Genomic DNA, 55,477 nt, shown 5'->3' on the forward strand with positions numbered 1-55,477 from the left:
ACATCAGGATCGACCGAAGTCCAGTTGTGCCGCACGATCACCTCCAGCGCACGCGTCCGTCTGGCCGCCGGCCACCCGGCGCCGGCGGTGAGGGCGATGGCTACGTGTCCACCGGCCTCCTCGTACGACGTGGCCACATTGTCGAACGGAGGAGTGAGTCCGACGTCGTGGAGGACGGCAGAGACGTACAGCAATTCGTGGTCGACGCTGGGAAGACCCTCCAGTGAAGCAAACCCCTCGGCCCACACCCACGAGCGAATCACGTGGTTGAGCAGCGCAGGGGAGCAGTATTCGGTAGCCAACTCGAGGGCGGCCGCGGCCGCCGGAGTGGTCGGTCGGGTGAGGTCCCCCAGGTTCATGAGCGCCAGACTACTGTGCGCGAATTCCGCCCCTGGAGGGCCGGAAATCGCGCACAGGGGGCGAAGCCCCTACAACCGCGGCAACTGCTTGCCGTTCAACCACGGATCCCAGAACGCCGGGGTCGTCCCGTACCGCGAAGCGAGGTCGGTGAAGTCGGCCGTCACCACCGTGGAGTAGCGGAACTTGTCGGTCCACTCCTGGATCAGCGCGAAGAACTTCTCGTCACCGACGGTGCGGCGCAACGCATGCAGGGCGAGGGCGCCGCGCTTGTAGATCCGGTCGTCGAACATCGCTTCGGGACCGGGGTCGGACAGCACGATGTCCATCGGCAGTGCGGCCTGCGCCGAATGTGCGCGGGTGGCGCGGGAATGCGCGGACGGGCCGCCCGAATTCTCCGACCAGATCCACTCGGAGTAGCAGGCGAAGCCTTCGTGCAGCCAGATGTCGCGCCAGCGCCCGATAGTCACGCTGTTGCCGAACCACTGGTGCGCGAGCTCGTGCGCGACCAGGCGCTCGTACCGCCGGGTTCCGTCGCAGTGATTCGCGCCGAAGATGCTGAGTCCCTGTGCCTCGATGGGGATTTCGAGATCGTCGTCGGTGACCACGACGGTGTAGTCGGCAAACGGGTAGGGCCCGTACAGCCGCACGAACACGTCCATCATCTCGGCCTGACGACCGAAGTCGTGAGCGTACGACGCGGTCAGGCGCGACGGCAGCACGGCCGAGATCGGAACCGAGTCGGACTGCACGGTGTGCTTCTCGTACGGGCCGATCTGGATGGTCGCGAGGTACGACGCCATCGGCTCCGGCTGGTCGTAGACCCAGGTGGTGCGCGAGGACTTGGTCTGCTTGCGCACCAACGTCCCGTTGGCCAGAGCGAAGTACGGCGAGTCGGTGGTGATCGAAATGCGGTAGCTCGCTTTGGAACTGGGGTGATCGTCGCACGGGAACCAGGACGCGGCCCCGTTCGGCTGGCTGGCGACCAGTGACCCCTCGGTGAGTTCCTCCCACCCGACCTGCCCCCACAGTCCGCGGATCGGTTGCGGGTTGCCGTTGTAGGCGACCACGACCACGAACGGCGCGCCGGTGGCCAGGGGCTTGCTCAACGAGACGGTCAGTTTGCCGTCGCGGTGGGCGTATTTGCTTACGCGCGAACCGTTCACGGTCACCTTGGACGCGCTCAGGGCCGGTCCGAAGTCGAGCGAGAACTTCTGCAGCGGCGCCACGGTGACCGCACTGACCGTCGCCTTGCCCGACAAGCGGTTCGCACTCACGCGGTACTCGAGCTCGAGGTCGTAACGGGAGACCTTGAATCCCCGATTGCCGTTCTGGGGCAGGTAAGGGTCGATGGGTGGTTCGATGGCCTCGCTCTCGAACCGTGGAGTCAGCGGCTTCACCGGGCGTCCGACTCGCTCAGAGGATCTCCTTTGACCCACGGCGCGATCGGGTTGCCCTGCCACCGGCTGGATCCCGGCACGCGGTCGCCGCGCATCACCAACGACGCGGGTCCGACGGTGGCGCCGGGCCCGATACCTGCAGCGGGAAGCGCGACGCAGTGCGGCCCGAGGGTCGCACCGGCTCCCAGGGTGACGGTGTCCATACTCATGATCCGATCATGGAACAGATGTGTCTGTACAACGCACCCACGGTTCACCGTCGCTCCGTCGCCGAGGGTGATCAGATCGGCTTCCGGCAGCCAGTACGTCTCACACCAGACGCCGCGTCCGATGGTGGCGCCCAACCATCGCAACCACACGTTCAGCACCGCGGTGCCCTCGGCGGCGCGTGCGAACCACGGGGCGGCGACAGTCTCGACGAACGTGTCCGCGACCTCGTTGCGCCAGACGAACGAACTCCACAACGGATGCTCGACGGCTCCGATGCGGCCCACGACGAGCCACTTCGCGACGGCCGAGACGGCCGCGGCCACCGCCCCGGCGACGAGGAGCACCAGTCCGCTCAGCAGCGCCGCCAGCCAGTACCCGACGCTCGACGCGAGCGCCGTCAGCCCGACCAGCACGCCCCAGCCGATCGCGAACGTCACCATCACCGGAATCAACCGGCACGTCTCGACGACGGCGCGAGCGATCTTGAGCTTGCGCGGCGGGTCGAACGTGCGGGCCGTGTCCGCCGAATGGGGTGCACGGCGCAACCGCACGGGCGGGCTGCCCAGCCACGACGACCCCGATTTCGCCTTGGCGGGCGCCGCGGAGAGCACCGCGACGAGACCGTTCTTCGGCACTCGGCGCCCGGCGCCGGCCATACCCGAATTGCCGAGGAACGCGCGCTTGCCCACCTTCGCCTCGCCCAGCAGCATCCAGCCGCCGCCGAGTTCGTAGCTCGCGACCATCGTGTCGTCGGCGAGAAACGCGCCGTCGCCGACGGTGGTGAACTTGGGAACCAGCAGAACCGTCGACGCCTCGACGTCCTTGCCGATGTCGGCGCCCAGCAGTCGCAGCCACCGCGGGGTCAGCAAGGAGGCGTAGAGGGGGAAGAGGAACGTGCGGGCGGCGTCCATGAGGCGTTCGGTGGCCCAGACCTGCCATCCGATGCGGCTGCGCACCGCGTGATACCCCGGCACCAAGCCGATCGAGAGCAGCCGCACGGCGACCACCGTGATCACCGCGTACACGAGCAGGCTGAGCAGCGTCGCGAGCGGAAGCCACGCCAACCCGAGGCCGAGTGCGCCGGCGAGTGTGGTGGTGTCACGCACGCCCCACCCGATCAGCGCGACGCCGAACGCGAGCGCGAGGATCGACAGACCCGACAGCAACAGTGAGGTGATGCCGTAGGCGACCACCCATCGGCTCGCGCGCGGTGGGGTGTTGGCCGGCCAGAGATGCTCGGCCTTACCGACTTTCGCGGCCGGCGACCCCGCCCACTGCTGGCCGGCCTTCACCTTGCCGACGACGGCGGATCCGGCGAGGACCTCCGCGTTCTTGCCGATCTGCGCTCCGGGCATGACCGTCGAGCGCGCCCCGACGGCAGCGCCGGCGCCGACGGTGATGTGACCGATGTGCACGACGTCGCCGTCGATCCAATGCCCGGACAGGTCGACCTCGGGCTCGATCGAGCATCCGTCGCCGAGCGACAGCATTCCGGTGACGGGCGGGAGCGTGTGCAGGTCGACGCCGCGCCCGATGTCGGCGCCCAGCGCCCGTGCGTAGTAGACCATCCACGGTGCGCCGGACAGGTTGGAAGCGCCCGACGCGTCGGTGAGCCGTACCGCCGTCCACAGGCGCAGATGGACGCTGCCGCCGCGTGGGTACGAGCCGGGCTCGATGCCGCGCAGCAGGATTCGCGAACCGATCACCGAAATCGCCATCCGGCCGATGGGCGTGATGAACAGCAGGAACCCGGCGAGAATCCACCACCAGGACACCGTCGGCAGCCAGGGGATCGGGGTGAGCGCGGACACGACGTTGGCCGAGGCGCCCAGCCACGTCGTCCACTGCAGCCCGGTCAGCGTCGTCAGGGGAACCGTGGCCGCGATCTGCGCCCACTGCGCCCTTCGCGGCGTCGGAACGACCTCCCGGGGTTCGACCGCCTCGGTCGGAGCCAGCTCGTCCAGCATGCTCACCAGCGAACCCAGGCGCGGGTGGTCGTAGAGCTCGGCGACGGTCACCGACGGGAACTTCTCGCGCAACTTCGTCACCAGCTGTGCGGCCGAGAGGGACCCCCCGCCCGCGGCGAAGAAGTCGACGTCGGGTGAGTCGATCTCGGTGCCGAGCACATCGGTCCACATGTCGGCAACCCAGCGCGCCGTGCCGTGCAGATCCGAGGTGGGCACGGCATCGGACTGTCGGCGCGGCAGCGGCCACGGCAACGCGTTGCGGTCGACCTTGCCGGAGGTACGCGTCGGCAGTTCGTCGAGGAGGGCGAGCCGCGGAACCAGCGCGGTGGGCAACCGGTCGACGAGGATCTCGCGGGCGCGGGCCAGATCGAAATCTGGATCGGTGCTCGCGAGATATCCGACGAGAATCGGTGTGCCGGAACCGGTCTTGCGCACCGCCGCGGCTGCCGCGCTCACTCCCGGGAGAGCCTGCAACGCGTTGTCGACCTCGCCGAGTTCGATGCGGCGTCCGCCGACCTTGACCTGATCGTCGGCGCGGCCCTGGAACAGCAGACCCTCTTCTTCCAGGCGTACGAGATCGCCACTGCGATAGGCACGTTCCCACCCGAGAGACGGCATCGGGGCGTACTTCTCGGCGTCCTTGGCCGGGTCGAGGTAGCGCGCCAACCCGACGCCGCCGATCACCAGTTCGCCGACGTCGCCGATCGCGACCGGTTCGCCGTCCGGTCCGACGACTGCGAGATCCCAACCGTCCAAGGGCAATCCGATGCGCACCGGTCCCTGGCCGTCCATCAGGGCAGCGCATGCGACGACGGTGGCCTCGGTGGGGCCGTAGGTGTTCCAGACCTCACGTCCCGGAACCGCAAGGCGCTCGGCCAGTTCCGGCGGGCAGGCCTCACCTCCGAAGATGAGCAACCGAACGTCCTCGAGCGTGACGGCCGGCCAGAGTGCCGCGAGGGTGGGCACCGTCGAGACGACGCTGATGTCGCGCGCCACGAGCCACGGTCCGAGATCCATGCCGCTGCGCACCAACGATCGAGGAGCGGGCACCAGACACGCGCCGCCCCGCCACGCCAACCACATCTCTTCGCAGGAAGCGTCGAACGCGACGGACAGTCCGGCCAACACGCGGTCGCCGGGCCCGATCGGATTGTCCTGCAGAAACATTCGTGCCTCGGCGTCGACGAACGCCGCGGCGTTCCGGTTGCTGACCGCGACGCCCTTCGGGGTGCCGGTGGATCCGGAGGTGAAGATGATCCAGGCGTCGTCCTCGGGGTTGGGACGACGGACCGGTCCGGCTCCGGGCGTGGCCGCCGCCGTGGCAGTGACACCGGACTCCATGACGATCGCGGTGACCCCGGCCTCGGAGAAGACGAGCTCGGCACGCTCGTCGGGATCGTCGACGTCGACGGGGACGTAGGCCGCGCCGGCGCCGATGATCGACAGAATCGCCGCGTACAGCGAGTACGTTCCCGACGGCATCCGGATGCCGACGCGGTCGCCCGCGCACACCCCGGCCCGGCCCAGCCACTGCGCTCCCTCGTCGATGGCGTCGAGCAGCTCGGTGTACGAGATGGTGGTGTCACCGTCGTCGATCGCGGGTGCGTCGGGGAAACGCCGCGCCGTGTCCTCGAGCACGTCGATCAGCGTCCGCGCGGGCGGGGCCTGCGCGGATCTCAGGTACGTCTCGGGAATGCGGGTCTGCAGTGACAAGGTGTGGCGGCCTTTCCGGTCCTTTTCTGGTGCAGGTGTTATCCCACATTCAGTTTGCGCGCGGGTGAACAACTGCGCCCGGTTGACAACCGCGCGTGTCCTTTGTCATCCTTCCTGCCAGGTCACGAGTACCAGCATCAAGCCCCGGCTCGCTGGTCGGCAACCCTCCTCCGCGGTGGGGTGCTCCGGGTGACGACCAGGCCGTGTCCCGAACCGGGACAGGGCAAGCGCGGACTCCTCGTGGGTCCCCTTTCCGAGGGAGAACTCTGTCATGACCACCGCATTGCGTACCCCCTGCGCCGTCTCGGGCGCCGATCTCGACGTTCCTCTGCTCGACGGCCGCACGGTTCGCTACGCCAACTTCGACTACGCCGCCAGTGCTCCGGCCCTCGAGGCGGTCACCGACGCGGTACGAAACGCGTTGCCCTACTACGCTTCCGTGCACCGCGGCGCCGGGTACCCCTCACAGGTGTCGACGCAGGCCTACGAGGACGCGCGCGCGACGGTCGGGGACTTCGTCGGTGCACGCGACACCGACGTCGTGGTCTTCACGCGCAACACCACCGATTCGTTGAACCTGTTGGCGCGCTGCGTCCCCGGAGACACCGTGGTGCTCGACATCGAACACCACGCGACGCTCCTGCCGTGGCACGGTCGACGCGTGGTGAAGGCCGCCGACTCGTTCGACGAGACCTGCCGGCGCCTGATCGCCGAGCTGTGGTCGAAACCCGCTGCACTGCTTGCGGTCACAGGTGCGTCGAACGTCACCGGTGAGGTGCTTCCGCTCGCCCGGCTGGCAGCCATCGCGCACGAGTGCGGCGCCCGTATCTGCGTCGACGCAGCACAACTGGCGCCGCATCGGGCCGTCGACATCGCAGCACTGGGTGTGGACTACCTCGCGTTCTCCGGGCACAAGCTGTATGCCCCGTTCGGTGCGGGAGTCCTGGTGGGCAACCGTGATTGGCTCGACGCCGCCGACCCCTACCTCGCCGGTGGCGGCGCCGTCACCGACGTGACCGTCGACGAGACGGCGTGGGCAGCATCGCCGGAACGTCACGAAGGCGGCACCCCCAACGTCTTGGGAGCAGTGGCGCTCGCAGCCGCATGCACCGCCCTGACCACGGTGGACTCCGTCGGCCACGAGCGAGAGCTGACCGACACGCTGCGACGCGGGCTGGCGGCGATACCCGGCGTGTCGTTCCTGCGCGCCTTCGACGACATCGAGGACACGGTCGGCATCGTCACCTTCGTCGTCGACGGGTTCGAGCCCGCTCGCATCGCGTCGTACCTGTCGGGCGAGCACGGAATCGGCGTGCGCGACGGGCGGTTCTGCGCCCACCCGCTGCTCGCGAAGCTCGGTGCTCCCCGCGGTGCGGTGCGTGCAAGCCTCGGTCTGGGAACGTCCGGCGCGGACGTCGACCGTCTGGTCGACGCGGTGTCGGCGCTGGTGGACGAGCGCAGTGTGACGTACGACGCACTCTCCGGCGCGGAGGCGACGAATGGTTAGCATGAGTTTCATGTTCGAGAGCACTCGATGGGCCCGTAGGCACGTCGATCTGTGCCGCGTCTCGTCCACCGCGTGTCACCCCTGAAATACGGCGACTGCACCGCAGCGTTTTATAAGCAGGGCCCACCAGCGCGACAAGGACATCTCATGACAACTGCACCCCGCGTCTCCATCGGGACTCTCGATCTCACCGTCGACGCACCCACGCTCGAGACCGTGCGCATTCAGGCGTCGGATCTGGCGGAGGCACAGGCTCAGCGCTCCCGCTTGCGTCAGGACTTCGCGGCCGCCGGTCACGACCCGGACCAACTCGCGGTGATCCTCGACGTCGACACGCACATCGCCGCCGACGCCCGGACCGCCCGCAAGGACCTGGCCAACTCGGTGTCGGTTCCGGCTCCGCAATCGTTGCTGTACGTCGGCACCGCCTCCGGCCTCGCCGGGCTGATCGCCGACATCAAGGCCGCCGACGTCGCGGACGGGGTGAATCTGCACCCGATTCTCGAGCAGGACCAGGTTCGCAGCCGCATCGTCGACGACGTCCTGCCGGTGCTGGCGGCGCGAGGCGCGGTCCTGAACTCCGAGGCCGTCGCCGGTCTCGCCCAGCCCGGATCGACCCGGAAAGCAAGCTAGTCAGGCCCGACGTCGACCGCCAAGCCTGCGGTGATGCGGAGGAGCTCGCTGTAGGTGGTGCGAAAGAGCGTGTTGGGGTGGCCCCCCGCGGCCCAGAGTTCTTGGTGCAGGCCCAGATCGGTGTCGACGAAGGTCGGCAGGTTGGTCGGGTGGCCGACGGGCGCGACGCCGCCGATCGGCTGACCGGTGGCGTGCTTGACCACGTCGAGCGGTGCGCGCACCAGCGTGCCGTCGAGACGTGCTCCGGTCGCCTCGAGGTTCACGTTGTGTGCGCCGGAGACGAGCAGCAGTACCGGGTCGTCGTCGAGCAGAAACACCAGCGACTTGGTGATCGCACCGACCGGAACACCCACCGCCGCAGCAGCTTCGGCGGCGGTGTGCGTCGGCTCGCTCTGCGTCACGATGACCCCGTGGTGGCCTCGTGAGATCAGAACGTCCGCGACGTGCGCTGCGTTCGGATGCAGGAGCCGAGACATCACGCGCCTCGGGACACGTCCGCCGCGGCGCGCGCTGTGTCGGTCAGTCGTCCGAACATGCGCAGTCGCGCCATGCCGCCGTCGGGGAAGATGTCCATGCGGATCTCGGTGACCGGGTCGGAGTGATCGAGCACGAAACGGTGCCGGGTGTCGGGCTGCAGGCGCGTCCTCGGCAGCAGGTCGAACCACTCGCCGTCGTCGCAGCGTCCCTTCAAAGATGCTGCGCCGGGAGCATTTCCGAGGAAGCACGACGTGTCGAGCTCGGCCAGCGCGATGACGGACTCGCCTGCCAGACGTACCTGGACCCAGTCGTTGGCGTCGTTGCGTCGGCGGGAGGTTTCCCAGCCTTCGCCCATCGCGCGCGGCGGTCCGGGGAAGAGAAGGTTGTTCGGTGAGCTGTAGAACATGTTCGAGCAGGCGGTGACGTATCCGCCGTTCTCGAGGGACGCCAGGTCGATGGGGCCGGCGTCGAGGAACTTCGGGTCGGGACGGCCACGCCCGAGAACCCGCAGGCGCGCCACACCGCCGTCGGGGTAGATGGTCAGTTTGACGTGGGTCCACCGCCCGTCGGACGCCACCTTGAAGCGGTTCTCGGTGTCACCCTCCACGGGACTGCGCGGCACGATGGTGACCCAGTCGACCTCGCTGCGAAGTTCGTCCGTGCTCGGAAAGCCGTCCACCGCAGCAGCTTCGACGGAAATTTCCGGCGGGTAGTTTCCGGTGAACCATCCGGTGTCGACGATGATCGCCTCGACGACGCCCGGCGCACCGAGGCGGACGATGGCCTCGTCGTACCCGGGCTCGCGGCGGCGTCTGGTCTCCCAGCCGTCGTAGATCTGGCCTTTGTGGCCGAACGTGGCGGCTTGATAGACGGCCTTGCCGGGGCGGATCAGGTTCTCCTTCTCCGCGAACGTCTCGTCGTTGGCCCATACGACGGCTCCGCCGAGCGTGCGAACGGCGAGGTCGGGCAGAGGTAACGGGAAGGTCGACGTCATGAGGAGCAGGCTAATACAGCGGATAGCCCTCTTCCGGTCCGAGCATCCGCTCGAGCCTGATGTGGTTGATCCGTGCGAGCTCGTTGCGCATGACCTTGCGCTCGGTCTCGCGGTCGTTGAGCATTCGGCTCTCGATTTCGGCCGTGATGTCCGGTGCGGTCCGCCCCGCCGGCACGCACAGCAGCCGGAACCCGAACAACTCCTGGTAGGCGGCGCAGGCCGACTGCAGGACGGCCTGTTCCGATTCGCTCACCGAAACCGCGCACTGCTCCTGCGCCGACCGAAACCTGTTCATACGGCTGCAGATCGGCGGGTGGCCGGTGAGCGCCTCGTCGATATCGGACTCGGACAACTCGCCGAGCTCGGCGTCGGCAGCGCGGAAGAGATCGTCGTACGACGCGTAGGGCCGCCTGTCGGCGAGGCTGGACGCCCAGGTGACCGAGGGGCAGCACTCGAACAGCGCGTGGACGGCCTGTCGGTGATTCATCGTGTTGAATCGCCCCAGACCGATTCCTTGATGCATCAACATGGCCCAACTATGAGGCTGGTTCAGCGCGTAAGCCAGGTCCGAGCAGGAACTTTGCACAGGCTTAACGCGCCGTAACACGGCGCCGAGGTGGTTCGTTAATGTACGACCATGACCACCTCATGGACCGCGTTCACCGTCGAGCAGGCCGATCACGTCGCCACCGTCACCCTTGTCGGTCCCGGCAAGGGAAACGCGATGGGACCGGACTTCTGGCGCGAACTTCCGCTGCTGTTCGGTGAACTCGACGCCGATCCAGACGTGCGGGCCATCGTTCTTCTGGGGTCCGGCAAGCACTACTCGTACGGCCTCGATCTGCCCGCCATGGCAGGCGAATTCGCACCGCTGATGGGCGAGCGCGCCCTCGCAGAACCGCGCACCGCGTTCCACGGGATGATCAAGCGGATGCAAGCGGCCATCACGGCGGTCGCCGACTGCCGCAAGCCCGTCGTCACGGCCGTGCAGGGATGGTGCATCGGCGGCGCTGTCGATCTCATCTCCGCCGCGGACATTCGCTACGCGAGCGCCGACGCGAAGTTCAGCGTTCGTGAGGTGAAAGTCGCGATGGTGGCCGACGTGGGCTCGTTCGCACGATTGCCGCGCATCCTCTCCGACGGGCATCTGCGCGAGTTGGCGCTGACCGGCAAGGACATCGACGCCGCGCGCGCCGAGAAGATCGGTCTGGTGAACGACGTGTTCGACGACGCCGAGAGCGCGGCAGCAGCGGCGCAGCGGACGGCGGCCGAGATCGCGGCCAACCCGCCCCTCGTCGTGCAGGGTGTCAAGGACGTCCTCGACCACAGTCGTAGTGCAGCCGTGGACGATTCGCTGCGGTACGTCGCCGCGTGGAACGCCGCGTTCCTGCCGTCCGAGGACCTGCAGGAGGCCATCACCTCGGTGTTCGAGAAGCGGCCGGCGCAGTTCCGAGGTCGCTGACCGGCCGGGAAGGCCGGAGGCCGGTCGGGAGGCTGAGGCTTGCCTGGACCCGGGTACAATCCGACAGGTCGGTCGGGCCGAGCAGAAGGACACCAGTGGCCGAACAGCGACAGATTCGGCTGGGCGCCAACGAGCGATCCACTTGCAACGCCATCGCGGTGATGACGCTGGGCTTCGGCATCGTCTCGATGTTCGTCGTCCTGTCCGACGAGGGTCCGCCGTCGACGCTGGGTTTGATCGTTGCTCTCGTCGTGGCCGGTTCGACTGTGCCCGTGGCGCTGTGGTGGTACCGACGCGGTCGTCTGCGAACGCTGATGAGCCCGTGGTTCGTCGTGTATGCCGACGCCGGGGTGACGATCAATTCGCTGCTGTTCCACAGCCGCGACCTCTCGCTGTTCGCCACCAATCTGTTCGTGGTGATCGGGTACTTCGCCCTGTTCCTCGTCGGCCGACGCGCCACGCGTCTACATCTGTGCCTGGTCCTCGCGGTCACGGCATACATCGCGTGGTCCGCGCTCGAGACCGGGCAGCTCAGCGTGTGGTCGGTGGCGTCGCGCGTCGCGATCTCGCTGTTGGTCAACGTCGGCGGCCTGGCCTTCGTGTCGAACTTCAACCTCGAGGTCAGGGCGGTGCTGCGGACCCAGGAAGACCTGGTGCACACCGATCCGCTGACCGGGCTGCTGAATCGTCGCGGGTTCGAGCGAGACGTCGACCGCATGATCGAGCGGATCGAGAGCGGTGAGGCCGCCGACGACATCGCCGTCCTGTCGATCGACATCGACAGCTTCAAGTCGGTCAACGACAGTCACGGTCACGCCGCCGGCGACGAGGTGATCAAGCTCGTCGCCGCACGCCTGTCGGAGGTGCTGGGTGAGAGCGCCTCGATCGCGCGCAGCGGAGGTGAGGAGTTCACCGTCGCCGTCCCCGCGGCGGATCGCGCCGCATTGCACCAGCTGGGCGAACGGGTGCGGACGGTCGTCAGCTGCGAGAGCGACGTCGTCCCGGTGACGGTCAGCGTGGGTGTGACGCGCTTCGATCGCAGCCGCCCGGAGCCGGTGATGTCGGCACTGCGGACCGCCGATTCGGCCATGTACCGGGCGAAACGAGCGGGCGGCAACCGCACTCACATCGCGGAGTGCAGTTCGAGCTGAGTCAGCGGAAAGCGCTCTTCGGGTCGTTCCACAGCTGGTCGGTGAAATCCTCGAGAACGACGAGCACGACCTGATCCTCGGCCCGCCGCAGGATCGACTTGCTGGCACGCACCTGAAGGATGTCGCCCTTGGCGTCGGACATCCGCCAGAGCGAATCGGCGCGGGTGGCCACCGTGGTCAGGAACGTCTCGGCGATGTTCACGCCGAGGCCTTCGCGCTCGGGGAAGATGTCGTGCAGATGCATCCGCTGATCCGACGGGGGCTCGTCGGGGTCGATTCCCATCAACTCGCGGAACGACTCGTTGGCGAAGACGACGGTGCCCTCGGGATCGACTGCGAGCACCGGCACCGGGATCCGGTCGAGGACCACGGTGACGGGTAGCTCCGGAAACTGGTTGGGATCGGAAATGGCCCGAGAAGCCGGATCCCTACGATCGCCGCCGGATTCGCTCATCGATTTCTCCAAACCGTTTCTGTGCACTGATCACTGCTTCGACCGTTACGGATGTACCGGATGCTAGCAGCGAGGGAAGGCTGAGGTCGGCGACCGGTCAGTGCCCGTTCTTGGCGAGTCTCTCGATCGATGCAGTGATCTCGGCCTCCGCCTCGCTTCGGCCCACCCAATCCGAACCCGTGACGTGTTTGTTGGGCTCGAGGTCCTTGTAGTGAACGAAGAAGTGCTCGATCGCGTCGAGTTCGAACTTAGACACGTCGCCGAGATCTTGAATGTGATCCCAGCGCGGATCGCCCGCGGGGACGCACAGAACCTTGTCGTCGCCGCCGGCCTCGTCGACCATCTTGAACATCGCGACGGGACGGGCCTCGACGAGAACGCCGGGGAACACCGATTCCGGGAGAAGCACGAAGGCGTCGAGCGGGTCGCCGTCCTCGCCGAGCGTTCCCTCGATGAATCCGTAGTCGGCGGGGTAGCCCATGGCCGTGTAGAGGTAGCGGTCGAGGCGGACGCGGCCGCTCTCGTGATCGACCTCGTACTTGTTGCGCTGGCCCTTGGGAATCTCGATGGTCACATCGAACTGCACGTGAGGTGTCCTTTGCTCTCCGGCTGACTGTGGCTCGGTCGAAACAGTAGCGGGTCGGCGCGCATCCACGCCCGAACGGACCCCACGGATAGAGTTCCCCGCGTGAGTCAGTGGAAGCGATCGGGCGGAAAGCTGTCCTCTCGGACTCAGGTGACCGTCATGGCCGTGATCGTCGTCGCCGTCGTGTTCGCGCTGACCCTGCTGCTTCTGAACCTCCCGTTCGGTGCGCAGACGTCGGAGGAGCGGGCAGCATCCGTGTCGCCGGAACCGTCGCCGATCACCGCGACGCCGCAGGTCGCGCCCCTTCCCGACGACGCGCCGATCCCGTCGACGGCGGGCTTGTCGGCGGCGCTGGCGGGCCCTCTCGCCGACCCCGACCTCGGACGGTTCACCGGGATCGTGCACGACGCGAAGACCGGCGACGTGCTGTGGTCGAGCAACGAGAACGCGCCCATGACGCCCGCGTCCACCACCAAGGTGCTCACGGCCGCCGCCGCCATGATCGCGCTGCCCGACGACCACCGCGTCGAGACACGCGTGGTCAAGGGCGATCGGGACGGGCAGATCGTCGTCATCGCGGGCGGTGACACCACCCTCACCGCGCAACCCGTCGGCGCACCGGTGTTCTACGCGGGCGGCGCGCGTATCGACGACATCGCCGAGCAGGTGCGGCGATCCGGAGTGCCGGTGAGCAGCATCGTCGTCGACACCAGCATCTACTCCGGCGACCTCCTGGCGAAAGGCTGGTTCCCCGCCGACATCGCCGGCGGCAGCCTGGCGCCCATGGAGCCGCTGATGCTCGACGGTGCGCGCTCGAACCCCCTGGTCGACGAATCGCCGCGCAGCACCACACCGGCGCTCGACGTCGGGCGAGCGCTCGCATCGGCGCTCGGGGTCGACCCGGGCGCGGTGAGCTCGGGCAGAGCGCCGCAGGGCGCCGACCAGCTCGCGAGCGTGCAGTCCGCGCCGCTGCGGCAGCGGCTGGGGCAGATGATGGGATTGTCGGACAACCTTCTCGCGGAGTCGATCGGGCGCGAGATCGCGCTCGACGAGGGCAAACCGGCGTCGTTCTCCGGCGCCGTGGACGCGGTTGTCTCGACGTTGACGACGGCCGGATTCAACGTCAACGGGGTGTCGCTGCAGGACGTGAGCGGTCTGTCCGTCGACAACGTCATTCCGGCTCGGGTGCTCGGCGACGTGGTCACGGCCGCGGCCACGGACTCCGATCCGTCGTCGTCCGACTCGACGGCGCAGCGGGACGAGGAGCTGCGGCCGATGCTCGACTACCTCCCCGTGGCCGGTGCGACGGGCACCCTCGCCGATCGGTACGCGTCCGGTGATCGCACCGCCGCAGGGTGGCTGCGCGCGAAGACCGGAACCTTGTCGACGGCCAGTGCGTTGGCGGGATACGTGGTCGACGCGAGCGGACGGGTACTCACCTTTGCGCTCATGTCGAACGACAGGCCGCCCGAGGTCGGTAGACCGGCCCTCGATGCGGTGGCGTCGACGTTGCGCTCGTGCGGATGCGCGTAGTGGCTCTGGAGGGCGGTTCGAATGGTTGAGACCAAGAGCAACTTCGGCGGGGCCGTCGACTGGTCGCTCGCGGCCACCGTCGGAGCCAAGCTGGCGCCCGCCGGCCCCAAGACCACCCGCTACACCACCGATGCGGCGCTGGCCGAGCTGGCCGACGCCTCGAAGCGCGCCGAGGGTCCCGTCCGCGACGTCACCGGACTGGCCGACGGACTACCGGTGCCCGACGCGCTGATCCTCGATCGGCCCGGCTGGATCAGGGAAGCGTCGAAGTCGATGGGTCATCTGATCGGTGCCGACGAGGGCCACGACGGAGGCTTTCTCGGCGGGAAGCCGGCCGGTGTGCAGGCCGGTGCCATGCTCGCTTTTCTGTCGACGGCCATTCTCGGTCAGTACGACCCGTTCACCGGCCCGAACGGGACCCTGCTGCTGGTCATGCCGAACATCATTTCCGTCGAGCGGACACTTCGCTTGCAGCCGAGCGACTTTCGGCTCTGGGTGTGCCTGCACGAGGTCACGCACCGCGTGCAGTTCTCGTCGTCGCCCTGGCTTGCCCAATACATGCAGGACTGCGTCGCGACGCTGAGCGAGGGCGTAGACGAACCGATCTCCGACGTCATCGGACGCCTGAGCACCGCGCTGCGTCAGCGGTCCTCGGGCGAGGCGGACGCGTCCAGTCAGGGGATCGTCGGGCTGCTCCGCGCCACGCAGGCCGAGCCGCAGCGCGAGGCACTCGACCGGCTGCTGATGCTCGGCACGCTGCTCGAAGGTCACGCCGACCACGTGATGGATGCCGTCGGACCCGCGGTGGTTCCGACGGTGGCGAGCATCCGAACTGCGTTCGACCGCAGAAGAACTCGCAAGCAGAACCCGTTGCAGCGCCTGATCAAGATGCTTCTCGGAATGGACGCCAAGATGGCGCAGTACGTGCGCGGCAAGGCGTTCGTCGATGCCGTGGTGGGCACGGTCGGCATGGAGCGGTTCAACACAGTGTGGACCGACGCGGACACGTTGCCGCGCACCGCCGAGATCGACGACCCGGATGCGTGGATTCGCCGAGTTCTCGGCTGATGTTCGATCGTCCTGCGCTGCACGAGATTCGGCTGGCGGTGCGGGCGTGGCGTCGCGAACACGGGGTGGACGAGGCGGTGGTGGCACTGTCCGGCGGCGCCGACTCCCTGGCTCTGACGGCCGCGGCGGTTGCCGAGATGGCGACGGTCCGCGCGGTTGTCGTCGACCACGGTCTGCAGGCTGGTTCGGCGCAGGTTGCCGCTGTCGCCGTCGAGCAGGCACTGCAATTCGGTTGCAGCGCAGCACAAGTCGTGACGGTGCAGGTGAGCGGTTCGGGTGGTCCCGAAGCTGCGGCCAGGCGCTCGCGCTACGCGGCCCTCGACGACGCCCGCGCCGGTGTGCCAGTTCTGTTGGGGCACACCCTCGACGACCAGGCGGAGACGGTTCTGCTCGGTCTCGGTAGAGGGTCCGGGCCCCGCTCGATTCGCGGGATGGCGCCCTACGACCCGCCGTGGGGACGACCACTGCTCGGCGTGCGACGCGAGCGCACGCGCGCGGCCTGCGCGGAGTTGGGCGTGCAGCCGTGGGAGGACCCGCACAACACCGACCCCGCCTACACCCGAGTGCGCATCCGCCGGGAGGTACTGCCGTTGCTCGACGACGTGTTGGCCGGGGGAGTCGCGGAGGCATTGGCGCGGACCGCCGGGCAGCTGCGGGAGGACGGTGACGTGCTCGACGGGCTGGCGTCTGACGTCCTGGCGACCGCGACACGCGATGAGGACCTCGACGTCGGCGCCCTCGAGGGGGTCCCGTCGGCGGTGCGCCGACGCGTGATCCGGTCCTGGTTGCTCGCGGGCGGAGCGAGCGCCGTGACGGCGGGCCAGTTGCAGTCCGTCGACGATCTGATCGGGCGGTGGCGCGGTCAGGGTGAGGTGGCGGTGGCGGGGAGGCCGGAGGCCGGTCGGGATGTGGCGGGAAGGCCGGAGGCCGGTCCGGATGTGGCGGGAAGGCCGGGAGGTTCGCCGGCTCTGAGGCCGGTGAGGTTGGTCGTCTCTCGTAAGCATGGCAGGCTGACGCTCGGAAAATCTGCTGCCGCGCTCTGAAGGGAAACCGCCGTGTACGAGGGCGACATCGCATCGGTCCTGATCTCCGAAGAAGAGATCGACAAAAGGATCGCCGAGCTGGCCGCAGAAATTGCCCAGCGTTATCCCGTCGGTGCACCCGAGGGCGACTTGCTGTTGGTCGGCGTTCTCAAGGGCGCCATCATGTTCATGACCGATTTCGCGCGGGCGCTCCCGATCCCGACGCAGCTCGAGTTCATGGCCGTGAGTTCGTACGGGTCGTCGACGTCGTCGTCGGGCGTCGTGCGCATTCTCAAGGACCTCGATCGCGACATCCACGGCCGCAACGTGCTGATCGTGGAGGACATCATCGACTCCGGGCTCACCCTGTCGTGGCTCAAGCGCAACCTCGCGACGCGTCAGCCGGCGTCGCTCGAGGTGGTGACGCTGCTGCGTAAGCCCGACGCGATCAAGGTCGACGTCGAGGTGGCCAACGTGGGCTTCGACATTCCGAACGAGTTCGTCGTCGGCTACGGGCTCGACTACAACGAGCGCTACCGCGATCTGCCCTACATCGGCACCCTCGAGCCGAAGGTGTACGGCGGCTGAAACCGCTTCCACCTCGGCGGTGATCACGGTCATAGTGCGCGAGATTCCGCTCGAAGCGAACCGTTTCGCCGTGATCACCGAATGAGTAAGGGAACCCGAACAGGCTCACCGGGCGTTGAACAGTTCAGTGGGCCACGCTTGTCGCAGGTGGTTCCCTACGTACCGACCAGCCGGACACCGTTCGCGGTAACCTGACATGTCCGGTGCGTAGCCGACTCACGCACACCGAACTGCCACCGAGGGCGACGCACGTATGAATCGCAAGACCGTTTTCCGCAACCTGGCGATCGTCGCTGCCGTTCTGTTGGTGATCTATGCCTTCAGCTACTTCGGCAACACCACTCGCGACTGGACGAATGTCGACACCTCCGTCGCGATCAGCCAGCTCGACGCCAAGAACGTCGAGAAGGCGCAGATCGACGACCGTGAGCAGGCCGTTCGGCTGACGCTGAAGAACGGTGACTCCACGAACGGCGATACGCAGATCATCGCCAAGTACCCCGACTCGGTGTCCGGCCAGATCTTCGACAAGGTTGCGGCGTCCGGCGCGCAGAGCTACAACACGACGGTCACCACCGAGAGCTGGTGGACCTCGATCCTCGTCTTCCTGCTGCCCATGGTGATCCTGCTCGGCCTCTTCGTCTTCGTGATGGGACGCATGCAGGGCGGCGGGCGCGGTGGCGTGATGGGCTTCGGCAAATCGAAGGCCAAGCAGCTCACCAAGGACATGCCCAAGACCACGTTCGCCGACGTCGCGGGCGCGGACGAAGCAGTCGAAGAGCTGTACGAGATCAAGGATTTCCTGCAGAACCCGGCCCGCTATCAGGCGCTCGGCGCCAAGATCCCGCGCGGCGTCCTTCTTTACGGGCCTCCCGGAACCGGCAAGACGCTCCTCGCGCGCGCCGTCGCCGGCGAGGCGGGCGTCCCGTTCTTCACCATTTCCGGTTCGGACTTCGTCGAGATGTTCGTCGGCGTCGGTGCCTCCCGCGTGCGCGACCTCTTCGAGCAGGCCAAGCAGAACAGCCCCTGCATCATCTTCGTCGACGAGATCGACGCCGTCGGCCGCCAGCGCGGCGCCGGCATGGGCGGTGGCCACGACGAGCGCGAGCAGACGCTCAACCAACTCCTCGTGGAGATGGACGGCTTCGGTGAGCGCACCGGCGTCATCCTCATCGCCGCCACCAACCGTCCCGACATTCTCGACCCCGCCCTGCTGCGCCCGGGACGCTTCGACCGTCAGATTCCGGTCGGTGCACCCGACCTCGCCGGTCGTCGCGCCATCCTCAAGGTGCACTCCAAGGGCAAGCCGATCGCTCAGAACGCGGACCTGGAAGGTCTCGCCAAGCGAACCGTCGGCATGTCCGGCGCCGATCTGGCCAACGTCATCAACGAGGCCGCACTGCTCACCGCTCGCGAGAACGGAACCGTCGTCACCGAGGCTGCTCTCGAGGAGTCGGTGGACCGTGTCGTCGGTGGTCCGCGACGCAAGAGCCGCATCATCAGCGAGCACGAGAAGAAGATCACGGCGTACCACGAGGGCGGGCACACGCTCGCGGCGTGGGCTATGCCCGATATCGAGCCGGTCTACAAGGTCACGATTCTCGCTCGCGGTCGCACCGGCGGACACGCCATGACGGTGCCCGAGGACGACAAGGGTCTGATGACCCGCTCGGAGATGATCGCTCGCCTGGTCATGGCGATGGGTGGTCGCGCTGCCGAGGAACTCGTGTTCCACGAGCCCACCACCGGCGCGTCGTCGGACATCGATCAGGCGACGAAGATCGCGCGCGCCATGGTCACCGAGTACGGCATGAGCTCCAAGCTCGGCGCGGTCCGCTACGGCCAGGAGCAGGGCGATCCGTTCCTGGGCCGCTCGATGGGCGTGCAGTCGGACTACTCGCACGAGGTCGCCAAGGAGATCGACGGCGAGGTGCGCAACCTCATCGAGGCGGCTCACACCGAGGCGTGGTCCATCCTCAACGACTACCGCGACGTGCTCGACGTGCTGGCCACCGAACTGCTCGAACGCGAAACGCTCACCCGCAAGGACCTGGAGAAGATCTTCACCGGCGTCGAGAAGCGGCCGCGCATCACCGCGTTCAACGACTTCGGCGATCGCATTCCGTCGTCCAAGCCGCCGGTCAAGACGCCGCGCGAGCTCGCTCTCGAGCGCGGGGAGACCTGGCCTCCCGTGTCGGTCGTCAAGGAGCCGAGTTACGCGTCGGCTCTGCAGGCACCGTCCGAGCAGCGGGGCGGCGGCTACTCGAACGGCAGTGGCGGTTACTCGGGTGGCAACGGTGGTCGCTCGAACGGCAACGGCCATTCCGGGCAGAACGGCGGTGGCTACCAGAACGGCGGCTACCAGAACGGTGGCGGCGCCTACCCGCGTCCCCACGGATCGATGCCGGACTACGGCGCGCCCGCGGGCTGGTCCGCACCCGGATGGCCGCCGCGCGATTCGGACGACGCGGCACGGGGCGGGTTCAGCGAACCGCCGCAGCCCCTGCCGCCCCAAACTCGTGAACCCCAGCCGCGTGAACAGCAGCAGCCGTACGGCGAGCCGCAGTACGGGCAGCCGCAGTACGGGCAGCCGCAGTACAGCCAGCCTCAGTACGGCCAGCCTCAGTACGGTGAACCCCAATACGGCCAGCCCGACGACGGTCGGCCGCACAACGGCGAGCCCGACTACGGCGATTACCGGCAGCCGCCGGCGCAGCCCGGTTACGGACACCCCGGCGAGGAGCAGCCGCGGTGGCAGCCGCCCGCCGACGAGGCCGAAGGTCCGAACGGACGCTGACACCGAATGCTCGGTGGACTGTCGCAGGACAGTCGTTGGGGGCAACGATGCCCACCTGCTGAAAGGTATGGAATCAGTGACGATCAACGGGGTCGAGACCGAGCCTCTGTCAGTTTCGTCGGGTAAGCCGTTCGACCAGGCGCGGGCCGAGGCAGCGGTGAGGGAGCTTCTGCTCGCCGTCGGCGAGGATCCGGAACGCGAGGGGCTGCAGGACACACCTGCCCGCGTCGCGCGCGCCTACAAAGAGATGTTCGGCGGCTTGTTCACCGATCCGGACGCGGTGCTCAACACCACGTTCGACGAGTCCCACCAGGAATTGGTCATGGTGCGCGACATCCCGATGTACTCCACCTGCGAGCACCACCTCGTGTCGTTCCACGGGGTCGCGCACGTCGGATACATCCCGGGGAAGACGGGCCGGGTGACGGGCTTGTCCAAGCTCGCCCGCGTCGTCGACCTGTACGCCAAGCGTCCGCAGGTCCAGGAGCGTTTGACGACGCAGATCGCCGACGCTCTGGTGCGCAAACTCGAACCGCGAGGAGCCATCGTGGTCATCGAGGCCGAGCACCTCTGCATGGCGATGCGCGGCATCCGCAAACCCGGTGCGTCCACCACCACGTCGGCGGTGCGCGGCATCTTCCAGTCCAGTGCAGTTTCCCGTTCCGAGGCATTGAACCTGATACTGCGTAAGTGATCGACACAGCTCTGCCCAGACCCGGACGTCCGGTGGTGATGGGTGTTCTCAACGTGACCACCGATTCCTTCTCCGACGGCGGGCGCTATCTGGACACCGCGAAAGCCGTCGCGCACGGTCTGGACCTGCACCGAGCCGGAGTCGACATCGTCGACGTGGGCGGGGAGTCGACGCGGCCCGGGGCGTCGCGGGTCGATCCCGACGTCGAGGCGTCGCGCGTGGTTCCGGTCATTTCCGAACTGTCGGCCGCGGGTGTTCGTGTGAGTGTCGACACGATGCGCTCGACAGTGGCCGCTGCTGCCGTCGACGCGGGGGCAGCGCTGGTGAACGACGTGTCCGGTGGACGCGCCGATCCGTCGATGGCGTCCGTCGTCGCCGACGCCGGGCTGCCGTGGATCCTCATGCACTGGCGGTCCGACTCGGACTGGGTCCACCGCGGAGGTGCCGAGACGTACGCCGACGTGGTCGACGACGTCCGACGCGAACTGCTCGAGCAGGCCGACCTGGCGTTGGCCGCGGGCGTGCGCGCCGACCGAGTGGTCCTGGACCCCGGACTCGGGTTCGCGAAGAACGCCGAGCACAACTGGCAACTACTGCGCGGACTCGAGCATCTCGTCGACACGGAGTTCCCCATCCTGGTCGGGGCCTCCCGCAAACGATTCCTCGGAACGCTGCTGGCCGACGCCGACGGGGCGCCTCGCCCACCGCACGAGCGCGATGTCGCCACCGCCGCGATCTCCCTGCTCGCCGCTCAGCACGGCGCATGGGGTGTCCGAGTGCACGACGCGGCGGGCAGCCTGGACGCGTTGACCGTACTCCGCGAATGGAACGAGGCACGATGAGCGATCGAATAGAGTTGCGCGGCTTGAAGGTTCGCGGACACCACGGCGTCTTCGATCACGAGAAGCGCGACGGTCAGGATTTCCTGATCGACATCGTGGTGTGGATGGATCTCGCGCCGGCCGGGGCGTCCGACGACCTGACGGACACGCTGCACTACGGCGAACTCGCCGAGGCGGCGGCCGCGATCGTCTCGGGACCGCCGTACGACCTCATCGAGACGGTCGCCGGAAAGATCGCCGACGGGGTCCTGACGGACTCGCGCGTGGACCGAGTCGAGGTGACCGTGCACAAACCGTCCGCACCGATTCCCCTGACCTTCGCCGACGTCGCCGTGGTCGTCGTGCGGGACCGCCCCCGGTGAAGGCGGTGCTGTCCATCGGCAGCAACGTCGGCGACAGCCTCGCCCACCTGCAGTCGGTGCTCGACGACCTCGGTGACGCCGTCACCGCTGTGTCCGCTGTGTACTCGACGGCGCCGTGGGGAGGGGTCGAACAGCAGGACTTCCTCAATGCCGTCGTGCTGGTGGACGACGCCGACACCGATTGCTGGGGCTGGCTCCGCCGCGGGCAGGAGCTGGAGCGTGCCGCGCAGCGCACACGTGTGCAGCACTGGGGTCCGCGCAGCCTGGACGTGGACGTCGTGGTGTGCGAGGACGTGCGCAGCGATCATCCCGAACTCGTTCTGCCGCATCCTCACGCCCACGAACGGGCGTTTGTGTTGGTGCCGTGGTTGGACGTCGACGCGGATGCGTTGCTCGGTGGGGTTCGCGTCGCCGATCTACTTGCAGCACTTCCGGAGGCCGAACGGAACGGTGTGCGGCGCACGGATCTCGCCCTCGTCGGACCAACGTCGTGAAGCCGACGCGAGTGCGCGAGCTGCTCGGGTTGTTCGCCGTGGCAGCTGTCGCCACCTGGATCGTGGTGCGCGTGGCGTACGGATCGCTGCCACCGATCTCGGTGCTGGCGGCGTCGTCGCTGTTCCCGGTCGCAGTGCTGGTGGTGGTGCTCGCTTTCGTCATCCGCAATCGCGTGCGGAACCGGCGAGTCGGCGACGGGCCGAATCAGTTGCACCCCATCACAGTGGCCCGGTCGGTGGCGCTGGCCAAGGCATCCGCGCTGGTCGGGTCCGCGGCCGCCGGCGTGTGGCTCGGCTTTCTCGTCCACGTCGTACCGCAACGGGCGACGCTGCGGGCAGCAGCCGCCGACACGCCCGGTGGGATCGTCGGACTGATTGCGGGTCTCGTGCTCGCCGCCGCTGCCCTGTGGCTCGAGCACTGCTGCCGCACCCCCGATGACGAAATGGACAACCCAGCCACCTGATTTTTGTGGCATATCACGGGCGCTCGCCGGAATTCCGTGCGGTTGTTGCCGGGGCGATCGGTCTGGTGCCGTTACCCTTGAGTTCATGACGGACACCGGTCGCACCAAGGCCCCTCGCCGTACGCGGCGCGGCGGCAGCCAAGCGATCATGGCCGGTCTGGTCTTTCTAGGGGTCGTCGCCAGCATCATCCTGATGCTCACCGACAGCGTGCAATGGCTCCGATTGGGCATCGTGATCGCGTTGTGGGCAGCGATCATCGGTGCGTTCGCGATGACGAAGTACCGGCGTGACTCCACCGCCGACCAGGTCAAGGCCCGCGATCTGCAGACCGTCTACGAACTGCAGCTCGAACGCGAGATCGCCGCGCGTCGCGAGTACGAACTGGGTGTCGAAGCTCGCGTGCGAGGCGAGGTCAACGGCGACTCCTCCGAACTTCGTGCACTGCGCGCCGAGTTGGCGTCGCTGCGGCGAAGCCTCGAGATGCTGTTCGACGGAGCGCTGCCCGAGGATCGTGCCGCCATCGCCGGCGAAGCGATGCGCATGCGCGAACTCGCCGACCGGTCCTACAGCGGCTACCAGCCGGCGCCGTCCGGGTTGTACGTGCGCGCCCCATTCGCCACGCCCGCCGACGAACCCGTCACCGCGGAGACGTCGGTCATCCACGGCGAGTTCGATTCGGCCGGCTCGTTCCGGCCCGCACCGGGGTGGTCGGCGTCGGCACCGGCGGAGCCCGAAACGCACAGTGCAGCAGACGAAGACGACATCCCCGAATTCGACATGCCACAGCGCGAGCCGACTCCGTACGAGTCGACGGCGTACTCCTCGCGCGACGATGAGCCGGAGACCTTCGAGCCGGTGACGTTCGAGGAGGATCGGTTCGACGAGTCGTGGTACGGGCCGGTGGAGGAGCCGGAGGTCGAGCCGGTTGTGGAGGCTCCGGAAGCTGCTGCTGTTGAGCCCGCAGCTTCTGCGCCGACTCCCGCTTCTGACCTGACTCAGGGGCCCCCTCGTGTCGACTATCACGGTGAGGGGCGCCCTGAGTCGATGGTCGACGACCCGACACCGGCATCAACCCCCGACTCTGAGTCGAAGGTCGACGACCCGGCACCGACCCCCGACCCGGTCGAGACCCCGTCGCAGCCCGACGCCGAGGTGCCCGAGTCGGGCAGACGCTCGCGTCGACGCGCAGCCGAGGGCGATTCCACGGAAGCCAACGGGGGCGCGCATTCGAGCGGCCGGTCCGTGGCAGAAATCCTCGCCGGAATCGGCGGCTCGACGGACAGCGGCACCGCTGAGGTCGGTCGGCGGCGTCGTCGCGCGGATTAGTCGGTCCGCCCCACTGCACGCCCGAGAGTGACGTAGGTCTCGCTCGTGGCAATCGCTCGCCCGCGACCGATACTGTGTGCGAGAACGTCCGGTACCCGCCTGCGGGACTGGAACGAGGAGAGGATTTTCGGTGACCTCTGGGATCACATCTGACCCCGCACCAGCACGTTTGTCCGTCGGAGTGGTGTCCGCGGGTCGCGTCGGGACTGCCGTGGGTGAGGCGCTCGAACGCGTCGGCCATGTTGTTTTCGGTGTTGCGGCCGTGTCGGACGCCTCCCGCGCTCGCGCGCAGGAACGCCTGCCCGACGCGCAGATTCTGTCCGCGACGGACGTTGCCCGGCAGTCGGAGCTACTGATCCTGGCCGTTCCGGACCAGGAACTGGGCGCTCTGATCAGCGGCCTCGCCACGACGGACGCGGTGAAGCCGGGGACGCTGGTAATGCACGTGTCCGGCGCCAACGGCATCTCGATTCTGGAGCCACTGACCGCACGCGGCGCTGTTCCGCTGGCGATCCACCCGGCGATGACATTCAGCGGCAAGGCCGAGGACACCGCGCGACTGCAGTCGGCGTGCTTCGGCGTGACCGCACGCGACGACATCGGTTACGCCATCGCGCAGGCACTCGTTCTGGAGATGGGCGGTGAGCCGGTCCGGGTTCGCGAAGATGCCCGCACGCTCTATCACGCAGCCCTCGCGCACGGCAGCAATCATCTGGTGACGGTCGTGGTCGACGCCTTGGATGCGCTACGCGCAGCGCTCGCTCATCAGGAACTGATGGGCCAAGAGCTCGTGCTCGACGCGCCGGGCGGCGTCGCCGAGCGAGTACTCGCCCCGCTCCTGTCGGCGGCGCTCGACAACGTGCTCCGACGCGGTCAGTCGGCGTTGACCGGTCCCGTCGCACGGGGCGATACCGCCACCGTCGCACAGCATCTCGACGCTCTCGTCGAGGTGGACCCGCGGATCGCGGCCGGCTACCGGGCACTGTCGTTGCGTACTGCGCAGCAGGCTCGGGCCGGCGACGACATGGTGACATTGCTGGAGAAGTGGGAGTCCACGACATGAGCGTCTACGTTCCCGGTGAACTCACCGTCCACCACGACCCGCAGACCATCACCTCCATCTCGCGGGCACTGCGCGGTGTTGGGCGGCGGGTCACGCTGGTACCGACCATGGGCGCTCTGCACGCGGGGCACCTCCACCTGGTGGAGCAGGCCAAACGTGGTGGCGCAGTGGTCATCGTGTCCATCTTCGTCAATCCTCTGCAGTTCGGGGTGGGCGAGGATCTGGACAAGTACCCGCGCACCCTCGACGCCGACGTGGAACTTCTGCGCAAGGCCGGCGTCGAGGTGGTGTTCGCGCCGAGCGCGCAGGACATGTACCCGAACGGTCCGCGCACGACGGTTCATCCCGGACCCGTCGGCGAGCAGCTCGAAGGGAGCTCGCGGCCAACCCATTTCGCCGGGATGCTGACCGTGGTCGCCAAGCTTCTCCAGATTGCGCGTCCCAACACGGCCTATTTCGGCGAGAAGGACTATCAGCAACTGGTGCTGATCACGCAGATGGTCCGCGACCTGAACTTCGACGTCGAGATCGTCGGAGTGCCGACTCTGCGGGAGCACGACGGGTTGGCCCTGTCCTCGCGCAATCGATTCCTCGATCCCGCGCAACGGAGTGCTGCGGTGGCACTGTCCGCGGCGCTGCTGGCGGGACAGCACGCTGGGCGTGCGGGCGCGGATGCCGTTCTCGCGGCAGCGAAGTCGGTGCTCGACGCGGTTCCGGAAGTATCCGTCGACTACCTCGCTCTGCGCGGTGTCGACCTCCTGGACCCACCCACCGAAGGCGACGCACGCCTGCTCGTCGCCGCACGTGTCGGGCCGACGCGCTTGATCGACAACCTGCTCGTTTCCCTCGAACCTCAGGAATGACGCCATGTTTCGTACCATGATGAAGTCCAAGATCCATCGCGCGACGGTGACGCACGCCAACTTGCACTACGTGGGGTCCGTTACGATCGATCAGGATCTTCTCGACGCGTCCGACCTGCTCGAAGGCGAACAGGTGACGATCGTCGACATCGACAACGGGGCCCGTCTCGAGACCTACGTCATCGCCGGTGAGCGCGGCACCGGGATCATCGGGATCAACGGCGCCGCGGCGCATCTCGTCGATGTCGGGCATCTGGTCATCATCATCGCCTACGGGGTGATGAACGAGCAGGAGGTGCGCGAGTACGCGCCGTCCGTCGTGTTCGTCGATTCTCGCAATGCTGTTCTCGAGCTGGGTGTCGATCCGGCTCACGCTCCGTCCGGCTCGGGTCTGACCGACCCGAGGGTGTTGGTGTAGCAATGCTGCTGACCGTCGATGTTCGGAACACGAACATCGTGCTGGGCGTCTTCTCGGGCATCGGTTCCAACGCAAAACTGTTGCGGGACTGGCGTATGCGCACGGATGCCTCCATGACGGCCGACGAACTCGCCCTCACGTTCCGTGGTCTGCTGGGAAGCGACGCCGACTCGATCACCGGTGTGGCCGCCCTGTCGACGGTTCCGTCGGTGCTGCGTGAGATTCGCACCATGCTGGACCGCTACTGGTCGCACGTGCCGCAGGTTGTCGTGGAACCCGGTGTGCGAACGGGTGTTCCGTTGCTGGTGGACAATCCGAAGGAAGTCGGCGCGGACCGCATCGTCAACAGTCTTGCGGCGCACCACTTCTACGATGCGCCGTGCATCGTCGTCGATTTCGGCACGTCGACCTGTGTGGACGTCGTCTCGGCCAAGGGGGAGTTCCTCGGTGGTTCGATCGCGCCCGGAGTCGAGATCTCGATGGATGCGTTGGCCTCTCGTTCGGCGGCGCTGAGGAAGGTCGAGCTGGCGCGCCCACGTGGAGTTCTGGGGAAGAACACCGTCGAGGCCATGCAGTCCGGCGCGGTCTTCGGTTTCGCTGGTCTGGTCGACGGAATCGTCGCGCGCATCCGGGCGGAAGTGCCGGGGTTCGGCGGCAACGACGTGGTCGTGGTGGCCACCGGTGACAGCGCCGGTCTGTTCGTCGACGAGTCCACGTCCATCGACGAGCACGAGCGTGACCTGACCTTGGAGGGTCTGCGACTGGTGTTCGAGAGGAATCAGGCCCGCAAGCGGTAGGGGTGGCGTGATCATGCGTTTCTGTGCCACACTTGCTCCCGTGAATCGCTGCACGGGAACTCAGGAGTGTTGTCGGGGCTGACCGCTGCCCTGACTTTTTCGCACACTTCCTGGAGTCTGTCTCGTGCTTTCTTCTGTATTGCCGACGCGTCTGCGTCCGGCCGATCTGCTCAGAATCACCGACCAAGGTGCGTCCGATGTGCTGGACGGCCGCTTCGACTCGCTGCTCCCGGCGAGCTACCCCACCGACGAACGATGGTCTGTGCGTTTGCATTCCGACGACGACGTCGACGTGTGGCTGATCAGCTGGGTGCCGGACCGGTCGACCGAGCTGCACGATCACGCCGGGTCCATAGGAGCGCTCACCGTGCTCAGCGGATCGGTCGCCGAGCTGCGCTGGACGGGAGAGTCGCTGCGGCACAGGCGACTCGACGCCGGTGACCAGGCGTCCTTCCCGCTCGGCTGGGTGCACGACGTGATGTGGGCGCCGGAGCCGGCGTCAGCACCTCGTCGACCCACACTCAGCGTTCACGCATACTCCCCACCGTTGACGGCGATGTCGTATTACGAAGTGACGCACGGTGGTTCGCTGCGCCGCACCCGATCCGAGCTGACCGATACGCCCGAGGGAGACGCGTGATGAACATCGACGACATGCTCGCGCGCGCCCGTTCCACCTACGAGCGCACCTATGCCTTCGACCTTGCCGAGCGAGTGGCGCGCGGCGCTGTCGTCGTCGACATCCGCCCGCAGGCGCAGCGCGCGGCCGAGGGGACTCTCCCCGGCGCCCTCGCCATCGAGCGCAACGTGCTGGAGTGGCGGTGCGACCCGACGAGCAGTGCGCGGCTCAAGATCGCTGTCGACCACGACGTCGAATGGATCATCCTGTGCTCGGAGGGCTACACCTCGAGCCTCGCCGCGGCAGCGCTGCAGGAACTCGGGCTGCACCGCGCGACCGACCTCGTCGGCGGGTACCAGGCACTGAAGGCTGCGGAATTGACGAATGTGCTTTCCCGCGCGAGGCATTGCGTGCGGGAGGGAAACACGCTGGTGTCGCACTGAGGCTCCGGCTACGGGCACTCCGGATCGCTCCGTACCCCCGCAATCGGCAGTGCCCGACGCGATCCGCGGTGCCCCAGCCCCGTGCCCCTGCAATCGGCGGTGCCCCAGCCCCCACACCTACGGCTAGCCCCCGCCACCACGCCCGATAGGCTAAGAAGTCGTGACCGATACACCCGACTCCGCCGAATCCGGCCGGCCTCCGGCCTCCGCGCCGCACGACGACACTCCCGAACAGCTCCGTATCCGCCGCGACAAGCGCGACCGGGTTCTGGCGGAGGGTCGCGAGGCGTACCCGGTGTGCGTCCCTCGTACGCATTCGCTGCGGGAGATTCGCGAGCAGTTCCCCGAGCTCGAGCCCGACGCGCACACGGGGCTCGAGGTGGGCGTCGCGGGACGGGTGATCTTCCTGCGCAACACCGGCAAGCTGTGCTTCGCCACTCTGCAGGAGGGTGACGGCACGCAACTGCAGGCCATGATCTCGCTGGCCGGCGTGGGGGAGGATGCCCTCGCGATGTGGAAGTCGGACGTCGACCTCGGTGATTTCGTGTTCGTGCACGGTGAGGTCATCAGTTCGCGACGCGGAGAGCTCAGCGTCATGGCGGATTCGTGGTCGCTCGCGGCCAAGTCGCTTCGGCCTCTGCCCGTCGCGCACAAGGAGATGAACGAGGAGACGCGCGTTCGCCAGCGCTACGTCGATCTGATTGTCCGGCCGGCGGCACGGGAGAACGCGCGCAAGCGAGTGGCGGTCGTTCGCGAGCTTCGCAACGGCCTCGAGCGCCGCGGATTCCTCGAGATCGAGACGCCGATGCTGCAGACGCTGCACGGCGGAGCGGCGGCTCGGCCCTTCGTGACCCGGTCGAATGCGCTGGACATCGAGCTGTTCCTCCGCATCGCGCCGGAGCTGTTCCTCAAGCGAGCCGTGGTCGGAGGCATCGACCGGGTCTTCGAGATCAACCGCAACTTCCGCAACGAGGGCGTCGACTCCACGCACTCCCCGGAGTTCGCGATGCTCGAGACGTACGAGGCCTACGGCACGTACGACGACTCGGCCGTGATGACGCGCGAGCTGGTGCAGGACATTGCGCTGGCCGTTTTCGGCTCGCACGTCGTCACGCTGGCCGATGGCAGCGAGTACGACTTCGGCGGTGAGTGGAAGACGATGGAGATGTACCCGTCGCTGTCCGCGGCGATCGGCACCGAGGTGACTCCGGATACCACCGTCGACGAGTTGCTGGCCCTCGCCGAGCAGGTCGGCCTCGAGGTTCCGTCGGGCAAGGGCTGGGGACACGGCAAGCTGGTCGAGGAGCTGTGGGAGAACCAGTGCGGCGATCAGCTGTACCAGCCGACGTTCGTGCGGGACTTCCCGGTGGAGACCTCGCCGCTGACCCGGCAGCACCGGAGCAAGCCCGGGGTGGTCGAGAAATGGGACCTCTACGTGCGCGGATTCGAATTGGCGACCGGCTACTCCGAGCTGATCGACCCGGTGATCCAGCGGGAGCGGTTCGTCGACCAGGCTCGTCTGGCGTCCGCAGGTGACGACGAGGCAATGGTTCTGGACGAGGATTTCCTCGCTGCGATGGAGTACGCCATGCCTCCCACGACGGGAACGGGAATGGGAGTGGACCGTCTGTTGATGGCGTTGACCGGATTGGGCATACGGGAAACTGTGCTGTTTCCGATCGTTCGACCGGGTCGGGCCTGACAACGGGTATAGAATCCGATCATACGGTTGGTATTGCTCCTCGAACCCGGACAGGTAATCTGTATCTCTCGGGGGAGCGTGGGATCGCCCGCGGCAAGGGGGATTGCGAACAGATGGTCAAGAAGGTCACGGTTACATTGGTCGACGACCTCGACAACGTGCCGGCGTCGGAGACTGTGATGGTGGGGCTCGACGGCAGTTGGTACGAGATCGACCTGTCGGACTCGAACGCCGACCTGCTGCGTAAACAGATGCAGCAGTGGATCATTCATGCGCGCAAAGTCTCCCGGCGCCAGCGCTCTGCCTCGCCGAACGGTCAGCGGGACGGGGCGTCGACGCCCCGAACCAGAGGCGCTGCCGACCGCGCCCGCAGCGCGGCAATCCGTGAATGGGCGCGAAAGCAGGGCTTCGAAATATCGGCCCGTGGCCGCATTTCCTCCGAGGTCGTTCGCGCCTACGAGAACGCCGAGTAGTTCCCCGGCGCCGTCATTCGATCGAATGAATCGACACGGCGGCTCGCCATTTTCGACCGAATTGCGTTCGCTCGGGGCGGACGGACGTCGGTAACGATTGGTCGAGGTCGGGCGTTGAACACTTCGAAGGGTCCGGTCGACATCGTCGCCGTTTCGCCGCCAGCGGAATCTGGTTGGAGGCACGGCAGCCTGCGGGTGTGGCAACTAGACTGAACTCGGGGTCGTGGAATCTGCTGATCGGCGTCGAATACTCGGCGTAGGGATATCGCGATTGGCCCATCGATGCGGCATCTGCGGTGGGCGAGGTCCGGACAACAGGTCCGATGGCCTGCCAGTCATGAGTGTGAGGGAGAACGATGTTCGAGAGGTTTACCGACCGCGCACGGCGCGTCGTCGTCCTGGCCCAAGAAGAGGCCCGGATGCTCAACCACAACTACATCGGCACGGAGCACATCCTGCTGGGTCTCATCCACGAGGGTGAAGGCGTGGCGGCGAAGTCTCTGGAGTCGCTCGGGATCTCCCTCGAGGGTGTACGCAGCCAGGTCGAGGAAATCATCGGCCAGGGCCAGCAGGCTCCGTCGGGTCACATCCCGTTCACTCCGCGTGCCAAGAAGGTCCTCGAGCTGAGCCTGCGTGAGGCTCTCCAGCTCGGACACAACTACATCGGCACGGAGCACATCCTGCTCGGCCTCATTCGTGAGGGCGAGGGCGTTGCAGCTCAGGTGCTGGTCAAGCTCGGCGCCGACCTGAACCGGGTTCGCCAGCAGGTCATCCAGCTGCTGTCCGGATACCAGGGCAAGGAGCCCAGCGAGTCCGGCAGTAGCCGCGGCGAGGCGGGAACCCCGTCGACCTCCCTCGTGCTCGACCAGTTCGGCCGCAACCTCACGCAGGCCGCACTCGAAGGCAAGCTCGACCCGGTCATCGGGCGTGCGAAGGAAATCGAGCGCGTCATGCAGGTGCTGTCGCGTCGTACCAAGAACAACCCGGTCCTGATCGGTGAGCCCGGCGTCGGCAAGACCGCCGTCGTCGAGGGGCTCGCGCAGGCCATCGTCAACGGCGAGGTGCCGGAGACGCTCAAGGACAAGCAGCTCTACACCCTGGACCTCGGTTCGTTGGTGGCCGGCAGCCGGTACCGCGGTGACTTCGAAGAGCGCCTGAAGAAGGTTCTCAAGGAGATCAACACTCGCGGCGACATCATCTTGTTCATCGACGAGCTCCACACGCTCGTCGGCGCAGGTGCAGCCGAAGGTGCCATCGACGCGGCCTCGATCCTCAAGCCGAAGTTGGCTCGCGGCGAGCTGCAGACCATCGGTGCCACCACGCTCGACGAGTACCGCAAGTACATCGAGAAGGACGCCGCTCTCGAGCGTCGTTTCCAGCCGGTGCAGGTGGGCGAGCCGTCCGTCGAGCACACCATCGAGATCCTGAAGGGTCTGCGCGATCGGTACGAGGCGCATCACCGCGTCTCGATCACCGACAGCGCACTGGTGGCGGCTGCCACACTCGCCGACCGGTACATCAACGACCGGTTCTTGCCGGACAAGGCCATCGACCTCATCGACGAGGCGGGCGCGCGCATGCGCATTCGCCGGATGACGGCGCCGCCAGACCTGCGCGACTTCGACGATCGCATCGCCGACGCGCGCCGCGAGAAGGAGTCCGCGATCGACGCGCAGGACTTCGAGAAGGCCGCGAACCTGCGCGACAAGGAGAAGCAGCTGGTTCAGCAGCGCTCCGAGCGGGAGAAGCAGTGGCGTTCGGGTGACCTCGACGTCATCGCCGAGGTCGACGACAACGAGATCGCCGAGGTTCTGGGCAACTGGACCGGCATCCCCGTCTTCAAGCTCACCGAGGAGGAGACCACTCGTCTGCTCCGCATGGAAGACGAGCTGCACAAGCGGATCATCGGCCAGGTCGAGGCGGTCAAGGCCGTCTCGAAGGCGATCCGCCGTACCCGCGCAGGTCTGAAGGACCCGAAGCGTCCGTCGGGCTCGTTCATCTTCGCCGGCCCGTCCGGCGTCGGTAAGACCGAGCTGTCGAAGGCCCTCGCGAACTTCCTGTTCGGTGAGGACGACGCGCTCATCCAGATCGACATGGGCGAGTTCCACGACCGCTTCACCGCGTCGCGGCTCTTCGGTGCCCCTCCCGGCTACGTCGGCTACGAAGAGGGCGGTCAGCTCACCGAGAAGGTGCGCCGCAAGCCGTTCTCCGTGGTTCTGTTCGACGAGATCGAGAAGGCACACCAGGAGATCTACAACACGCTCCTGCAGGTGCTCGAGGACGGCCGTCTCACCGACGGTCAGGGTCGTACGGTCGACTTCAAGAACACCGTGCTGATCTTCACCTCGAACCTCGGTACGTCCGACATCTCGAAGGCCGTCGGCCTGGGCTTCAGCTCGGGCGAGGGCACGGGGTCGAACTACGAGCGGATGAAGCTCAAGGTCAACGACGAGCTGAAGAAGCACTTCCGCCCCGAGTTCCTGAACCGTATCGACGACATCGTCGTGTTCCACCAGCTCACCAAGGACGAGATCATCCAGATGGTCGATCTCATGCTTGCGCGAGTCGAGGTGGCGCTCAAGAACAAGGACATGGCCATCGAGGTCACGGACAAGGGCAAAGCGTTGCTGGCCAAGCGCGGCTTCGACCCGGTTCTCGGTGCACGCCCGCTGCGTCGCACCATCCAGCGCGAGATCGAGGATCAGCTGTCGGAGAAGATCCTGTTCGGCGAGGTCGAGCCGGGTCAGATCGTGCTCGTCGACGTCGAGAACTGGGACGGCGAGGGTTCGGGCGAGGACGCACGGTTCACGTTCCGCGGCGAGAAGAAGCCGATCAATCTCCCGGACGAGTTGACCGTCGACTTGGCGAAGTCGGGCGAGAGCTCCGAATAATTGGCGTGATCGAAACGGGCCGCACCTGCACAGGTGCGGCCCGTTTTGCTGTCTGTAGCGCGCACCTCCCGCCGAGCACCGGAGAAGAAGGACGAGCATGACCGAACGGACCGATGTCGTCGTCGTGGGTGCAGGGCTGGCCGGCCTGGTGTGCGCGGCGGAACTGCAACGGAGGGGCATCGACACGCGGCTGGTGGAGGCGTCCGACCGGGTCGGTGGACGGGTCCGCACCGACGTCGTCGACGGCCACCTGTGTGACGTCGGCTTTCAGCTGCTCAACCCGGCGTATCCCGCGGTCCGCAGGCTTGTCGACGTAGACGCTTTGAGACTGCGGCCGTTCGCCGCCGGGGTGCGCGTGCGGCGCGGCGACGGCTGGTCGACCCTGGGCGATCCGCGCCGCGAACCGAAACTTCTGGCGTCGACGCTGCGCAGCGGACTTCTCTCGCCCCGTGAGATCGCGGGCCTCGCGCGGTGGGGCGCTCCGGTCATGGTGTCCGCGCAGCGATCGCTTCGAGGCGACGACGCCACGCTCGCGGAATCCCTCGACCGGGCAGGGGTGCGAGGGCCGCTGCGACAGCACGTCCTGGAGCCGTTCCTGGCGGGGGTGCTCGCCGACGACAGCGGAGAGACGTCGAATGCGTACGTCCGGTTGCTGATTCGCTCGTTCGTGCTCGGCACCCCGGCCGTCCCGGCGGACGGAATGCGTGCCCTGCCCAGGCAACTGGCGGGAGCCCTGAATCGTCCGGCCGAGACGTCGGTGCGGGTTCTCGGTATCGACCGGGACACCGAGGGCGTCGTCGTCCGTACCGAATCCGGCACGTCCCACGCGCGCGCCGCGGTGATCGCCACCGACGTCCACGACGCGACCGATCTGGGTGCTGTGCCCGACCAAGCGGTGATGGGCGGGTTGATCACGTGGTGGTTCTCCACGCCGCCGGACATGCCGCGCGATCGCCTTCTCGTGGTCGACGGTGACCGCGGGCCGGTCGTGAACACCGCGGTGATGTCGGCGGCCGCTCCCAGCTACGCGCCCGTCGGTCGCGCGCTGGTGCAGGTGACGGCGTTGGCCACGGCGGGATTGTCCGACGACGCGGCACTCGTCGAAGCCCGTCGACTGTGGGGTGTCGACACCAGCGACTGGAACCTGCTGATCCGCCACGACGTGACGCGCGCGCTGCCGAAATCGCTGCCACCGCTCGACGTCAGGAAACCCGTCGACCTCGGTGACGGCCTGTTCGTCTGCGGCGACCATCGGGACACCCCGTCGATCCAGGGCGCGATGGTGTCCGGCCGGCGCGCGGCGGCTGCGGTGTCGGCCCGGCTTGGCCGCACCCCTTCGCGCTGATCACGGTCATAGTGTTCGCGTTTCGGCGAATCGTGAACATTATCGCCGTGATCACCGGGGACTGAGAGCGGCGATGATTATCCGCCGCCACCCGAGTCGTAACCTGCATGGCAACTGCATCCGTGAACTCACTGATTCTGTCCAGCCCCGACCCCGCCGCGCTCGCGCAGTGGTACGGAACGGCGTTCGAGGCGACGCCGATGGCGATGGGCCCGTACACCGTGATCGACCTCGACGGTTTCTTCGTCATGTTCGACAAACGCGACGACGTCACCGGCCCGAACTCGAACGGCGCGCGCATCCTCCTCAACTTCGAGCCGGACGATCCTGCCGCGGTGGCCGCGCGGCTGGACGAACTGGGCGCCCAGTGGATCAGCCCGCTGGAGAACCGCGACGGTGACCAGTTCGCAACAGTCGCGGATCCGGACGGGAACTGGATCCAGCTGGTCCGCATCCGCGACGAGATGGAAGCCCAGATGGGCGCTCCCACAACCCCGTTCGCGGGATTCGCGGTCCGCGACGTGGAGGAAGCGACGCAGTTCTACCGCGACGTACTCGGTATGCGCGTTCTCCCGAACGGTCCGGGAATGGCGTGGATTCGCATCGACCGCCGCACGACAGTGCTCGCGTATCCCAAGCCCGACCACGTGCCCGCAGCGCACACAATTCTCAACATCCCGACTCGCGACGTCGGGGCCACGGTCGCAGAGCTATCGGCTAAGGGCGTCGAGTTCCTGCACTACGAGGGATCCCCGCAGGACGAGGACGGCGTGATGCGCGGCCACGGTCCCGACATCGCGTGGTTCACCGACCCGTCCGGCAACGTCCTCTCGGTGGTGGCGATGCAGGAGCCCGACTTCGATCAGTGAGAGACGCGCGTGAGCCACTCCGTCGACCGGCGCCCGGACCAGTTCGCCAGCCGCTCCGTGGGGCCGGCGCCGGGACGCGGCTCGACGACGCGGCCGAACGGGACGTCGTCGGCGTCGCGAATGTCGGCAGGTAGGAACTGCGGAAAGATCTGCGCGACGACGTCGACCACGTCCGGATCGGCTTCCCAGTCCTGACCGGTGGCTGCGGCGAGGTCCCACCCGTGGACGAGGGTTTCGTTGAGGTAGCCGATCAAGACTCCGCGTCCGGGGACGGTGCCCCACGGCACGGTGATCATGGCGTCGAGCAGCGAGTCGTCCGCCGCCCAGGCGTCGACCGCGGCTTTCGCGCCGGCTGCGAAGTCGCCCGCCGGATCGGCGAGGTCGGGTAGGTCGACGTTCACGGCCATGACGTCGAGACCCGCAGCTGCGGCGTGTCCTCGTCGAACTGTTCCGACGAGGTGACCGATCAGGGCCCGGACGTCGAACTCCGCGCACGGGGTGGGCAACGACATCTGATCCTCGGTGACGGCGGCGGCGAGGCCGGTGGTCCAGTCGAGTGCGGTGCGGTAGAGCGGGCGGGGGTCCATGGTGACTGCCTTTCGTGGCGGCGGTTGCTGTACGAAACGGAAGTCAACCCGGTAATCACGACACGTTGTGTCATGTTTTTCTGACACACTTTCCCTATGCGCGCCGACCGTCTTCTCTCCCTGGTTCTGCTGCTGCGCAACCGCGGCCGGATGTCCGCATCCGCCCTCGCGAAGGAACTAGAGGTGTCCGAGCGCACCATTCTGCGCGACATCGACGCGCTGTCACTGTCGGGATTTCCCGTCTACGCCGAACGTGGGCGGAACGGCGGGTTCGAGCTGCTGCCCGGATTCACGACCGATCTCACCGGCCTCACCGCGGACGAGGCGAAGGCACTGATGAGTGGCCCGGCGTCCGAATCGTTGGGCATGGGCCAGGCGTTCGCGTCGGCAATGCGTAAGGTCGCTGCCTCGATGACGGACGAACATCGAAGGGCCGCAACCACTGTCGCCCAACGCGTGTTGGTCCGACCCGACGGATTCGTCTCCGGTCCCGTCGAGGACGAGGAGCATCTGGGCTTGGTTCAGCAGGCCGTGTTCGCCGGCCGACGCCTGAAGATCGTCTACGGACCCCAGCGCAGCGAACGCACCGTCGACCCGCTCGGGCTCGTTCACGCCGGTCGCCACTGGTACTTGCTCGCGACGCATCGCGGCAACGAGCGCACGTACCGACTCTCCCGCATGAGCGCCGTCGAGCAGCTCGACGAACCCGCCCAGCGAGATCCCGACATCGACCTGGCCGCCATCTGGGACCGTCGACGGACACAGTTCCGCGAGGGTCTCGAGCTCGTCTCCGCCACCATTCGGGTCACCCCCAACCGATCTCCGACGGTATCTGCGGCGGCCCTGGAGGTCACGCGCGTCACCTCGGGACGTGGTGACCTGCTCACCTACGAGGTCGTCCTCGGCGGGGTGGGGCACGCCTGTTCGTTGATGTGGACGCTCGGTGAGGAGGGGGAGTTGGTGTCGCCGCCGGAGCTTCGGGCCGCTGTGAGAGATCGGGCTCGGGCGGTGGCCGATCGGCATGGCTAGTCTGGATTCTGTAGGTAATACATTCTTCGACGAGAGGCGCACACACGATGCCCACACGTACCGCACGCACTGCTTGGAACGGAACGCTGGAGAAGGGTGCCGGCCAGGTCGAGCTCACCAGCTCGGGCGCGGCGACCTTCGATGTGTCGTTCCCCAAGCGCGCGGCCGAGGACGCCGACGGAACCACCAGCCCGGAGGAACTGATCGCCGCTGCGCATTCCGCGTGCTACGCGATGCAGTTGTCCGCCGTGATCGCCGAGGCCGGTGGCACTCCGGAGAGCCTGGACGTGAAGGCGGATGTCTCGCTCGGCCCGGACACGCAGGGCTTCAAGCTGACCGGCATCAAGATCACCGTGCGCGGTGAGGTGACCGGCCTCGATGCAGACGGCTTCGCCAAGGCTGCTCAGACCGCCAAGGAGAGCTGCCCGGTGTCGAAGGCCCTTACCGGCGTCGAGATCACCTTGGACGCAGCGCTCGAATCGGAATGAGCCGCGGGAAGGCCGGAGGCCGGTCGGAACGAGTCGCACGGTGACGTCGACTGCGGTTGTCGAGGTCTGGTCCGACATCGCGTGCCCGTGGTGCTACATCGGGAAGTCCCGGTTCACCAAGGCGCTGGAGTCGTTCCCGGATCGCGACCGCATCGAGGTGATCTGGCGCGCCTATCAGCTGTCTCCCGAGACACCGGTCGGTGAGGGCACGCCCGAGATCGAATCGCTGATGGCCACCAAAGGTCTACAGCGCGAACAGGTTCTGCAGATGTTCGACCAAGTTCGGGCAAACGCCGAATCTGACGGTCTCGAGATCGACTTCGACAACGTCGTCGCCGCGAACACTTTCGATGCGCATCGGTTGATCCAGATGGCCGGTCCGCAGGAAACGCCGAAGGGACCGCGCGCATCACGCCGAAACGAGGTGATGGACAACCTCTTTCGAGCTCATTTCGTCGAGGGTCGCATCATCGACGATCTGGACGTGTTGGCGGCGGTCGCGGACGAGTCGGGACTGGGTGCGGACATCCGGTCCCGACTCGACACGGACGAGGGTGCCGAGGAGGTTCGCGCGGACCTCGCCACCGCCAAGCAGATCGGCGTGAGCGGAGTTCCGTTCTTCGTCGCCGGTCGGCGGGTGGCGGTGTCCGGCGCGCAGCCCGAAGAGGTGTTCTTTCAGTTGTTCGACAGGGCCGTCGCCGACCTGGATTGACCGGTGCGAGTGGCTCGCTCGGTCAGGTAGGCGAACGCCAGGCCGAGCGAGATCCACAGCGTCGCTTGAATGGTCAGCGACGAGATGCGGAACTGCCACAGCAGGGTGGCGGGGAAGTCCGCGCCCACTTCGTCGACTCCCGGAAGCAACACGTAGCCCACGATCACCACGACGAGGAACCCGGCCAGCGGAGCTGCGATGCGGGTGGCGACGGAATTCTGCGCGGCAACCGCCTTCGCGATGTAGGCCGCCACGGCGACCGCCAACAGTCCCAGCGTGACAGACGCCAGCCACAGCCAGGTGCGCTGGGTGATCGTGTCGGGGTCGCCCACCGCCGGCGGATTCGCCGGGTACTTGAAGAACGGCACCGCCTCGATTGCGAGCCATCCACCACCGGCGATCACCAGCGCGAGAACGGGTCCGCGCAGAGTCACGAACCGTCGGGCGAAGTGAACGACGACCGCGAAGATTGCACCCAGGGCGAGCCCGGCCAGCCCGGTCGCGAGGAACAGGCCCGCTTTCTGGCCGTCACGCGAGACCAGAGGAGTCTCTTCCTCGTGCGGCGCGGCGGCGCTGTCGCCACTGCCACCGTGATGACTGTGTCCGCCCGCTGCGTCCTCGAGGGCGATGGCGGCGTCGACGTGCGGTTCGCCGATGAAGAAGGCGACACCGCCCGCGACGATGCCGGCGATCAGTCCGGCGAGAAGGCCGCGCATTAGAAGCTGAACGAAGGTTCCCGGCAAATGATTCAGTGGCACGGAAGCCCCAGCAGGTGACGTCCGTCGTGCATCAGCTCGTGCATGTACATACCGGAGCGCGAGATGGCTCCCTGATCGAAGCCGACCAGGTACAGCGTGAGGAACGCAAGCAGAATCACCGCGGCGACGACGACTGCGAGTACAGCGGATTCTTCGACCGAGCTGGGGGTGTGGACGATAGCCATGATGTGTCCTTCCGGGATTTTCGCGTCCCGAGTCGAGGATGGCTGCGTCGGCCTCGTTTTCTGACTTTCGAGCCGGGTGGCCCGATTACAGTGGCGCGACCGTCCCGGATTCGCACCGGGTTACCGTCGACCGTCGCAGTGTGGTCAAGCGAACTGTGACACCGGCCGCGTCACAAGTCAATTGGACGCGGCAATCCCGAAGGCGGACTGGGCTATCGAGAACACGTAGCCGTTCTCCAACTGACCGATCGGGCGGTCCGATTCGATCTGCGTCGCGAAGACCCAATCCTGGCCGGCGGCGTCCGTCGCGAGCCACGATCCGATGACGTCACCGGGAAGGTTGCCGGACTTCGCTCCGACGTACGGCCACTGGGCGCGGTCGAGTTCGATCAGCGGTTGAATGCCGAGAATGCGACGAGCCTCGTTGGGCAAGGGGCCGTTCAGTAGACCGGCGTAGGCGTTGCAGATGTCGTCCGCGGTGGCGAACCAACCGATGTCCTGAGCCGACCCCGGCGTGTCGATCAGCGACTGGAGGTCGAGGTCGAGCGGCCTGTTGTCGAGCGAGGCGAGGATGGCGCGTCGACCTTGGGTGTCGGCGGCCTGCCACGCCGCGCGCTGGTTCGGGATGCCCCAACCGGTCAGGAACACTTCCTTGGTCGTGGGGAACGGCGTCAGGTCGGCGGGATCGTGGTGACCCATCAGGACCAACTCGTCCTCGATCGCCGGGCGGCCGAGGCGATCGATCAGCAGGTCGGTCGCGGTGTTGTCACTGATCGAGATCATCTTCTCAGCGGCTTCCCGCACGGTCACCTCGGAGCCGGCGGGAAGATTCTGCAGCTCGCCCGAGGGTGCGCTCTTGATGTTGTCGGTGATTGTCAGCGTCTCGTCGAAGGAGACCGTTCCGTCGTTCACCGCGCGCAGCAGCGCACCCAGAACGTAGAGCTTGGAGACGGAGGCGAGCTGAAGCTCGGCGCCGGCGTTGGTCGCATGGACGGGCACGCAGCTGTCGTTCGTGATGCGTGCGGCAAGAACGGAATCGGCGGTGGTGCCGAGCGACGAGATGGCCCGATCCACGTCGGCCCACGTCGTTTCGGGAGCGGCCGAGGGGACGCCGCGGATGCCCTCGAGTCTTCCGGACGCATCGATAGCCAGGTCCAGTGTGGCGGGCACGCCGCGGCTCGTGGTCAGTTGCAGCTCGGAACGATTGCCCTGCGCGCGATAGGAATCGACGGTGAACGGCGCGCTGGTGTTCAGCTGCACGACCGGCGTGATCAGCCCGTTCGCGCCGAGCGCTTGCGCCAGCACGGGCGCAGCAGACGCGTTGACCTCGTCGACGTTCAGCGTGTTCACGTCGGAGTTGATCCATCCGACGATCTTCTGGCTGACCTGGCCGATGGGAGTGGTGGGATCGATCAGTGGCGGCGGCAGGGCAGGCGCGGCCGCCGGGGGAGGTGTGGAGTCGGTGGTCGTGTCCGACCATCCGCGCGCTTCACCGGACTCGAGCTTCGGATCGACGCCCCCGGAGCACGCCGTTGCGGTCAAGGCCACGGCGATCAGCAGCGCGGCACGCCCCCTGAAACTCTGCATTCGCGCGATCCCCATCCAAAATCGGTGAATAACCCGATTCGAACCCTACTGACCGCCCTCGGGCTTTACGTCGAGCACCACCTCGAATTCGAGCAACGACGCACCCGAGCTGACCGGCTTGGCGCGCTCACCCGAGTGTGCGGCGACGGCGGGACCCGCGGCCCATGCCGCGAAGGCCTCTTCGGTCTCCCACTGGGTGACGACGAAGTACCGGTTGTCTCCCTTGACCGGACGCAGCAACTGGAACCCGAGGAAACCGGGTGAGCCGTCCACGGAATGTGCACGTGCAGCGAACCGCTTCTCGAGCTCGGAGCCTGCGCCTTCGGGAACTTCGATCGCGTTGATCTTCACAACTGCCATGCGCCCGAGATTACCCTTCGGGTGTGACACCGATCGTCCTCCTGCACGGGCTCATGGGCCGCGGCCGAACGTGGCGCCGGCACGTTCCGTGGTTGAGCCAACTGGGCGACGTGCACACCTTCGACGCGGCGGGGCACGGGCGTCCCGTGAACGACCTGTCCACGGAAGCGTTCGTCGAGGATCTCGCGTCGTTCGTCACCGACCTGGGTCCGTCGATCGTCGTCGGGCACTCGATGGGCGCTCTGCACGGCTGGTGTCTCGCCGCGTCGCACCCGGAACTGGTGCGCGCGTTGGTGATCGAGGACATGGCGCCCGACTTCCAAGGGCGCACCGCCGACGACTGGGCCGCGATGATCCATGCGTGGCCACAGCCCTTCCCGACCGAGCAGGACGTGCTGAACTTCTTCGGAGACGTTGCGGGACAGTACTTCCTGGACTCGTTCGACCACACGGCCGACGGGTATCGCCTGCACGGCGACGTCGAGACGTTCCGGGCCATCTCCGCCGAATGGGGCACGCGCTCGTTCTGGTCCCAGTGGGATGCGGTGCAGGCTCCGACGCTGCTCGTCGAAGCGGCACACGGCATCACCCCGCCCGGTCAGATGGCGGAAATGCATGCGCGGAAGCCGAATTCGCAGTACGTCGTGGTCGACGGTGCGGGTCACTTGATGCACGACCAGATGCCGGAGCGGTACCGGTCAGTCGTAAGCGAGTTTTTGGGCAATGTCAGTGGAACCTAGCGTAAGGGAACTTTCACGCCGCTGGAAAACATCGAATCATGGAGTTCTAGGTAGTCAGGCACTGCCCCGCTCAAGATGTAACTGATTGCGCCGGAGGCTGACTGGCCCGGGTTCAGATCTGCGAACGCCAATTCTGAGTCCCATTCAAACTCAGGTTCGAATCGACGATCTTGTGTGTCGTACAGGTACTGTGCGGTCATGGCAAACGACTGTGGCCGATCTCCTATATTGGTCACTGATAGTTCTGCGGTTGTACCGTCCCATGAGGTAACGACGAACTCGAACTTGCCATCCCGGACAGGCTTGCCGATACCAGTTGCGCGAGGGGGGCTCACTACCGGTGCGGGAATGGCCGTTTGTTCCACGGGAACGACCGGTAGAGCGACCGCAGACGGCGATGGGCGCGGCATGGCGCGCGTTGAACTTGACGGAGCTTTGTATGGGTAGCCCTGAACGGTGTTGCTGGAGTTGCCGGTCGCGGTGTCTCCGCCACTGAAAGCTCCACCGATTGCCGCGAGCACGAACAGCACGGCTGCAACCGTGCCACATACGGCCCATGTGGTCCGCCTCGATTTTTGCGCTGGGTCATCTTCATTCATGACGGAGCTCAAGCGTGTTTCGGGGGTCCACTGACGCCCGTCCCAGAAGCGATGGACAGTAGGGTCGTTTGGGTCGGGATACCAGCCGGGCGATGTGGACACGACGTGTTTATAGCAGCGTGTTTGTTCCTGCGGTCGCCGATATGCGAGGTTCATTCATCCGAATGATCGCCTTGAATTAGCCGAAGCGACCAACCGCTTCTGCGAGCACGCCCTACCCCTCACCCCCCAACGCGAACAACCCTCCCGCCGTCTGCTCCACCAACCCGTCCGCGAGCAAGGAATCGAGCGCGCGTTCACGCTGCCCCGCGTCGACGGTCCACACGAGATCCAATTGAGCCTTCTCCACCGGGCCGTCCGTGTCGCGCAGCACGTCCATCAACTTCCCGCGCACCTGGCGGTCGGTGCCCGTGAATTTCTGCACCTTGCGCGGCGGCCCGGCGTGCGCGGGTTTGCCGGCCTCGACCCAGGCGCAGTGCGGGAGCGGGCATTCCGAGCACTTGGGGTTCTTGGCGGTGCAGACGACCGCGCCGAGTTCCATCAGCGCCGCCGAGAACGTGGCTCCTCGCTCGGCCGGCAGCAGTGCGGCGACGTCGGCGAGATCCCGTGTGGTGGAGGGGTTCCCCGGTTCGGCGAGGCCGTGCACGGCGCGAGCGACGACGCGTCGCACGTTGGTGTCGACCACGGGAACGCTCTGACCGTAGGCGAAGGTCGCGATGGCACGTGCGGTGTAGCTGCCGATACCGGGGAGCCCGAGCAACACGGAGACGTCGGAGGGCACCACGTCACCGTGTTGCGTCGCAAGTACTTTCGCGCACTCGTGCAACCGCAGCGCGCGACGCGGGTAGCCGAGCTTTCCCCATGCCCGCAGCACCTCGGCCTGAGACGACGCCGCCATCGCCGACGGGACCGGCCACCGCGCCACCCAGTCCAGCCAGATCGGTGCGACGCGGGCGACGGGTGTCTGCTGCAGCATGATCTCGCTCATCAAGATCTGCCACGAACTCACTCCCGGCCGGCGCCACGGCAGATCGCGGGCGGTCTCGTCGAACCACGTGATCAAGGCGGCTGCGCCCGCTGCTGTGCGCGAATTCATGCCCTCCAGGGTAGGAAATCGCGCACAGGGGCGGCACTCGCCCGGCTGAGGCAGAATGACCGACATGGGGAATTCAGACACTGCAGCCAAAACGCCGGCCGAAGCTTGGGCTTCCATCTACGAGGGCAACCGCCGATTCGTGGAGGGCAAATCCATCCATCCGGATCAGGGAATCGACCGCCGCGCCAGCCTCGTCGACGGCCAGCATCCGTCGGTGGTTCTCTTCGGATGCTCCGACTCGCGCGTCGCCGCCGAGATCATCTTCGATCAGGGCCTCGGTGAGATGTTCGTCGTGCGGACCGCCGGCCAGGTCGTCGACTCGTCCGTGCTCGGGTCCATCGAGTTCGGTGCCGAGGTGCTCGGGGCGTCGCTCATTGTCATCCTCGGTCACGACAGCTGCGGCGCAGTCAAGGCAACCATGGGGGCAGTGGAGAACGGTTCTGTTCCCAGTGGATTCATCCGCGACATCGTCGAGCGCGTCACCCCGTCGGTCCTCAACGCGCACCGTCTGGGCTACACCCGCGCCGACGACATCGAAGCGCGCCACGTCCTCGAGACCGGCAAGCTGCTGGTCGAGCGGTCGTCGATTCTCGCCAAGCGCATCGATGCGGGCCAGCTCGCGATCGTCGGCCTGACGTACAAGTTGGCCGAGGGCAAGGTCGAGTTCCAGGGCGTTCTCGGCGACATCGGTCCGGTCGAATCGGAGGGCACCGACCGCACGGATCCGAGCGATCAGCTGCACGCGGCCTCGGTTCCCAGCGACACGCCGTAGTAGGTGCGGCTCGGGCACCCGAAAGCCACATACGGTTGACGGGTGCTCGAGCCGAACGGTCCACTGCCACCCGAGATCTACTGGCGTCGTCGCGCGCTGGCGATCGGTGTCGCGGTCGTTGCGCTCGTCCTGGTCGTCTGGCTCATCTTGTCGTTGACCAGTTCCGACGACCCCGACACGACGGCCACCGGTGCGTCCGCCACTCTCACTCCGACCCCGACGACCACCTACCGCCCCGACGCGTCGTCCAATCCGGGCCCCGACGCGCAGGCGTCCGGCGGCGGTGGCGGTGGAGGTGCTCCCGCCGCGTCGACGACGGCAACCACCACCGCGTCCGGCTCTGCGACGCCCGTGGCCCCGGGTCAGTGCCCCGATCAGTCGCTTGCGGTGAAGGCATCTCCGGATCAGCCGACCTACCAGGCGGGCCAGGAACCGAAGTTCACCATCGTGGTCACCAACATCGGCACTTCGGCGTGCTCGCGTGATCTCGGGTCCGGCCTGCAGCAGGTGCTGGTGTACACCCTCGAGAATCAGCGGCTGTGGTCGAACATCGACTGCTTCCCGTCCACCGCCCCCGACGTCCGCAACCTTGCTCCCGGTCAGCAGGCTCCGTTCACCGTGACGTGGTCCGCGACGACGTCGGAGCCCGGCTGCACCGCCCCCCGCAACCCGGTCGGGGCGGGCGCCTACTCGGTGGTGGGTCAGCTCGGCGAACTGCGCAGCTCGCCCGAGACGTTCAACATCGCTTAGAGCTCAGTCGAACGGCCCGGAGATACTCGCTTCGGCCATGCGCGACAAGCCTTCTCGAATGTGCCGGGCCCACAACCCGCCGATGCCTTCGACGGACTGAAGATCCGCCGCGGTGGCCGCAAGCAAGGTCTGCAACGTGCCGAACGACTGCACCAGCCGGTTGATCTGGCTGAACTGCAACCGCGGAACTCGCGTCAGCACACGGTATCCGCGGGGGCTCATCGGTGAGTCCAGCGCTTCGATGGTGCCCGGGTACCCGAACGTGCGGGCCAGCACGGTGAGGTCGAGCAGGTCGACGTCGGTGAGCTTGTCGAGCGCCGCGAGGGTGCGTTCGACGTTGGTGGTGCTGGCCGGTTCGGTGCCCGCGAGGTAGTCCCGCACGACCAGCTGACGGGCAATGTCGTTGTCGCCCACCAGCTCTTCGAGCTGCAGCGCCAATTGCCGTCCGTCCGTTCCCAGTTCGAGCACGTTCTGCTCGATCTCGACGGACACGCGCCGCACCATCTCGAGACGCTGGGCGACGGTCAACGCGTCGCGCAGGGTCACGAAGTCCTCGATCTCCACGACCGACAGTTGCCGGGTCACTTCGTCGAGTCGCGCCTTGTAGCGCTCCAGCGTGGCGACGGCCTGGTTCGCGCGCGAGAGGATCGTCGCGGATCCTTCGATCACGTGGCGCACGCCGGCGACGTAGACGCTGACGATGCTCATGGACTGGCTCACCGAGACCACGGGATATCCGGTTTCCATCGCGGTGCGTTCGGCTGCGCGGTGGCGGGTGCCGGACTCGACGGTGGCGATGGTGTGATCGGGAACGAGCTGGACGTTGGCGCGGACGATGCGCTTGCCGTCGGTCGACAACACGACGGCGCCGTCCATCTTCGACAACTCCCGCAGCCGGGTGGGGGCGAACTCGACGTCGAGCACGAAGCCGCCGTCGCAGATCTTCTCCACGCGGTCGTCGTAGCCGAGCACGATGAGTCCGCCGGTCCGTCCGCGGAGGATGCGCTCGAGCCCGTCCCGCAGGTCCGTGCCCGGCGCGAGGCTGGCGATGGTGTCGCGCAGGGCGGCGGGAGGCAACAACGAATCACTCATGCAGCCCTCCTCACGACTCCGTGGTCGGCTCCCGTCGCCGACCTCGGCGTCAAGGTTACCCGGGGTCATCCGGCTCGCTGCGGCGACGCACGTCCAGGCCTGCTGCGCGCAGTGCGCTGCCCACGTCGGAGACGCGGTGGATCCGCATCCCGGGCGGGGTGTCACCCGGCACATCCGGCACGATCGCCGAGGTGAAACCGAGCCGCGCGGCCTCGGCCAACCGCCGGTCGACGCCGGTGACGCGGCGGATTTCGCCCGCCAACCCGACCTCGCCCAGCACGACGGTGTGGGCGGGCAGCGACCTGTCGCGACGTGCGGAGGTGACGGCCAACGCGAGGGCCAGGTCTGCTGCCGGTTCGGTGGTCCGCATGCCGCCGACCGTGGCCGCGTAGACCTCCTTGTCGGAAACCTTGACGTTGCACCGCTTTTCGAGAACGGCAAGGATCATCGCGACCCGCGCGTGGTCGAGTCCGCTGACCGCCCGACGCGGCGTCGGCATCGAGGTGGTGGCGACGAGGGCCTGCACTTCGGCGGGCAGCGGCCGTTTTCCGTCCATCGTCACGGTGACGGCGGTACCGGCCACGCTGTCGTCGCGGTGGTGCAGGAACAGCCCCGACGGATCGCTCACCTCGCGAATGCCGCCCTCGCGCAGCTCGAAGCAGCCCACCTCGTCGGCCGCGCCGAAGCGGTTCTTGATGCCGCGCACCATGCGCAGCGTCGAGTGTTTGTCGCCCTCGAAGTGAAGCACCACGTCGACGAGATGCTCGAGCGAGCGCGGACCGGCCACCGCGCCGTCCTTGGTGACATGACCGACGAGCAGAACGGCGATCCCGCTGGTCTTGGCGAGCGTGGTCAGAGCCGAGGTGACGGCGCGTACCTGCGTGACGCCGCCGATGACGCCTTCGACGTCGGCGGCCAGCATGGTCTGGACGGAGTCGATGATCAGCAGTGTCGGGGCAACTTGATCGACGTGACCGAAGATGGTGGCGAGGTCCGATTCGGCTGCGAGATACACCCTTTCGTGCACAGCGCCGGTGCGGTCGGCGCGTAGGCGCACCTGCCCGGCCGATTCCTCCGCGGTGACGTAGAGCGCGCGATCGGTGTCGCTGCGCTCGGCCCACCGCCGTACGACCTCGAGCAGAAGCGTCGACTTGCCCACTCCGGGCTCACCGGCGAGCAGCACCACCGAGCCGGGGACCACCCCGCCGCCCAGTACCCGATCCAGTTCGCCGATGCCGGTCGTCTTCGCGATCGACGAGACGCTGCTGACCTGAGTGAGCGGCATGGCCGGCGACGTGGGGACCATCGCGCCGGTTCCAGAGCGCAGTCCACTAGCGCCCGGGCGTGAGGCGACGGGAGCGAGTACGGACACCTCGTCCATCGAGCCCCAGGTGTTGCACTCGGGGCAGCGTCCGACCCACTTGGAGACGGTGTGTCGACACGACGAACAGCGGAAACTGGTTCTGGCTTTGGCCACTCGCGCAGCCTAGAACGACCTACCGACAGAGCCGTTCGAACGAACGGGTCAGCCCTCTTCGGTGGCCGGGCCCGACTGCTCGTTCACGACGCGAGGCGTCGGGCCGGCGTCGACCGGCACGTTGACGACCACGTCGCCCGCGCGCTCGAACTTGAAGGTCATGGGAACGGTGAGACCGGGGCGAACGTCGGCCGAGAGTCCGTCGAGCTCGACGAGAACGCTGGACGACGGTTCCTCGGGATCGAGCGGCTCTTGATCGGCCGGTACGCCGGCAGCGAGAGCGGCCTGCGGCGGGATCTCGATGCTGCCGGGGGTGCCGACGAGGGTGACCTGCTGGGCGCCCTCGGTCTCGATGCCCTCGAGGGTGTCGGGGAACTGCTCGCTGGTGTTGACGGCGGTGAAGACCAGCTCGGCCTTGCCGCCTTCGGTGAGCGAGTACTCCTCGCTGTTCGGGTAGGCGACGTGCACGTTGCGCATCGAGATGTTCGCGACGTTGGCACCGTTGCCGTTGATCGCGGCGACCTGATTGGCCGTCTGCGCGATCTTGCCCGAGCCACAGGCGCTCAATCCGAGCGCTGCGGTGGCTACGAGTGCCAGGGCAACGCCGACTCGGCGAGTCCCGCGTGCTTTCGTGGCGGGGGATGCGGTCACGTTCGTCCTCCAGTGCGAATCCGGCCAAGTAGTCGCCGTCGCACGGCGTCCACCACGCAGGGTAGTAGACGGCCTCGCGCGCCGCTTTCGCGGCATCGGTGTGCACCGTTTTCGGAGTGTCGCGGGGCCGTGTCGGGATTGGCCGAACCCTGTTGGCAATGCACGTATCTCGGCCTCTGTCAACCCCACGCGGAGGCCATCGATGCCCCTGACCTGCACCGTTGATGTACCGCCCCTCTCGAACCGTGTTAAACTGGCCATATCGAAAGGGGCACCGAACACATGATTTTCAAGGTCGGAGACACCGTCGTTTACCCGCACCACGGAGCGGCGTTGATCGAGGCAATCGAAACTCGCACCATCAAGGGCGAGGCAAGAGAGTATCTGGTTCTCAAGGTTGCCCAGGGCGACCTCACCGTTCGCGTTCCCGCCGACAATGCCGAGTACGTCGGCGTGCGGGACGTTGTCGGCCAGGAAGGGCTGGACAAGGTTTTCCAGGTGCTCCGTGCACCGCACACCGAAGAGCCCACCAACTGGTCGCGTCGGTACAAGGCCAACTTGGAGAAGCTCGCATCGGGCGACGTGAACAAGGTGGCCGAGGTCGTACGCGACCTGTGGCGTCGTGAGCAGGATCGTGGCTTGTCGGCAGGCGAGAAGCGCATGCTGGCGAAGGCTCGTCAGATCCTGGTCGGGGAGCTTGCGCTCGCCGAGGGCACGGACGAGGTCAAGGCAGACAGCATGCTCGGCGAGGTTCTCGCAACCGCGTCGTAGAAGGTTTTCGAGAAGCGCCGGACGGTTCGAATCGTCCGGCGCTTTTTCGTGTTATCGACCCGAAAGGATCCACAGTGCGCGTCGGAATCGGCACGGACGTCCATCCGATCGAGAAGGGCCGCCCCTGCTGGATGGCCGGCCTGCTGTTCGAGGACGCCGACGGGTGCGCGGGGCATTCGGACGGCGACGTGGCCAGCCACGCCCTGTGCGACGCTCTGCTCTCCGCCGCGGGCCTCGGTGACCTGGGGTCGGTGTTCGGTACCGGTCGGCCCGAGTGGGACGGCGTCAGCGGCGCCACGATGCTGATGCACGTACGCCAGTTGCTCGCCGAGAACGGGCTGAAGGTGGGCAACGCCGCCGTCCAGGTGATCGGCAACCGGCCCAAGATCGGCCCCCGACGCGACGAAGCCCAGGCGCTGCTGACCAACGTGCTCGGTGGCCCGGTGTCCGTCTCCGCCACGACCACGGACGGCCTCGGCCTCACCGGCCGCGGTGAGGGCATCGCCGCCGTCGCCACCGCATTGGTCCTCGACGCCGATCCCGGCCGGTAGGATCGACGGTCGTGACCCTGCGCTTCTACGACACCGCGACCAGGGCCGTGCGTGAGTTCACTCCGCTGGCCCCCGGACACGCGACGGTCTATCTCTGTGGGGCAACGGTGCAGGGTGAGCCCCATATCGGCCACATTCGCAGTGGCGTCGCGTTCGACGTTCTGCGCCGCTGGCTGCTCGCTCACGAGTACGACGTCGCCTTCGTTCGCAACGTCACCGACATCGACGACAAGATTCTGAACAAGGCAGCGGCCGCCGGACGGCCGTGGTGGGAGTGGGCCGCGACCTACGAGCGCGCGTTCACCGATGCGTACGACAAGCTCGGTGTGCTCCCGCCGTCGGCGGAACCCCGCGCGACGGGTCACATCACGCAGATGGTCGAGCTGATCACGCGACTGATCGATTCCGGTCACGCCTACGCAGCCGACGGCGACGTGTACTTCGACGTGATGAGCTGGCCGCCGTACGGCGAGCTCTCGGGTCACAAACTCGACGACGTCCACCAGGGCGAGAGCACCCTGACCGGCAAGCGGGACCAGCGCGACTTCACGCTGTGGAAATCGGCGAAGCCCGGCGAGCCGTCGTGGCCGACGCCGTGGGGGCGCGGGCGACCGGGCTGGCATCTCGAGTGCTCGGCCATGGCGGAGGCGTACCTCGGCAGCGAGTTCGACATCCACTGCGGCGGACTGGATCTGGTGTTCCCGCACCACGAGAACGAGATCGCTCAATCACGCGCTGCCGGTGACGGTTTCGCGCAGTACTGGCTGCACAACGGCTGGGTCACGATGAGCGGCGAGAAGATGTCGAAGTCTCTCGGCAACGTCGTCTCGATCCCGAACATGCTCGATACGGTTCGCGCACAAGAGCTTCGGTACTACCTCGGCAGTGCGCACTACCGGTCGATGCTCGAGTACTCCGAGGCGGCGCTGCTCGAAGCGGCCAGCGCGTACCAGAGCCTCGAGACGTTCGTGCTCAAGACCGCCGAGCGGGCGGGCGATGTGCCCGTCGGTACGTGGACACACGAGTTCGCCGAGGCGCTCGACGACGATCTCGGAGTTCCGAAGGCGCTGGCCGAGATTCACGGCCGACGACGCGCAGGCAACACGGCGTTGGCGGCGGGTGACCTCGACGAGGCCGTGGCCATCGCGTCGCAGATCAGGGCGATGATGGGCATTCTCGGCGTGGACCCGCTCGACGCACACTGGGCGGCCCCCGGATCGTCGTCGGCCGAGCGAGCGGCGCTGGACGTCCTCATCGGCGACGACCTGGTTCTGCGGGCAGAGGCGAAAGCCACCAAGGATTGGCCGACGGCCGATCGCATCCGTGACCGACTCGCCAAAGCCGGCGTCGAGGTCACCGACACCCCGAACGGACCGGAATGGTCTGTCGGACAGACGGAGAAGTAACTCATGGCAGGCAATTCGGCACGTCGCGGCGCAGTCCGCAAGACCGGCACCAAGAAGGGTCAGGTCGTCGGTTCGGGCGGCAAGCGGAGCAAGGGACTCGAAGGTCGTAAGGCCACGCCGCCCGCCAGCGAGCGCACCAAGCACCCCGCGGCGAGACGAGCGCGAGCGGCCGAACGGGCTGCGGCACCCTCCAGCGGCGGCGGTGGACGCGGTCGCGCGCCGGTCCGCAAGACCGAGGACGGTCCGGAGAACGTGCTCGGGCGCAACCCGGTGGTCGAGTGCCTTCGGGCCGGCGTCCCGGCCACGGCGCTCTACGTCGCGTCGGGCACCGAGGCGGACGACCGTCTGAAGGAGAGCGTGCAGCTCGCCGCCGAGGCCGGAATCTCGATCCTCGAGGTCTCGCGCACCGACCTCGATCGCATGAGCGCCAACGGAATGCACCAGGGCATCGCCCTGCAGGTGCCGCCGTACCGCTACGCGCACCCCGACGATCTCGTGGCGCACGCGCGCACTCGGCAGGAACCTGCGCTCCTCGTCGCCCTGGACAACATCACCGATCCCCGCAACCTGGGTGCGGTCGTCCGGTCCACTGCGGCGTTCGGCGGACACGGTGTCGTGATTCCGCAGCGTCGCAGCGCCAGCGTCACGGCTGTGGCGTGGCGAACCAGCGCCGGAGCGGCGGCGCGTCTACCCATCGCGCGGGCCACCAATCTCACACGGACGCTGAAGGATTGGCAGTCGAAGGGCATCACCGTCGTCGGTCTCGACGCCGACGGTGACACCACCCTCGACGACTTCGACGGCAGTGGGCCGGTGGTCGTGGTGGTCGGCTCGGAAGGCAAGGGGCTCTCCCGCCTCGTGCACGACACGTGCGATCACATCCTCTCGATCCCCATGGCCGGGCCGGTGGAATCGCTCAACGCCTCCGTCGCGGCGGGTGTGGTGTTGGCGGACATCGCGCGCAGTCGGCGGTAGGCGGGCACTTTTTCTGACTCAGGGGCACACTCATGTCGATAGATCGACCGAATGTGCCCCTCGGCCGGAACGGTCCAGGCGTTCGCGATGACCGCTCCCGTCAGCCAGGAACCGTCCAGTGGCAAGAAGATCGCCATGACGGCGCCGGTCTCCAGCTCGGGCGGCTCCGACGGGTGGGTCATCCGCTTCTTCATGCCGTCGAAGTGGACGATGGACACGCTTCCCCGTCCGGACGACGATCGCGTGCGACTGGTGGAGGTCCCCGCCGAGACCTTCGCCGTACTTCGCTTCACCGGAGATCGTGGACGAGACGCCGTGGCGGCGCGGTCCGAAGACCTGCTGCGGACGCTGAAAGCCAACGGGATCGAACCGGCCGGCGAGACGACGTCCTGGTTCTACGACCCGCCGTGGACGCTGCCGTTCCGTCGGCGCAACGAGGTCGTGGTTCCGATTCGCTCCTGATCCGAGGCGGTAACTGGTACAAACCGCCCATGACCACCTCGACGTACTACACCGCGATGACCCTCGACGGTTTCCTGGCCGACGAGAACGACTCCCTCGACTGGCTGTTCCGTCAGGACCAGGACGAGGACGGCCCGATGAACTACAAGGAGTTCATCACCGGAGTCGGTGCCATCGTCATGGGTGCCACGACCTACCAGTGGCTCCTCGATCACGACGACAACTGGCCGTACGACGTGCCCGCGTGGGTGGTGACGCATCGAAGGTTCCCGTCGACCGATCACGACATCCGGTTCGTCGAGGGCGACGTCGACGCTCTGTGGGCGGACATCGCGGCGTTGGCGGGGGACCGAGAGGTGTGGATCGTCGGCGGCGGAGACCTCGCAGCGCAGTTCGCGGAGGCCGGGCACCTCGATCGCATGATCGTCTACATTGCGCCGGTCACGCTGGGCGCCGGGCGGCCGGTCTTTCCCCGCCGGTTCGACTTCGAGCTCGCGAACACCGCACGCAACGGTGCGTTCGTCTGCGCGGAGTACGTCAAACCCTCGAGAATGTGAAGCGTCGGCCCGGAACGTATTGCGCCGCAACCGGTATGTCGTCGGCCACCACGACGCCGATCACGGGGTAGCCGCCGGTCACCGGGTGGTCGGCGAGAAACAACACCGGCAGTCCCGACGGCGGCACCTGCAGCGCCCCGGTGACCATGCCCTCGCTCGCCAGTTCGCCGGACCGCCGGAGCAGCGGCCGACCCTCGAGTTTCATGCCCACCCGATCCGACTCGGTGGCGACGGTCCACTCCTGCTCGAACAACTGCTCGGGATCGTCGAACCAGTCGGATCGAGGACCGAGAACGACCCGCAAAACCGAATCATCCTGCACAGCATAGGGATTGACGTCAACTGGCGGCCAGTCACCGACCTCGTGCCCGATCGGAAGCGAGTCCCCCGCCTGTAGGCGATCGGGCCCGATACCCGACAGCGAATCCGTCGACCGACTGCCCAGAATTTTGGGAACCGAAATACCCCCTCGCACAGCGACATACGTGCGCAGACCGGATGTTGCATAGTCGAGAGCGACCTGCGCGCCCGACGGTACGGCCAGAGCCGTACCGTTGCCCACCGGGATGCCGTCGACGGTAAGTCCGGCCGGCGCCCCGGTGACCGCCAGGTAGATGTCGCCGTGCGGCCGGAACGCGAGTCCGCCGAGGGTCACCTCCAGCGCTGCGGCATCGATGGTGTTGCCCACCAGACGATTTGCGGCGTCGTGCGACGAGATATCCGCGGCGCCGGACTGCCCGACCCCCACCGACGCCCACCCCGGACGCCCTCGATCCTGCACCGTCGTCAGCGGGCCGGTGGCAGTGATCTGCAGCCAGCTCACGTCACACTCCGAAACTGCACTCGCGTTCCGGGTGCCAGCAGCGCCGGGGGATCGCGTCGAACGTCCCACAGGGCGGCGTCCGTCGACCCGATGATCTGCCACCCACCCGGTGACGCCGACGGGTACACCGCCGAGTATCCGCCGGCGAGCGCGACGGAACCGGCCGGAACCGACGTGCGCGGTGAGTCCAACCGCGGCACTGTCAGCGACTCGTCGCCCGTCAGATACGCGAAGCCGGGGGAGAAGCCGCAGAACGCTGCGGTCCAGACCTGCCCGGTGTGTGCTGCGATCACGTCGAGTCCTGTTGTGGACGAGACGAAGTCGAGGTCGGGTCCGTCGTACCGCACGTCGATCTCGACCACGTCACCAGTCTCGGACGACACGGGCACGGGTTCGGTGGAACGGAGCCACTCGATCACAGATGACGGAGCGACGCTCTCGAACCGCACCAGCACGGTCGCCGCCGCGGGCACGAGCTCGACCACCCCCGGCAGCAGTGATGCCGACCAACCGGCGACATGCGACTCCACCGATTCCGTTTCGACCAGGAACGCCCGGTCGCCCATCGGCAGGATGTTCACGACACGAAGGGCATCAGCGCGACACCGTTGTCGGACAGCAGCGACCGCACCGCTCGCGCCATCTCGACGGCGGACGGCGTATCACCGTGCAGGCACACCGATTCCGCGTCGACGCGCACCACCGTCCCGTCGACGGCGACGATCTCGCCGCGGTCCACCAAGCGGAAGACTCGGTCGGCCACAGCGGACGGATCCGACAGCACGGCGCCGGCCTCGCGCCGCGACACCAGCGTTCCGTCCGGCGTGTAACCGCGGTCGGCGAAGGCTTCGGTGACCGTGCGCAGGCCGGCGTGCGATGCCTTCGTCAGGAACACCGAGCCGGGCAGTCCGAGCACGGGCAGCGTCGGATCGTAGGCCACGACGGCGTCGACCACGGCCTGCGCCTGAACCTCGTGATGGACGATCGTGTTGTACAGCGCGCCATGAGGTTTGACGTACGCCACGGCGGAGCCGACGGTCTGCGCCAGCCCGTCGAGGGCGCCGATCTGATAGACCACGTCGGCGAAGAGGTCCTCGGGGGTGATGTCGATGAAGCGCCGGCCGAAGCCTGCGAGGTCGCGGTATCCGACCTGGGCGCCGATGCGCACCCCCGTCGACACTGCCGCTCGGCACGTCTGCAGCAGGTGCGCCGGGTCGCCCGCGTGGAAGCCGCAGGCGACGTTGGCGCTGGTCACCAGCCCGAGCATGGCGTCGTCGTCGCCGAGGGTCCAGGTGCCGAAGCCTTCGCCGAGATCGCTGTTGAGGTCGATGCTCACCCGGCCAGAATAGTCAGGACTCGAGCCGACTAGACCTGAACCGCCGCAACCTTCCGCGGCCGCCGCCCGATCACCCGGCACACCAGGTAGATGACGAACGAGATGGTCGTGACGAAGGTCGAGACGGG

Annotated in this window: 60 protein-coding genes, 1 pseudogene and 2 riboswitches (2 of these 63 only partly in view); of the genes and pseudogenes, 39 read left to right on the forward strand and 22 right to left on the reverse strand. The window is 67.2% G+C overall.

Features of this window, described 5'->3' with window-relative positions:
* The 3 genes from AC59JP_RS13595 to AC59JP_RS13605 all read right to left on the reverse strand — a co-directional run.
* A protein-coding gene (locus AC59JP_RS13595; RefSeq protein WP_497326294.1) for an HD domain-containing protein crosses the window boundary here: on the reverse strand, positions 1-359 show its 5' portion. It extends 256 nt beyond the left edge of the window; only the first 359 of its 615 coding nucleotides appear in the window; its start codon is at positions 357-359; its stop codon lies beyond the left edge, outside the window.
* A gap of 69 nt (positions 360-428) precedes the next feature.
* A complete protein-coding gene (locus AC59JP_RS13600) occupies positions 429-1,757 on the reverse strand; it encodes a M1 family metallopeptidase (protein WP_497326295.1) in 1,329 nt (442 codons plus the stop codon).
* Positions 1,754-5,647 (reverse strand): Pls/PosA family non-ribosomal peptide synthetase, encoded by a 3,894-nt coding sequence (locus AC59JP_RS13605; protein ID WP_497326296.1) that lies wholly within the window; start codon positions 5,645-5,647, stop codon positions 1,754-1,756. Before AC59JP_RS13605 ends, AC59JP_RS13600 begins: the two co-directional genes overlap by 4 nt.
* 120 nt (positions 5,648-5,767) lie before the next feature.
* A riboswitch (SAM riboswitch) is annotated at positions 5,768-5,883 on the forward strand.
* Between the two features lie 35 nt (positions 5,884-5,918).
* Between AC59JP_RS13605 and AC59JP_RS13610 the strand changes: the two genes are divergently transcribed.
* The 3 genes from AC59JP_RS13610 to AC59JP_RS13620 all read left to right on the forward strand — a co-directional run bounded on the left by AC59JP_RS13610 (position 5,919) and on the right by AC59JP_RS13620 (position 7,787).
* On the forward strand, positions 5,919-7,154 hold the full coding sequence (locus AC59JP_RS13610; protein ID WP_497326297.1) for an aminotransferase class V-fold PLP-dependent enzyme: 1,236 nt from the start codon (positions 5,919-5,921) through the stop codon (positions 7,152-7,154).
* Positions 7,155-7,164: 10 nt separating this feature from the next.
* The gene (locus AC59JP_RS13615) at positions 7,165-7,239 is read left to right on the forward strand and encodes a putative leader peptide (protein ID WP_497326500.1); all 75 of its coding nucleotides are present in this window, start codon (positions 7,165-7,167) and stop codon (positions 7,237-7,239) included.
* A gap of 62 nt (positions 7,240-7,301) precedes the next feature.
* Positions 7,302-7,787, forward strand: coding sequence for a hypothetical protein (locus tag AC59JP_RS13620; RefSeq protein ID WP_497326298.1), 486 nt, complete (start codon positions 7,302-7,304; stop codon positions 7,785-7,787).
* Here the strand turns inward: AC59JP_RS13620 and AC59JP_RS13625 are convergent.
* From AC59JP_RS13625 to AC59JP_RS13635, 3 genes are read right to left on the reverse strand one after another with little or no spacing between them, the layout of a single operon-like run.
* A complete protein-coding gene (locus AC59JP_RS13625) occupies positions 7,784-8,263 on the reverse strand; it encodes a YbaK/EbsC family protein (protein WP_497326299.1) in 480 nt (159 codons plus the stop codon). The genes AC59JP_RS13620 and AC59JP_RS13625 overlap by 4 nt on opposite strands.
* Positions 8,263-9,258 carry an allantoicase gene (gene alc / locus AC59JP_RS13630; protein WP_497326300.1) on the reverse strand — a complete coding sequence of 332 codons (996 nt, stop codon included), beginning with the start codon at positions 9,256-9,258 and terminating at the stop codon, positions 8,263-8,265. Before alc ends, AC59JP_RS13625 begins: the two co-directional genes overlap by 1 nt.
* Before the next feature lie 10 nt (positions 9,259-9,268).
* On the reverse strand, positions 9,269-9,787 hold the full coding sequence (locus tag AC59JP_RS13635) for a 2-oxo-4-hydroxy-4-carboxy-5-ureidoimidazoline decarboxylase (protein ID WP_497326301.1): 519 nt from the start codon (positions 9,785-9,787) through the stop codon (positions 9,269-9,271).
* 108 nt (positions 9,788-9,895) lie between these two features.
* Between AC59JP_RS13635 and AC59JP_RS13640 the strand changes: the two genes are divergently transcribed.
* Entirely contained in the window at positions 9,896-10,720 is an 825-nt protein-coding gene (locus tag AC59JP_RS13640; RefSeq protein ID WP_497326302.1) for a crotonase/enoyl-CoA hydratase family protein, read from the forward strand.
* A 95-nt stretch (positions 10,721-10,815) separates the two neighbouring features.
* Positions 10,816-11,871 carry a GGDEF domain-containing protein gene (locus AC59JP_RS13645; RefSeq protein WP_497326303.1) on the forward strand — a complete coding sequence of 352 codons (1,056 nt, stop codon included), beginning with the start codon at positions 10,816-10,818 and terminating at the stop codon, positions 11,869-11,871.
* A gap of 1 nt (position 11,872) precedes the next feature.
* Here AC59JP_RS13645 and AC59JP_RS13650 read toward each other — a convergent pair whose 3' ends face one another.
* Positions 11,873-12,325 (reverse strand): PAS domain-containing protein, encoded by a 453-nt coding sequence (locus AC59JP_RS13650; protein ID WP_497326304.1) that lies wholly within the window; start codon positions 12,323-12,325, stop codon positions 11,873-11,875.
* A 97-nt stretch (positions 12,326-12,422) separates the two neighbouring features.
* Entirely contained in the window at positions 12,423-12,911 is a 489-nt protein-coding gene (locus tag AC59JP_RS13655) for an inorganic diphosphatase (RefSeq protein WP_497326305.1), read from the reverse strand.
* Positions 12,912-13,070: 159 nt separating this feature from the next.
* Here AC59JP_RS13655 and dacB point away from each other — a divergent pair, with 159 nt between their 5' ends.
* The 22 genes from dacB (at position 13,071) to AC59JP_RS13765 (ending at position 35,585) form a co-directional block, all read left to right on the forward strand.
* Complete coding sequence (gene dacB, locus AC59JP_RS13660) at positions 13,071-14,444, forward strand: D-alanyl-D-alanine carboxypeptidase/D-alanyl-D-alanine endopeptidase (protein ID WP_497326501.1); 1,374 nt, start codon at positions 13,071-13,073, stop codon at positions 14,442-14,444.
* Positions 14,445-14,465: 21 nt separating this feature from the next.
* Positions 14,466-15,512 carry a zinc-dependent metalloprotease gene (locus tag AC59JP_RS13665; RefSeq protein ID WP_497326306.1) on the forward strand — a complete coding sequence of 349 codons (1,047 nt, stop codon included), beginning with the start codon at positions 14,466-14,468 and terminating at the stop codon, positions 15,510-15,512.
* Positions 15,512-16,555, forward strand: a complete 1,044-nt coding sequence (tilS, locus tag AC59JP_RS13670) for a tRNA lysidine(34) synthetase TilS (RefSeq protein WP_497326307.1) — start codon at positions 15,512-15,514, stop codon at positions 16,553-16,555. The genes AC59JP_RS13665 and tilS overlap by 1 nt, the downstream gene beginning before the upstream one ends.
* 12 nt (positions 16,556-16,567) lie before the next feature.
* Positions 16,568-17,122, forward strand: coding sequence for a hypoxanthine phosphoribosyltransferase (hpt, locus tag AC59JP_RS13675; protein WP_497326308.1), 555 nt, complete (start codon positions 16,568-16,570; stop codon positions 17,120-17,122).
* Between the two features lie 253 nt (positions 17,123-17,375).
* The gene (ftsH, locus tag AC59JP_RS13680) at positions 17,376-19,919 is read left to right on the forward strand and encodes an ATP-dependent zinc metalloprotease FtsH (protein WP_497326309.1); all 2,544 of its coding nucleotides are present in this window, start codon (positions 17,376-17,378) and stop codon (positions 19,917-19,919) included.
* Between the two features lie 67 nt (positions 19,920-19,986).
* On the forward strand, positions 19,987-20,613 hold the full coding sequence (gene folE, locus AC59JP_RS13685; protein WP_497326310.1) for a GTP cyclohydrolase I FolE: 627 nt from the start codon (positions 19,987-19,989) through the stop codon (positions 20,611-20,613).
* Between the two features lie 38 nt (positions 20,614-20,651).
* Positions 20,652-21,455 (forward strand): dihydropteroate synthase, encoded by an 804-nt coding sequence (gene folP, locus AC59JP_RS13690; protein ID WP_497326502.1) that lies wholly within the window; start codon positions 20,652-20,654, stop codon positions 21,453-21,455.
* On the forward strand, positions 21,452-21,817 hold the full coding sequence (gene folB / locus AC59JP_RS13695) for a dihydroneopterin aldolase (protein ID WP_497326311.1): 366 nt from the start codon (positions 21,452-21,454) through the stop codon (positions 21,815-21,817). Before folP ends, folB begins: the two co-directional genes overlap by 4 nt.
* Positions 21,814-22,311, forward strand: coding sequence for a 2-amino-4-hydroxy-6-hydroxymethyldihydropteridine diphosphokinase (folK, locus tag AC59JP_RS13700; RefSeq protein WP_497326312.1), 498 nt, complete (start codon positions 21,814-21,816; stop codon positions 22,309-22,311). Before folB ends, folK begins: the two co-directional genes overlap by 4 nt.
* Entirely contained in the window at positions 22,308-22,775 is a 468-nt protein-coding gene (locus AC59JP_RS13705) for a DUF3180 domain-containing protein (protein ID WP_497326313.1), read from the forward strand. The genes folK and AC59JP_RS13705 overlap by 4 nt, the downstream gene beginning before the upstream one ends.
* Positions 22,776-22,860: 85 nt before the next feature.
* Positions 22,861-24,102 carry a DUF6779 domain-containing protein gene (locus AC59JP_RS13710; protein ID WP_497326314.1) on the forward strand — a complete coding sequence of 414 codons (1,242 nt, stop codon included), beginning with the start codon at positions 22,861-22,863 and terminating at the stop codon, positions 24,100-24,102.
* Between the two features lie 130 nt (positions 24,103-24,232).
* On the forward strand, positions 24,233-25,165 hold the full coding sequence (locus AC59JP_RS13715; protein WP_497326315.1) for a Rossmann-like and DUF2520 domain-containing protein: 933 nt from the start codon (positions 24,233-24,235) through the stop codon (positions 25,163-25,165).
* Positions 25,162-26,028: a pantoate--beta-alanine ligase gene (panC, locus tag AC59JP_RS13720; RefSeq protein WP_497326316.1), complete on the forward strand. Its 867-nt coding sequence runs from the start codon at positions 25,162-25,164 to the stop codon at positions 26,026-26,028. Before AC59JP_RS13715 ends, panC begins: the two co-directional genes overlap by 4 nt.
* Positions 26,029-26,032: 4 nt before the next feature.
* Positions 26,033-26,446, forward strand: coding sequence for an aspartate 1-decarboxylase (gene panD / locus AC59JP_RS13725; protein ID WP_497326317.1), 414 nt, complete (start codon positions 26,033-26,035; stop codon positions 26,444-26,446).
* 2 nt (positions 26,447-26,448) lie between these two features.
* Positions 26,449-27,243: a type III pantothenate kinase gene (locus AC59JP_RS13730; RefSeq protein ID WP_497326318.1), complete on the forward strand. Its 795-nt coding sequence runs from the start codon at positions 26,449-26,451 to the stop codon at positions 27,241-27,243.
* A gap of 124 nt (positions 27,244-27,367) precedes the next feature.
* Positions 27,368-27,883, forward strand: a complete 516-nt coding sequence (locus AC59JP_RS13735) for a cupin domain-containing protein (RefSeq protein ID WP_497326319.1) — start codon at positions 27,368-27,370, stop codon at positions 27,881-27,883.
* The gene (locus AC59JP_RS13740) at positions 27,883-28,305 is read left to right on the forward strand and encodes a rhodanese-like domain-containing protein (protein WP_497326320.1); all 423 of its coding nucleotides are present in this window, start codon (positions 27,883-27,885) and stop codon (positions 28,303-28,305) included. Before AC59JP_RS13735 ends, AC59JP_RS13740 begins: the two co-directional genes overlap by 1 nt.
* 160 nt (positions 28,306-28,465) lie before the next feature.
* A complete protein-coding gene (gene lysS, locus AC59JP_RS13745; RefSeq protein WP_497326321.1) occupies positions 28,466-30,007 on the forward strand; it encodes a lysine--tRNA ligase in 1,542 nt (513 codons plus the stop codon).
* A gap of 113 nt (positions 30,008-30,120) precedes the next feature.
* Entirely contained in the window at positions 30,121-30,480 is a 360-nt protein-coding gene (locus AC59JP_RS13750) for a histone-like nucleoid-structuring protein Lsr2 (RefSeq protein ID WP_497326322.1), read from the forward strand.
* 356 nt (positions 30,481-30,836) lie between these two features.
* A complete protein-coding gene (locus AC59JP_RS13755; RefSeq protein ID WP_497326323.1) occupies positions 30,837-33,371 on the forward strand; it encodes an ATP-dependent Clp protease ATP-binding subunit in 2,535 nt (844 codons plus the stop codon).
* A gap of 97 nt (positions 33,372-33,468) precedes the next feature.
* Complete coding sequence (locus AC59JP_RS13760) at positions 33,469-34,716, forward strand: NAD(P)/FAD-dependent oxidoreductase (protein ID WP_497326324.1); 1,248 nt, start codon at positions 33,469-33,471, stop codon at positions 34,714-34,716.
* 107 nt (positions 34,717-34,823) lie between these two features.
* A complete protein-coding gene (locus AC59JP_RS13765; RefSeq protein WP_497326325.1) occupies positions 34,824-35,585 on the forward strand; it encodes a VOC family protein in 762 nt (253 codons plus the stop codon).
* Here the strand turns inward: AC59JP_RS13765 and AC59JP_RS13770 are convergent.
* Positions 35,579-36,172 (reverse strand): TIGR03086 family metal-binding protein, encoded by a 594-nt coding sequence (locus AC59JP_RS13770; protein ID WP_497326326.1) that lies wholly within the window; start codon positions 36,170-36,172, stop codon positions 35,579-35,581. The genes AC59JP_RS13765 and AC59JP_RS13770 overlap by 7 nt on opposite strands.
* 96 nt (positions 36,173-36,268) lie before the next feature.
* Between AC59JP_RS13770 and AC59JP_RS13775 the strand changes: the two genes are divergently transcribed.
* From AC59JP_RS13775 to AC59JP_RS13785, 3 genes are read left to right on the forward strand one after another with little or no spacing between them, the layout of a single operon-like run.
* Positions 36,269-37,201, forward strand: a complete 933-nt coding sequence (locus AC59JP_RS13775) for a helix-turn-helix transcriptional regulator (protein WP_497326327.1) — start codon at positions 36,269-36,271, stop codon at positions 37,199-37,201.
* A 47-nt stretch (positions 37,202-37,248) separates the two neighbouring features.
* Complete coding sequence (locus AC59JP_RS13780) at positions 37,249-37,689, forward strand: OsmC family peroxiredoxin (RefSeq protein ID WP_497326328.1); 441 nt, start codon at positions 37,249-37,251, stop codon at positions 37,687-37,689.
* A gap of 40 nt (positions 37,690-37,729) precedes the next feature.
* Complete coding sequence (locus AC59JP_RS13785; protein WP_497326329.1) at positions 37,730-38,401, forward strand: DsbA family oxidoreductase; 672 nt, start codon at positions 37,730-37,732, stop codon at positions 38,399-38,401.
* On the opposite strand, the gene AC59JP_RS13790 is transcribed toward AC59JP_RS13785, so the two are convergent.
* From AC59JP_RS13790 to AC59JP_RS13805, 4 genes are all read right to left on the reverse strand, one after another.
* On the reverse strand, positions 38,365-39,117 hold the full coding sequence (locus AC59JP_RS13790; protein ID WP_497326330.1) for a CbtA family protein: 753 nt from the start codon (positions 39,115-39,117) through the stop codon (positions 38,365-38,367). The two genes, AC59JP_RS13785 and AC59JP_RS13790, sit on opposite strands and share 37 nt — an antisense overlap.
* A gap of 32 nt (positions 39,118-39,149) precedes the next feature.
* Positions 39,150-39,344 (reverse strand): CbtB domain-containing protein, encoded by a 195-nt coding sequence (locus AC59JP_RS13795; RefSeq protein WP_497326331.1) that lies wholly within the window; start codon positions 39,342-39,344, stop codon positions 39,150-39,152.
* Between the two features lie 32 nt (positions 39,345-39,376).
* Positions 39,377-39,525, reverse strand: a riboswitch (cobalamin riboswitch).
* Positions 39,522-40,931: a serine hydrolase gene (locus tag AC59JP_RS13800; protein WP_497326332.1), complete on the reverse strand. Its 1,410-nt coding sequence runs from the start codon at positions 40,929-40,931 to the stop codon at positions 39,522-39,524. (Overlaps the previous riboswitch by 4 nt.)
* A gap of 45 nt (positions 40,932-40,976) precedes the next feature.
* Complete coding sequence (locus AC59JP_RS13805; RefSeq protein ID WP_497326333.1) at positions 40,977-41,291, reverse strand: antibiotic biosynthesis monooxygenase family protein; 315 nt, start codon at positions 41,289-41,291, stop codon at positions 40,977-40,979.
* Positions 41,292-41,314: 23 nt separating this feature from the next.
* Here AC59JP_RS13805 and AC59JP_RS13810 point away from each other — a divergent pair, with 23 nt between their 5' ends.
* Positions 41,315-42,031, forward strand: coding sequence for an alpha/beta fold hydrolase (locus tag AC59JP_RS13810; protein WP_497326334.1), 717 nt, complete (start codon positions 41,315-41,317; stop codon positions 42,029-42,031).
* On the opposite strand, the gene AC59JP_RS13815 is transcribed toward AC59JP_RS13810, so the two are convergent.
* Both AC59JP_RS13815 and AC59JP_RS13820 read right to left on the reverse strand, forming a co-directional pair.
* Positions 42,028-42,786: a DUF2510 domain-containing protein gene (locus tag AC59JP_RS13815; RefSeq protein ID WP_497326335.1), complete on the reverse strand. Its 759-nt coding sequence runs from the start codon at positions 42,784-42,786 to the stop codon at positions 42,028-42,030. The two genes, AC59JP_RS13810 and AC59JP_RS13815, sit on opposite strands and share 4 nt — an antisense overlap.
* Before the next feature lie 58 nt (positions 42,787-42,844).
* Positions 42,845-43,726: an iron-sulfur binding domain-containing protein gene (locus AC59JP_RS13820; protein WP_497326336.1), complete on the reverse strand. Its 882-nt coding sequence runs from the start codon at positions 43,724-43,726 to the stop codon at positions 42,845-42,847.
* A 64-nt stretch (positions 43,727-43,790) separates the two neighbouring features.
* Between AC59JP_RS13820 and AC59JP_RS13825 the strand changes: the two genes are divergently transcribed.
* On the forward strand, positions 43,791-44,498 hold the full coding sequence (locus AC59JP_RS13825) for a carbonic anhydrase (protein ID WP_497326337.1): 708 nt from the start codon (positions 43,791-43,793) through the stop codon (positions 44,496-44,498).
* Positions 44,499-44,540: 42 nt separating this feature from the next.
* Complete coding sequence (locus AC59JP_RS13830) at positions 44,541-45,248, forward strand: hypothetical protein (protein WP_497326338.1); 708 nt, start codon at positions 44,541-44,543, stop codon at positions 45,246-45,248.
* 3 nt (positions 45,249-45,251) lie between these two features.
* Here the strand turns inward: AC59JP_RS13830 and disA are convergent, their stop codons facing one another.
* From disA to AC59JP_RS13845, 3 genes are read right to left on the reverse strand one after another with little or no spacing between them, the layout of a single operon-like run.
* A complete protein-coding gene (disA, locus tag AC59JP_RS13835) occupies positions 45,252-46,340 on the reverse strand; it encodes a DNA integrity scanning diadenylate cyclase DisA (RefSeq protein WP_497326339.1) in 1,089 nt (362 codons plus the stop codon).
* A 55-nt stretch (positions 46,341-46,395) separates the two neighbouring features.
* On the reverse strand, positions 46,396-47,817 hold the full coding sequence (radA, locus tag AC59JP_RS13840) for a DNA repair protein RadA (protein ID WP_497326340.1): 1,422 nt from the start codon (positions 47,815-47,817) through the stop codon (positions 46,396-46,398).
* Positions 47,818-47,865: 48 nt separating this feature from the next.
* Complete coding sequence (locus AC59JP_RS13845) at positions 47,866-48,468, reverse strand: copper chaperone PCu(A)C domain-containing protein (RefSeq protein ID WP_497326341.1); 603 nt, start codon at positions 48,466-48,468, stop codon at positions 47,866-47,868.
* Between the two features lie 282 nt (positions 48,469-48,750).
* On the opposite strand from AC59JP_RS13845, the gene AC59JP_RS13850 reads away from it, so the two are divergent.
* From AC59JP_RS13850 to AC59JP_RS13875, 6 genes and pseudogenes are all read left to right on the forward strand, one after another.
* On the forward strand, positions 48,751-49,239 hold the full coding sequence (locus AC59JP_RS13850; RefSeq protein ID WP_497326342.1) for a CarD family transcriptional regulator: 489 nt from the start codon (positions 48,751-48,753) through the stop codon (positions 49,237-49,239).
* 74 nt (positions 49,240-49,313) lie between these two features.
* Positions 49,314-49,790, forward strand: a complete 477-nt coding sequence (gene ispF, locus AC59JP_RS13855; RefSeq protein WP_497326343.1) for a 2-C-methyl-D-erythritol 2,4-cyclodiphosphate synthase — start codon at positions 49,314-49,316, stop codon at positions 49,788-49,790.
* Between the two features lie 11 nt (positions 49,791-49,801).
* Positions 49,802-51,196: a cysteine--tRNA ligase gene (gene cysS / locus AC59JP_RS13860; protein WP_497326344.1), complete on the forward strand. Its 1,395-nt coding sequence runs from the start codon at positions 49,802-49,804 to the stop codon at positions 51,194-51,196.
* Between the two features lie 3 nt (positions 51,197-51,199).
* Complete coding sequence (gene rlmB, locus AC59JP_RS13865) at positions 51,200-52,171, forward strand: 23S rRNA (guanosine(2251)-2'-O)-methyltransferase RlmB (RefSeq protein ID WP_497326345.1); 972 nt, start codon at positions 51,200-51,202, stop codon at positions 52,169-52,171.
* 84 nt (positions 52,172-52,255) lie between these two features.
* Positions 52,256-52,633 (forward strand): annotated as a pseudogene (locus tag AC59JP_RS13870) (SOUL family heme-binding protein); the annotation flags it as partial.
* Between the two features lie 29 nt (positions 52,634-52,662).
* Positions 52,663-53,190: a dihydrofolate reductase family protein gene (locus tag AC59JP_RS13875; protein ID WP_497326346.1), complete on the forward strand. Its 528-nt coding sequence runs from the start codon at positions 52,663-52,665 to the stop codon at positions 53,188-53,190.
* Here the strand turns inward: AC59JP_RS13875 and AC59JP_RS13880 are convergent.
* The 4 genes in view from AC59JP_RS13880 to AC59JP_RS13895 are tightly spaced (at most 29 nt apart) and all read right to left on the reverse strand, a layout consistent with a single transcriptional unit that may run on beyond the window.
* Positions 53,171-54,013: a 5-oxoprolinase subunit C family protein gene (locus AC59JP_RS13880; RefSeq protein WP_497326347.1), complete on the reverse strand. Its 843-nt coding sequence runs from the start codon at positions 54,011-54,013 to the stop codon at positions 53,171-53,173. The two genes, AC59JP_RS13875 and AC59JP_RS13880, sit on opposite strands and share 20 nt — an antisense overlap.
* Positions 54,010-54,588 carry a 5-oxoprolinase subunit B family protein gene (locus AC59JP_RS13885; protein ID WP_497326503.1) on the reverse strand — a complete coding sequence of 193 codons (579 nt, stop codon included), beginning with the start codon at positions 54,586-54,588 and terminating at the stop codon, positions 54,010-54,012. The genes AC59JP_RS13880 and AC59JP_RS13885 overlap by 4 nt, the downstream gene beginning before the upstream one ends.
* 2 nt (positions 54,589-54,590) lie before the next feature.
* Positions 54,591-55,349, reverse strand: a complete 759-nt coding sequence (locus AC59JP_RS13890) for a LamB/YcsF family protein (protein ID WP_497326348.1) — start codon at positions 55,347-55,349, stop codon at positions 54,591-54,593.
* A gap of 29 nt (positions 55,350-55,378) precedes the next feature.
* Positions 55,379-55,477, reverse strand: partial view of a metal ABC transporter permease gene (locus AC59JP_RS13895; protein WP_497326349.1) — the end only. 771 nt of this gene lie beyond the right edge of the window; 99 of the gene's 870 nt are visible here — the last part of the coding sequence; its start codon lies beyond the right edge, outside the window; its stop codon occupies positions 55,379-55,381.

Source organism: Rhodococcus sp. 320_ES (assembly GCF_059691855.1).

What these genes read in the sequence shown, in the direction of transcription:
- AC59JP_RS13610 (WP_497326297.1), top strand. Translation starts at nt 5,919, where the DNA reads ATGACCACCGCATTGCGTACCCCCTGCGCCGTCTCGGGCGCCGATCTC.
- AC59JP_RS13620 (WP_497326298.1), top strand. Translation starts at nt 7,302, where the DNA reads ATGACAACTGCACCCCGCGTCTCCATCGGGACTCTCGATCTCACCGTC.
- AC59JP_RS13625 (WP_497326299.1), bottom strand. Translation starts at nt 8,263, where the DNA reads ATGTCTCGGCTCCTGCATCCGAACGCAGCGCACGTCGCGGACGTTCTG.
- alc (WP_497326300.1), bottom strand. Translation starts at nt 9,258, where the DNA reads ATGACGTCGACCTTCCCGTTACCTCTGCCCGACCTCGCCGTTCGCACG.
- AC59JP_RS13635 (WP_497326301.1), bottom strand. Translation starts at nt 9,787, where the DNA reads ATGTTGATGCATCAAGGAATCGGTCTGGGGCGATTCAACACGATGAAT.
- AC59JP_RS13640 (WP_497326302.1), top strand. Translation starts at nt 9,896, where the DNA reads ATGACCACCTCATGGACCGCGTTCACCGTCGAGCAGGCCGATCACGTC.
- AC59JP_RS13650 (WP_497326304.1), bottom strand. Translation starts at nt 12,325, where the DNA reads ATGAGCGAATCCGGCGGCGATCGTAGGGATCCGGCTTCTCGGGCCATT.
- dacB (WP_497326501.1), top strand. Translation starts at nt 13,071, where the DNA reads ATGGCCGTGATCGTCGTCGCCGTCGTGTTCGCGCTGACCCTGCTGCTT.
- AC59JP_RS13665 (WP_497326306.1), top strand. Translation starts at nt 14,466, where the DNA reads ATGGTTGAGACCAAGAGCAACTTCGGCGGGGCCGTCGACTGGTCGCTC.
- tilS (WP_497326307.1), top strand. Translation starts at nt 15,512, where the DNA reads ATGTTCGATCGTCCTGCGCTGCACGAGATTCGGCTGGCGGTGCGGGCG.
- ftsH (WP_497326309.1), top strand. Translation starts at nt 17,376, where the DNA reads ATGAATCGCAAGACCGTTTTCCGCAACCTGGCGATCGTCGCTGCCGTT.
- folE (WP_497326310.1), top strand. Translation starts at nt 19,987, where the DNA reads ATGGAATCAGTGACGATCAACGGGGTCGAGACCGAGCCTCTGTCAGTT.
- folP (WP_497326502.1), top strand. Translation starts at nt 20,652, where the DNA reads ATGGGTGTTCTCAACGTGACCACCGATTCCTTCTCCGACGGCGGGCGC.
- folB (WP_497326311.1), top strand. Translation starts at nt 21,452, where the DNA reads ATGAGCGATCGAATAGAGTTGCGCGGCTTGAAGGTTCGCGGACACCAC.
- AC59JP_RS13710 (WP_497326314.1), top strand. Translation starts at nt 22,861, where the DNA reads ATGACGGACACCGGTCGCACCAAGGCCCCTCGCCGTACGCGGCGCGGC.
- panC (WP_497326316.1), top strand. Translation starts at nt 25,162, where the DNA reads ATGAGCGTCTACGTTCCCGGTGAACTCACCGTCCACCACGACCCGCAG.
- panD (WP_497326317.1), top strand. Translation starts at nt 26,033, where the DNA reads ATGTTTCGTACCATGATGAAGTCCAAGATCCATCGCGCGACGGTGACG.
- AC59JP_RS13730 (WP_497326318.1), top strand. Translation starts at nt 26,449, where the DNA reads ATGCTGCTGACCGTCGATGTTCGGAACACGAACATCGTGCTGGGCGTC.
- AC59JP_RS13740 (WP_497326320.1), top strand. Translation starts at nt 27,883, where the DNA reads ATGAACATCGACGACATGCTCGCGCGCGCCCGTTCCACCTACGAGCGC.
- AC59JP_RS13750 (WP_497326322.1), top strand. Translation starts at nt 30,121, where the DNA reads ATGGTCAAGAAGGTCACGGTTACATTGGTCGACGACCTCGACAACGTG.
- AC59JP_RS13755 (WP_497326323.1), top strand. Translation starts at nt 30,837, where the DNA reads ATGTTCGAGAGGTTTACCGACCGCGCACGGCGCGTCGTCGTCCTGGCC.
- AC59JP_RS13760 (WP_497326324.1), top strand. Translation starts at nt 33,469, where the DNA reads ATGACCGAACGGACCGATGTCGTCGTCGTGGGTGCAGGGCTGGCCGGC.
- AC59JP_RS13765 (WP_497326325.1), top strand. Translation starts at nt 34,824, where the DNA reads ATGGCAACTGCATCCGTGAACTCACTGATTCTGTCCAGCCCCGACCCC.
- AC59JP_RS13770 (WP_497326326.1), bottom strand. Translation starts at nt 36,172, where the DNA reads ATGGACCCCCGCCCGCTCTACCGCACCGCACTCGACTGGACCACCGGC.
- AC59JP_RS13775 (WP_497326327.1), top strand. Translation starts at nt 36,269, where the DNA reads ATGCGCGCCGACCGTCTTCTCTCCCTGGTTCTGCTGCTGCGCAACCGC.
- AC59JP_RS13780 (WP_497326328.1), top strand. Translation starts at nt 37,249, where the DNA reads ATGCCCACACGTACCGCACGCACTGCTTGGAACGGAACGCTGGAGAAG.
- AC59JP_RS13790 (WP_497326330.1), bottom strand. Translation starts at nt 39,117, where the DNA reads ATGCGCGGCCTTCTCGCCGGACTGATCGCCGGCATCGTCGCGGGCGGT.
- AC59JP_RS13795 (WP_497326331.1), bottom strand. Translation starts at nt 39,344, where the DNA reads ATGGCTATCGTCCACACCCCCAGCTCGGTCGAAGAATCCGCTGTACTC.
- AC59JP_RS13800 (WP_497326332.1), bottom strand. Translation starts at nt 40,931, where the DNA reads ATGCAGAGTTTCAGGGGGCGTGCCGCGCTGCTGATCGCCGTGGCCTTG.
- AC59JP_RS13805 (WP_497326333.1), bottom strand. Translation starts at nt 41,291, where the DNA reads ATGGCAGTTGTGAAGATCAACGCGATCGAAGTTCCCGAAGGCGCAGGC.
- AC59JP_RS13815 (WP_497326335.1), bottom strand. Translation starts at nt 42,786, where the DNA reads ATGAACCTCGCATATCGGCGACCGCAGGAACAAACACGCTGCTATAAA.
- AC59JP_RS13820 (WP_497326336.1), bottom strand. Translation starts at nt 43,726, where the DNA reads ATGAATTCGCGCACAGCAGCGGGCGCAGCCGCCTTGATCACGTGGTTC.
- AC59JP_RS13825 (WP_497326337.1), top strand. Translation starts at nt 43,791, where the DNA reads ATGGGGAATTCAGACACTGCAGCCAAAACGCCGGCCGAAGCTTGGGCT.
- disA (WP_497326339.1), bottom strand. Translation starts at nt 46,340, where the DNA reads ATGAGTGATTCGTTGTTGCCTCCCGCCGCCCTGCGCGACACCATCGCC.
- AC59JP_RS13850 (WP_497326342.1), top strand. Translation starts at nt 48,751, where the DNA reads ATGATTTTCAAGGTCGGAGACACCGTCGTTTACCCGCACCACGGAGCG.
- rlmB (WP_497326345.1), top strand. Translation starts at nt 51,200, where the DNA reads ATGGCAGGCAATTCGGCACGTCGCGGCGCAGTCCGCAAGACCGGCACC.
- AC59JP_RS13875 (WP_497326346.1), top strand. Translation starts at nt 52,663, where the DNA reads ATGACCACCTCGACGTACTACACCGCGATGACCCTCGACGGTTTCCTG.